This is a genomic window from Enterovibrio baiacu, from assembly GCF_004120195.1.
Lineage (GTDB): Bacteria > Pseudomonadota > Gammaproteobacteria > Enterobacterales > Vibrionaceae > Enterovibrio > Enterovibrio baiacui.
Genome location: NZ_SCHN01000006.1, coordinates 173,015 through 230,685, shown reverse-complemented (window position 1 = coordinate 230,685; position 57,671 = coordinate 173,015). Strand labels below are relative to the sequence as shown.

At 49.0% G+C, this 57,671-nt stretch carries 48 protein-coding genes and 2 tRNA genes (2 of these 50 running past the window's edge); 20 read left to right on the top strand and 30 right to left on the bottom strand.

Going from position 1 to position 57,671, the window contains the following annotated elements:
• On the bottom strand, positions 1–697 hold the start of the coding sequence (locus tag EQP46_RS03650; RefSeq protein ID WP_129492348.1) for a PTS fructose transporter subunit IIABC. It extends 1,214 nt beyond the left edge of the window; the window shows 697 of its 1,911 coding nt (coding positions 1–697); its start codon is at positions 695–697; its stop codon lies off the left edge, out of view.
• 397 nt (positions 698–1,094) lie between these two features.
• Here EQP46_RS03650 and EQP46_RS03645 point away from each other — a divergent pair, with 397 nt between their 5' ends.
• A complete protein-coding gene (locus EQP46_RS03645) occupies positions 1,095–1,940 on the top strand; it encodes a helix-turn-helix transcriptional regulator (protein WP_129492347.1) in 846 nt (281 codons plus the stop codon).
• A 36-nt stretch (positions 1,941–1,976) separates the two neighbouring features.
• On the opposite strand, the gene EQP46_RS03640 is transcribed toward EQP46_RS03645, so the two are convergent.
• The 3 genes from EQP46_RS03640 to EQP46_RS03630 all read right to left on the bottom strand — a co-directional run bounded on the left by EQP46_RS03640 (position 1,977) and on the right by EQP46_RS03630 (position 3,612).
• Complete coding sequence (locus EQP46_RS03640; RefSeq protein ID WP_240671641.1) at positions 1,977–2,768, bottom strand: PTS sugar transporter subunit IIA; 792 nt, start codon at positions 2,766–2,768, stop codon at positions 1,977–1,979.
• A gap of 2 nt (positions 2,769–2,770) precedes the next feature.
• A complete protein-coding gene (locus tag EQP46_RS03635) occupies positions 2,771–3,073 on the bottom strand; it encodes a PTS fructose transporter subunit IIB (RefSeq protein WP_129492345.1) in 303 nt (100 codons plus the stop codon).
• Between the two features lie 92 nt (positions 3,074–3,165).
• The gene (locus EQP46_RS03630; protein WP_240671640.1) at positions 3,166–3,612 is read right to left on the bottom strand and encodes a cysteine-rich CWC family protein; all 447 of its coding nucleotides are present in this window, start codon (positions 3,610–3,612) and stop codon (positions 3,166–3,168) included.
• A gap of 195 nt (positions 3,613–3,807) precedes the next feature.
• On the opposite strand from EQP46_RS03630, the gene EQP46_RS03625 reads away from it, so the two are divergent.
• From EQP46_RS03625 to EQP46_RS03610, 4 genes are all read left to right on the top strand, one after another.
• Entirely contained in the window at positions 3,808–4,659 is an 852-nt protein-coding gene (locus EQP46_RS03625; RefSeq protein ID WP_129492344.1) for an ABC transporter ATP-binding protein, read from the top strand.
• Complete coding sequence (locus EQP46_RS03620) at positions 4,656–5,606, top strand: ATP-binding cassette domain-containing protein (RefSeq protein WP_129492343.1); 951 nt, start codon at positions 4,656–4,658, stop codon at positions 5,604–5,606. Before EQP46_RS03625 ends, EQP46_RS03620 begins: the two co-directional genes overlap by 4 nt.
• Positions 5,603–6,088 (top strand): hypothetical protein, encoded by a 486-nt coding sequence (locus EQP46_RS03615; RefSeq protein WP_129492342.1) that lies wholly within the window; start codon positions 5,603–5,605, stop codon positions 6,086–6,088. Before EQP46_RS03620 ends, EQP46_RS03615 begins: the two co-directional genes overlap by 4 nt.
• Positions 6,089–6,459: 371 nt before the next feature.
• Entirely contained in the window at positions 6,460–7,809 is a 1,350-nt protein-coding gene (locus EQP46_RS03610; RefSeq protein ID WP_129492341.1) for a dicarboxylate/amino acid:cation symporter, read from the top strand.
• Positions 7,810–7,880: 71 nt separating this feature from the next.
• Here EQP46_RS03610 and EQP46_RS03605 read toward each other — a convergent pair whose 3' ends face one another.
• Positions 7,881–9,332, bottom strand: a complete 1,452-nt coding sequence (locus tag EQP46_RS03605) for a bifunctional NUDIX hydrolase/phosphatase PAP2 family protein (protein ID WP_129492340.1) — start codon at positions 9,330–9,332, stop codon at positions 7,881–7,883.
• A 241-nt stretch (positions 9,333–9,573) separates the two neighbouring features.
• Between EQP46_RS03605 and EQP46_RS03600 the strand changes: the two genes are divergently transcribed.
• The 13 genes from EQP46_RS03600 (at position 9,574) to EQP46_RS03540 (ending at position 21,846) form a co-directional block, all read left to right on the top strand.
• Positions 9,574–9,664, top strand: a tRNA-Ser gene (locus EQP46_RS03600).
• A 43-nt stretch (positions 9,665–9,707) separates the two neighbouring features.
• Positions 9,708–9,784, top strand: a tRNA-Asp gene (locus EQP46_RS03595).
• 527 nt (positions 9,785–10,311) lie between these two features.
• On the top strand, positions 10,312–11,022 hold the full coding sequence (locus EQP46_RS03590; RefSeq protein WP_129492339.1) for a protein kinase domain-containing protein: 711 nt from the start codon (positions 10,312–10,314) through the stop codon (positions 11,020–11,022).
• A gap of 380 nt (positions 11,023–11,402) precedes the next feature.
• Positions 11,403–11,948: a hypothetical protein gene (locus EQP46_RS03585; protein ID WP_129492338.1), complete on the top strand. Its 546-nt coding sequence runs from the start codon at positions 11,403–11,405 to the stop codon at positions 11,946–11,948.
• A gap of 533 nt (positions 11,949–12,481) precedes the next feature.
• Positions 12,482–14,146 (top strand): ABC transporter substrate-binding protein, encoded by a 1,665-nt coding sequence (locus tag EQP46_RS03580; protein ID WP_129492337.1) that lies wholly within the window; start codon positions 12,482–12,484, stop codon positions 14,144–14,146.
• A 124-nt stretch (positions 14,147–14,270) separates the two neighbouring features.
• Positions 14,271–15,257, top strand: a complete 987-nt coding sequence (locus EQP46_RS03575) for an ABC transporter permease (protein ID WP_129492336.1) — start codon at positions 14,271–14,273, stop codon at positions 15,255–15,257.
• A 2-nt stretch (positions 15,258–15,259) separates the two neighbouring features.
• Complete coding sequence (locus EQP46_RS03570) at positions 15,260–16,288, top strand: ABC transporter permease (RefSeq protein WP_129492335.1); 1,029 nt, start codon at positions 15,260–15,262, stop codon at positions 16,286–16,288.
• On the top strand, positions 16,288–17,262 hold the full coding sequence (locus EQP46_RS03565) for an ABC transporter ATP-binding protein (RefSeq protein WP_129492334.1): 975 nt from the start codon (positions 16,288–16,290) through the stop codon (positions 17,260–17,262). Before EQP46_RS03570 ends, EQP46_RS03565 begins: the two co-directional genes overlap by 1 nt.
• A 53-nt stretch (positions 17,263–17,315) precedes the next feature.
• Complete coding sequence (locus EQP46_RS03560) at positions 17,316–18,311, top strand: ABC transporter ATP-binding protein (protein ID WP_129492333.1); 996 nt, start codon at positions 17,316–17,318, stop codon at positions 18,309–18,311.
• 88 nt (positions 18,312–18,399) lie between these two features.
• Entirely contained in the window at positions 18,400–19,791 is a 1,392-nt protein-coding gene (locus EQP46_RS03555; RefSeq protein ID WP_129492332.1) for a M17 family metallopeptidase, read from the top strand.
• Positions 19,792–19,803: 12 nt separating this feature from the next.
• Positions 19,804–20,730, top strand: a complete 927-nt coding sequence (locus EQP46_RS03550) for a glycosylasparaginase (RefSeq protein WP_129492331.1) — start codon at positions 19,804–19,806, stop codon at positions 20,728–20,730.
• 146 nt (positions 20,731–20,876) lie between these two features.
• The gene (locus tag EQP46_RS03545; protein WP_129492330.1) at positions 20,877–21,350 is read left to right on the top strand and encodes a GNAT family N-acetyltransferase; all 474 of its coding nucleotides are present in this window, start codon (positions 20,877–20,879) and stop codon (positions 21,348–21,350) included.
• A gap of 103 nt (positions 21,351–21,453) precedes the next feature.
• A complete protein-coding gene (locus tag EQP46_RS03540) occupies positions 21,454–21,846 on the top strand; it encodes a hypothetical protein (protein ID WP_129492329.1) in 393 nt (130 codons plus the stop codon).
• Positions 21,847–21,921: 75 nt separating this feature from the next.
• On the opposite strand, the gene rocF is transcribed toward EQP46_RS03540, so the two are convergent.
• Together rocF and EQP46_RS03530 are read right to left on the bottom strand one after the other, a co-directional pair.
• The gene (rocF, locus tag EQP46_RS03535; RefSeq protein ID WP_129492560.1) at positions 21,922–22,851 is read right to left on the bottom strand and encodes an arginase; all 930 of its coding nucleotides are present in this window, start codon (positions 22,849–22,851) and stop codon (positions 21,922–21,924) included.
• A gap of 191 nt (positions 22,852–23,042) precedes the next feature.
• Positions 23,043–23,663: a LysE family translocator gene (locus EQP46_RS03530; RefSeq protein WP_129492328.1), complete on the bottom strand. Its 621-nt coding sequence runs from the start codon at positions 23,661–23,663 to the stop codon at positions 23,043–23,045.
• A gap of 535 nt (positions 23,664–24,198) precedes the next feature.
• On the opposite strand from EQP46_RS03530, the gene EQP46_RS03525 reads away from it, so the two are divergent.
• On the top strand, positions 24,199–25,407 hold the full coding sequence (locus EQP46_RS03525) for a NupC/NupG family nucleoside CNT transporter (protein WP_129492327.1): 1,209 nt from the start codon (positions 24,199–24,201) through the stop codon (positions 25,405–25,407).
• 138 nt (positions 25,408–25,545) lie between these two features.
• On the opposite strand, the gene EQP46_RS03520 is transcribed toward EQP46_RS03525, so the two are convergent.
• The 14 genes from EQP46_RS03520 to EQP46_RS03455 all read right to left on the bottom strand — a co-directional run bounded on the left by EQP46_RS03520 (position 25,546) and on the right by EQP46_RS03455 (position 42,521).
• A complete protein-coding gene (locus EQP46_RS03520) occupies positions 25,546–26,202 on the bottom strand; it encodes a sugar transferase (protein WP_129492326.1) in 657 nt (218 codons plus the stop codon).
• Between the two features lie 95 nt (positions 26,203–26,297).
• Positions 26,298–27,479 carry a glycosyltransferase family 2 protein gene (locus tag EQP46_RS03515; protein ID WP_129492325.1) on the bottom strand — a complete coding sequence of 394 codons (1,182 nt, stop codon included), beginning with the start codon at positions 27,477–27,479 and terminating at the stop codon, positions 26,298–26,300.
• A complete protein-coding gene (locus EQP46_RS03510; RefSeq protein WP_276320895.1) occupies positions 27,476–28,552 on the bottom strand; it encodes a glycosyltransferase in 1,077 nt (358 codons plus the stop codon). Before EQP46_RS03510 ends, EQP46_RS03515 begins: the two co-directional genes overlap by 4 nt.
• Positions 28,553–28,712: 160 nt before the next feature.
• Complete coding sequence (locus EQP46_RS03505; protein ID WP_240671638.1) at positions 28,713–31,184, bottom strand: hypothetical protein; 2,472 nt, start codon at positions 31,182–31,184, stop codon at positions 28,713–28,715.
• Entirely contained in the window at positions 31,168–32,664 is a 1,497-nt protein-coding gene (locus EQP46_RS03500) for a GumC family protein (protein WP_129492324.1), read from the bottom strand. Before EQP46_RS03500 ends, EQP46_RS03505 begins: the two co-directional genes overlap by 17 nt.
• Positions 32,661–33,785 (bottom strand): glycosyltransferase family protein, encoded by a 1,125-nt coding sequence (locus EQP46_RS03495; protein ID WP_129492323.1) that lies wholly within the window; start codon positions 33,783–33,785, stop codon positions 32,661–32,663. The genes EQP46_RS03500 and EQP46_RS03495 overlap by 4 nt, the downstream gene beginning before the upstream one ends.
• On the bottom strand, positions 33,782–34,504 hold the full coding sequence (locus EQP46_RS03490) for an acyltransferase (protein ID WP_129492322.1): 723 nt from the start codon (positions 34,502–34,504) through the stop codon (positions 33,782–33,784). Before EQP46_RS03490 ends, EQP46_RS03495 begins: the two co-directional genes overlap by 4 nt.
• Positions 34,505–34,977: 473 nt before the next feature.
• Positions 34,978–35,916, bottom strand: coding sequence for a DUF4114 domain-containing protein (locus tag EQP46_RS03485; protein WP_129492321.1), 939 nt, complete (start codon positions 35,914–35,916; stop codon positions 34,978–34,980).
• Positions 35,913–36,512, bottom strand: a complete 600-nt coding sequence (locus EQP46_RS03480) for a hypothetical protein (RefSeq protein ID WP_129492320.1) — start codon at positions 36,510–36,512, stop codon at positions 35,913–35,915. The genes EQP46_RS03485 and EQP46_RS03480 overlap by 4 nt, the downstream gene beginning before the upstream one ends.
• Positions 36,487–37,398 carry a hypothetical protein gene (locus EQP46_RS03475; RefSeq protein WP_129492319.1) on the bottom strand — a complete coding sequence of 304 codons (912 nt, stop codon included), beginning with the start codon at positions 37,396–37,398 and terminating at the stop codon, positions 36,487–36,489. Before EQP46_RS03475 ends, EQP46_RS03480 begins: the two co-directional genes overlap by 26 nt.
• A complete protein-coding gene (locus EQP46_RS03470) occupies positions 37,395–38,810 on the bottom strand; it encodes a lipopolysaccharide biosynthesis protein (RefSeq protein ID WP_129492318.1) in 1,416 nt (471 codons plus the stop codon). Before EQP46_RS03470 ends, EQP46_RS03475 begins: the two co-directional genes overlap by 4 nt.
• A gap of 17 nt (positions 38,811–38,827) precedes the next feature.
• On the bottom strand, positions 38,828–39,982 hold the full coding sequence (locus EQP46_RS03465) for a glycosyltransferase family 4 protein (protein ID WP_129492317.1): 1,155 nt from the start codon (positions 39,980–39,982) through the stop codon (positions 38,828–38,830).
• Positions 39,979–41,253, bottom strand: coding sequence for a glycosyltransferase family 4 protein (locus EQP46_RS03460; protein WP_129492316.1), 1,275 nt, complete (start codon positions 41,251–41,253; stop codon positions 39,979–39,981). Before EQP46_RS03460 ends, EQP46_RS03465 begins: the two co-directional genes overlap by 4 nt.
• Positions 41,254–41,504: 251 nt before the next feature.
• On the bottom strand, positions 41,505–42,521 hold the full coding sequence (locus EQP46_RS03455) for a glycosyltransferase family 4 protein (RefSeq protein ID WP_129492315.1): 1,017 nt from the start codon (positions 42,519–42,521) through the stop codon (positions 41,505–41,507).
• A gap of 515 nt (positions 42,522–43,036) precedes the next feature.
• Here EQP46_RS03455 and EQP46_RS03450 point away from each other — a divergent pair.
• A complete protein-coding gene (locus EQP46_RS03450) occupies positions 43,037–43,981 on the top strand; it encodes an NAD-dependent epimerase/dehydratase family protein (RefSeq protein ID WP_129492314.1) in 945 nt (314 codons plus the stop codon).
• Between the two features lie 89 nt (positions 43,982–44,070).
• Here EQP46_RS03450 and EQP46_RS03445 read toward each other — a convergent pair whose 3' ends face one another.
• The 9 genes from EQP46_RS03445 to EQP46_RS03405 all read right to left on the bottom strand — a co-directional run.
• Positions 44,071–45,507, bottom strand: a complete 1,437-nt coding sequence (locus EQP46_RS03445; RefSeq protein WP_129492313.1) for a sigma-54-dependent transcriptional regulator — start codon at positions 45,505–45,507, stop codon at positions 44,071–44,073.
• Between the two features lie 153 nt (positions 45,508–45,660).
• Positions 45,661–48,681 carry a PAS domain S-box protein gene (locus EQP46_RS03440; protein ID WP_129492557.1) on the bottom strand — a complete coding sequence of 1,007 codons (3,021 nt, stop codon included), beginning with the start codon at positions 48,679–48,681 and terminating at the stop codon, positions 45,661–45,663.
• A gap of 208 nt (positions 48,682–48,889) precedes the next feature.
• Complete coding sequence (locus EQP46_RS03435) at positions 48,890–50,425, bottom strand: SpoIIE family protein phosphatase (protein ID WP_129492312.1); 1,536 nt, start codon at positions 50,423–50,425, stop codon at positions 48,890–48,892.
• 3 nt (positions 50,426–50,428) lie between these two features.
• The gene (locus EQP46_RS03430) at positions 50,429–51,136 is read right to left on the bottom strand and encodes a tyrosine-protein kinase family protein (RefSeq protein ID WP_129492311.1); all 708 of its coding nucleotides are present in this window, start codon (positions 51,134–51,136) and stop codon (positions 50,429–50,431) included.
• A complete protein-coding gene (locus tag EQP46_RS03425) occupies positions 51,136–53,247 on the bottom strand; it encodes an SLBB domain-containing protein (RefSeq protein ID WP_129492556.1) in 2,112 nt (703 codons plus the stop codon). Before EQP46_RS03425 ends, EQP46_RS03430 begins: the two co-directional genes overlap by 1 nt.
• The gene (locus EQP46_RS03420) at positions 53,247–54,056 is read right to left on the bottom strand and encodes an OmpA family protein (RefSeq protein WP_129492310.1); all 810 of its coding nucleotides are present in this window, start codon (positions 54,054–54,056) and stop codon (positions 53,247–53,249) included. The genes EQP46_RS03425 and EQP46_RS03420 overlap by 1 nt, the downstream gene beginning before the upstream one ends.
• Positions 54,057–54,138: 82 nt before the next feature.
• Complete coding sequence (locus EQP46_RS03415; protein WP_129492309.1) at positions 54,139–54,465, bottom strand: STAS domain-containing protein; 327 nt, start codon at positions 54,463–54,465, stop codon at positions 54,139–54,141.
• A 263-nt stretch (positions 54,466–54,728) separates the two neighbouring features.
• Positions 54,729–56,120 carry an aldehyde dehydrogenase family protein gene (locus tag EQP46_RS03410; RefSeq protein ID WP_129492308.1) on the bottom strand — a complete coding sequence of 464 codons (1,392 nt, stop codon included), beginning with the start codon at positions 56,118–56,120 and terminating at the stop codon, positions 54,729–54,731.
• A 13-nt stretch (positions 56,121–56,133) separates the two neighbouring features.
• On the bottom strand, positions 56,134–57,671 hold the 3' portion of the coding sequence (locus tag EQP46_RS03405; protein WP_129492307.1) for an acetolactate synthase large subunit. Its footprint extends 100 nt past the window's final position; 1,538 of the gene's 1,638 nt are visible here — the last part of the coding sequence; its start codon lies off the right edge, out of view; its stop codon occupies positions 56,134–56,136.

Sequence of the window (57,671 nt, the reverse complement as noted above, 5' to 3'; positions counted from 1 at the left end):
CCGCAAAGCGCGCCATGTCGACCTGTTTGTCACAGCTCACGATGATGGCTTCTGCGCGTGCAATTTCTTCTGCCGTTGGGCTGTTTTTCACGCCGATAGAACCGTTGGTTTCTACCTTCATTTCATAACCCATTGCTGCCGCGCCTTTTTCAAGGGCTTCCGCTGCAAGGTAAGTGTGCGCGATGCCAGCAGGGCAACCTGTTACGCCAATCAGCAACCCTTTGTTCGCTTCAATCGCTTGCTCGTCAGCTTTCTTTTCCATCAGAAGTGCCAGTGCGTCTGATGCAGAGGTCGCTTGCAGGAATTGCTCAATAAAACCGTCTTCAATCAGCTTTGATGACAATTCTGCAAGCACTTCGATATGGTGGTTTGCGCCGCCATCTGGCGAAGCAATCATGAAAAAGAGTTTTGAAGGCTGGCCGTCTTCGGCACCGTATTCAATGCCATTGCGACTGATACCTATCGCGACTGCAGGGTTCGATACCGCCGCACTTTTTGCGTGTGGCAGTGCAACACCGTCTTCGAAACCTGTGTTACCCAGCGCTTCACGTGCATGGATGTCAGCGAGGAATTGGGTTTTATCACTGACTCGACCTTGGGCGTGAAGCAGTTCGATCATTTCGACGAACACGTCTTCTTTCGTGGTCGCTTTTAGGTCTAAGCAAATCAGCGATTCGTTGATTAACGTATTAATCATGAGTTTTACCTCTGAATGTTGTTCTTATTGTATGAGCATATTTTCCCGTGACAGGGCGAGACTCGAAAGAGGAAAAGAAAGGCTTTTACTGGAAAAATGTAACATTGATTTGTTGGTGTGATCTGTTTCTCATTGAGATTAATAGGTGATAAGTGGTGATGAATAATGAAAAAATACTTATATACAGGGGCTTAAGGGTGGATTTTAAGATTGTGTACATTGACCGTAAATGGTGGTGTATTTTCTTTGACTAGAAATTCGTAACCGAAGATTGAAGTTTGCTTTCGCATTTTATTGAGCAAGGTCACGAATTTGCTGCGGTTTGTTCTGAAGTGCTCGGTTGTCGTCAAAATGGGGCAGATAATGCGCGCCATGTTTTCACGTAAAAATAGATGTTATGAGTCAGGTCTTTTCGCTGTTGCTCGACAACCTTCTGGGTGAAAGGGAGCATTTCAATCGCATTTGGTTTGCGAGCGACCAAGTCACACCGCCAACCTTTAGCTATCAAGTTAACTTCCCTCGCCTTGAATTGGTGATCAGTGGTGAATACCCCAACCAAATTGAAAATGCGGATAAGTCGATCAGCGAAGTCACCTTATTTGCGGGCGATGCGCTTTATGTACCGCCCAATAGTTGGAACAAACCCAACTGGGAAACAGATTGCTCCGTGTTGAGTTTACTGTTCGGTAAGCGACAACTTGGGTTTAGCTTGGTGGGGAAGGCAAAAGCACAGCCGAATTTTTATGACGTGCAAAAGCACAGCATTCAAACGCGCACTGGCCACGCCATTGATCATATTCTGAGTGCGTTGAACAGTTTGGCGAAAGAGCCTGTTCAGTCACCGATGGACAGCCACTTGCTGCACGCCTTATTAAGCTACAGCCAGCAAATGTTGCTTGCGCCAGAAGCGGGGCGTCGCAATCGCGTCGAAGATTTGTATCAAGGGATTTGTATTTACATTCAAGAAAACTTTCACCGTGACATCAGCAGGGAGTCCATAGCCGCGCGCTTCAGCATTACGCCCAATCACCTGTCGCGGCTATTCCGCCAACAAGGCCATATGCGAATGGCGGACTACATCACTTGGGTGCGTGTTGATCGGGCGAAATTCATGTTGAAGCGATACGATTTTCGATTAAGCGAAGTGGCCACGCGGTGTGGTTTTCAGGATGTGAACTATTTCTATCGCGTGTTCAAAGCGAAAACAGGGCTCACGCCATCTGAGTATCGTGGTAGCAACTAAGCCAAGTAAGCTGATGATGCGCGCAGCGTTGTGGCTTTAGTGACTTTTCAGTGCGGTTTCTAGCGAGTGAAGCACGATGGTTTCGACAATGTCTAACGAGGTGTTTTCTTCAAGATACCGACAGAAGGTCGTGTCGAGAAGCTGCTGTGAGAAGGTTGAAAAGGCCACAATATGCTCGCGCACGGGCGGCTTTGGGAGCATCACGCCGATAATGCGCGTTACCTCTCCACGTTTTGATAACCAATCCAGCGGTTGTTCTGTGGACGCGATGAAGACATGAATGTGACTCACCAAAGGCGTCATCACATGGGGAAGCGCGATGCCATTGCCCATGCAGGTCGATGAAACGTTTTCCCGTGCGTACAAGGCATTAAACAGGGCTTCTTGGGTGGTGTCTTCGCGATTCTCATTGTCGGCGACGCGCAAGGCAAATTCAGCCAGTAGCGCGTGTTTATCAAGGTTCGATTGAGGGGCTTGGTAAACACGATAAGAAAAAGGCAGAGAAATAAATGCGCTGGTGGGCGTGGCTTTCGAGCGCTTACCGCCACAGACCAAGATACCGTGCTCGGCGGCGAAATCGGTTAACACCATGGCCGCAAGTTCGGCATCATTGCCTTCAATCAATAATTGGCAAAGATCGTTAGGGCGCGAGCTGAGGCTCAGAATGCGTATTGGCTGCTCCGCGTTCGCGGCATTGCGTTGAGACAGGTTGCAAAACACGGTAACGGAGCGGAATAGACCCGCCAATGTTTTTAATCGATTCAGCTTCCATGCTGGTAAACCTTCGTCGCCGATCAGAAAGGTGATGCGTCGACTGATGGTTGGCATTGTCATAACGCTTTGCAGCGCTCCAACACACTGACAGGATCTGTCAGTACTTCTTCAATGGTTACGCAGTGGATCTTGCTACCCGAGAAGCGCGCTCTGTCTTCAATTTCAATATCAGATGCAATCAACACAACGTCTGCTTGGGCAATGTCTCGAATGCTTAACGGGTTTTCAATGCCCATCGCACCTTGGGTTTCGACATTAATGTGGATGTTCTTTTGTGCGGCTGCTTTTTTCAATTCAGCAGCGGCCATGTAGGTATGCGCAATGCCTGTAGGACAAGCGGTTACAGCGACAATTTTCATAGTGCTATCTTTTCGATTAAGAAGTAAATCCTGCACGGCGTGCGTGCCAGAGGGCGCGCATTGTCTACGAAGACTTGCGCTACGTCAGTGACTTAGCCCACGTTGTTGAAACGTGATGTGTCGCTTTTGCCAAAAGGGCAGTGGCGACATCCATTTCCACAGCAGGTTCCACGCTTCAAGTGATACCACGCAGAGAACACCATAAAGCCATTTTCCATGGTGTAATCCAGCCCTTCAATCAGGTCAGGGTTGTTTGCGTAGGGCTTGGCTAAACGTATCAGGTCATTGACGCTGTATTCTTGGTAGAGCACGTCTAACTCTTGGTTAATGCGCTTTGCTAAACACCTTGGGCACAAGCATGCCAAATTGTTCTTATCGGCAACGGGCAATATGTGCGGATATTGCATGCACCAACACGCGCCAGTATCGGCGGTGCAGGTGAGTGGGGCGTTGCACTGAGGGCATGATGTCATTGATGAATCTTCGTGTTGTTGAGCAAAGCCTTCCGCCGAAAAGCGTGTCGGCGAAACATGAAGCACGCATTCTACCTAATTTTATACCCATCCTTCATCCTCGGATTCAGCGGAAGCCCAACGCGCAAACACACAACCTAGATGAAACCTTTCACGCGTAAAACCCCTTGATGCGATCCACTTCTCTAATTTGTGCCTTATACTTTACCGATAAACGAAATGATAATAATTTGCATTCAAGTTATTTTGGAGTGAATACAAATGGCACATGAACAGGCTTTTCATCATGACCCTCTGCTTAGAGTCCGAGATCTGTGTGTTGACTACATCATGGATGATGGTCACTTCCGAGCGGTAAATTCCGTCAGCTTCGATATTGGTCGTGGCGAGATATTTGGCTTAGCGGGGGAGTCTGGGTGCGGCAAAAGCACCATCGCATTCTCTGTGAACAGTTTGCACAAGCCGCCAGCTTTTATCTCTGGTGGTGAGATTTGGCTTGAAGATCGCAATCTTCGCGAATTGGCGGAAAAAGATCTCAACATGGTGCGTTGGAGTGAAATTGCCATGGTGTTTCAAAGCGCCATGAACTCCTTGAACCCTGTGTTGACCGTGCAAGAGCAGTTTGTTGATGTGATCCAATGGCACAAAGGCTGGAGCAAAGAAGAAGCGATTGATCGTGCGATGAAAATGATGGATTTAGTGAACATCCCACGTGAGCGCATTTTAGATTACCCCCACCAGTTTAGCGGCGGCATGCGTCAGCGCTTGGTGATTGCGATAGCGCTGAGTTTGAGCCCGAAATTGATCATCATGGATGAACCAACGACAGCGCTGGATGTGGTGGTACAGCGTGAAATTCTTCAACAGATTTTCTCATTGAAAGAAGAGTTTGGCTTCTCGGTGCTTTTCATCACGCACGACTTGGCGCTCATGACTCAATTGAGTGATCGCATTGCCATCATGCGAAACGGTGAAATTGTGGAAGTGAACACTTCTTCGCGTATTCGTAATGAGCCTGAACACCCTTACACACAACAGCTTTGGGCTTCGTTCCCCAATATTCACGACCGCGAAGCCAGTAAAGAGAAATTTGAACAAGGAGAGCCTGCATGATGCCGCCATTGACTCAAGAGCAACCGATCATTCAATTGAAGAATGTCTCTAAGAATTTTGCTGTCGGCGGCGGGTTTTCAAAACAAGATGTGTTTCAAGCGTTACGCGGCGTGAGTTTCGATCTGCACAAAGGTAAAACCCTTGCTTTGGTGGGGGAGTCCGGTTGCGGCAAAAGCACGGTCGCGCGCTTGATCACCAAAGTGCATGATGCGTCTTCTGGCGAAATCTTGTTCAAAGGGCAGAACATCAACGATATTCGTTCCGGTAAATCGCTCCGTGACTACCGCAGCAATGTACAAATGGTGTTTCAAGACCCCTTTGGTTCTCTCAACCCTGCCCACACGATTGATCATCACATTGCGCGCCCGTTAAAAATCCACAATGCCATTGCCAGCAAGGCACAATTAAAAGCGCGTCAAACTGAGTTGATGGAAATGGTCGAGCTCGACCCTGCCTGTTTATCTAAATTTCCTCATCAACTCAGCGGTGGACAGCGCCAACGTATCAACCTTGCTCGGGCACTGGGTGTCGGTGCAGAGATCATTTTGGCTGATGAGCCGACGTCTATGCTGGATGTGTCGATCCGCCTTGGCGTGCTAAACCTTATGCAGCGGATGAAAAAAGAGATGGGTATTGGCTTTCTGTATATCACCCACGACCTCGCGACGGCGCATTACATCGCAGAAGAAACGGCCGTGATGTATCGAGGGCAAATCGTCGAGTGGGGCGACACGCAATCTATACTGTCGAACCCTCAGCACCCTTACACCCAATTACTGATTTCTGCAGTGCCTGATCCAGATACGCCATTCAGTGAATTGATTAAGCAAACCGACAACTATTCAGCGAACGCAGATGAAATTCGAGCGCTCAGTGAAAAGCTGCAACCGGTGGTGAATCAAGTGAGTGACAATCACTTTGTACGTTGTTGGGAGTCGGCGGCATGACAGATAAGTTCGAAGCAGAGATGACAGTGAATGAATGGCTCTCGTTGGCACAACAATGGTATTGCAATCAGAACATCAACGAGATGTGTTGTTTAGAAGAATTGGTAAAGCATGTGCCTGCTGCGCTGTTCGACCCGCATATCGATGAAGCGAAAAGTTTAGCCATTGGATATTGGATGGATGCGTGTATGCGCATTCATCATCATGAAGCTTCATTGTGCGAGGTTGAAGCCGCCTATGGGTACCTACAATTTAGCTACGGCAAGATGCAAGAAATGGCGAGTGATATTCGACATGAACTTGCCGTGAAAAAGTGGTGTCTGCAGCGAATGGACACGCTTATTGTGGTGTTATTGGAGTTTTGTCAAAGTCAGTGCGAAGAATATTGGCAAAAGGAAGCTAACTCTTTGATAGAAGCGCATGTTGTCTTTATGACAGCACAAAATCACCTCAACTTGTCCCAAGAGATGATTTCCGCATAAATATGCTTGTAGGCTGTATGAATACTGACCTACTCGGCATTGTTAATGATTTGTTGCATTTTACAGTGTGTTGTGGTTTTGATTATTTGAGGTGTAAATTAATTTAAAGGCTCATTTAAGAGACGAACAGGAAGTGCTAATCAAGATATACCTATGGCACGTCATACATTGGAATATCTTGAATCGGTTTTGTTCGTTGGCTAAATAACACCCCACTAAATTCAATTTTATATACCTCAGCACCTTTATTGGCTCAAAGGTGAGGTTACACAATTTTTAGAGGAAAGCGCTTCCTAAGCGCAATATTGCTATTGGCAAACTGAACCAAGGTCTTTCATGACGGGAAACACTACTTTAGTCATGGAGGCAATATGAGTAATGCAGCATCAAACGGTGAAGGGAAGATGAGCCTCACCGCCAAGGTGATTGTCGGGTTAGTCGCCGGTATTCTTCTTGGTTTAACCATTAACATTTTGGGTTTAAACCCAGCAGGTGGCTTTGTTGACACCTACATCACAAACGGCTTGTTCCACGTAGTGGGTAAGATGTTTGTTAACGCGCTGAAAATGCTCGTTGTACCTCTCGTACTGTTCTCATTGATATGCGGTGTCTGTGGCATCGGCGATATCAAAATGCTGGGAAGGGTCGGCTCTAAATCATTTGGTCTTTACATTCTCACTACAGCGATCGCGATTGCCGTGGCGATTACCGTTGCGGTTATTTCTGGCATCGGTAGTGGTATGGACATGGCCACTGATTCTGCGTTCTCTGGCCGTGAAGCGCCACCGCTATCTCAAGTACTGATCGACATCATTCCAAACAACCCAATCAATGCGTTGTCTGAAGGTGAGATGCTACAAATCATCTTCTTTGCGATTTTGATGGGCGTGTGTATTTTGATGGTTGGCAAGCCTGCCAAGAAAGTGGTTGAGCTCATTGAAGTGCTTAACGAAGTGATGATGAAGATGGTCACTGTCATCATGGAAATCGCACCATATGCAGTGTTCTGTTTGATCGCGAAGGCGATGGCAAACCTTGGTCTTGCGTTGTTCGCACAATTGATTGGCTACGTTGTGGTTCTGATCGCTGTGTTGATGCTGCACCTGTTTGTCGTGATTCCGTTTATCCTCAAGCTCTTCTCTGGTCTAAGTGTCACGACCTTCCTGAAGAAAGCACGCAACATGCAAGTGTTCGCATTCAGTACTGCAAGCTCGAATGCAACCATTCCTGTTACGCTGCGCACTGTGACTGAGCGTCTAGGTGTTCGTAACTCTGTTGGCTCATTCACTGTTCCATTTGGCGCAACCATCAACATGGATGGTACGGCGATCATGCAGGGTGTAGCGACAGTGTTTATCGCAAACATCTACGGCGTTGATCTGGGCCTTGCGGGCTATGTCACTGTGATCATGATGGCGGTTCTGGCATCTATTGGTACCGCGGGTGTACCGGGTGTTGGTCTGATCATGCTATCGATGGTATTCGCGCAAGTGGGTCTGCCACTTGAAGGTATCGGTCTTATCCTTGGTGTTGACCGTCTACTTGATATGGTGCGTACCGCTGTTAACGTTACTGGTGATGCTGCAGTGAGCTGTATTGTTGCGAAGAGCGAAGGCAAATTGGACGAATCAGTCTTTAACGACCCGAAAGCGGGTGTTGTTGCTGGCGTAGAAATCGACCATGATGCAGAGAAAGAATTAGCAGACGTTGCGAAAGGTTAATCTTTTGCAAGTACGCTGAGTGAAAAAGAGGCACCGATTGGTGCCTCTTTTTGTTTGTGTTGATTGAACCGTTAGTTTGCTGAAGGCGTGTTTGAGGTGAGGGACAAACGCGGGGTGATTGCCACTAACCACACACTCAAAAAGATGGCGACAATGGCGTGCGCAATCAAAATCTCGATGCTGGATGTCGACCACTGCCCAACCCCAAACGCCATACCTGCCAATACCACCAATCCTGCAAGCGACCATAGAAACCCGCTTTTCCCCAGTGGCGTATCTCCATGAGTAACGGCGTGTCTTGAAACACACAGTGACAAAGCAAACGCGAGCGCCAAGAGCATGCAATAAAGAAAGCTCGGTTGAATTTGAGTCGCGGCGAGTGGCGCGATAAATAGCGCAACCGTGAACCATAATCTCGCTTTAAGAATAAGCGGTGTGCCACGGTGTGCTACCCGAGAAAAATAGAGAACAATCGCTAAAGACAATGCGCCGACGACCGCGCCCGCAAGCACGTCAGTCACGTAATGCACGCCCAAGTAAACACGGCTGAGTGCGACTAAGGTGGCGGGAACAAGCCATACCCACAGTGCATTTTTCCCTTTTTGTTTCACCCAGCTATATACCAAGCCCCACACTGCAAACGCCGTTGCTGTGTGACCACTTGGAAAGGCAAAGCCAGATGCTAGATCCCGTTGGAGATCGGGAAACACGTAAAAAGGGCGGGGTACAGCAAAGTGCAGTTTCCCAAAATGGGTGATAACCGTAACCAAGACAGCAACCAAGGCAACACTCGCAGTGCGTTTTAAGCCTCCTGTCGCCATTGCGACAGGGAGCAGCAAAAAGAACAAAGCGCCATTCCCAAGTGCTGAGGCGGCAAAGAGCCCTTGCGATACGAGGCTTGATAGGAATGGTAGCAGACCTTCAATGAACTGCTGAACGTGTCGGTTTAGCCCAGCATTCCACACGGTAAAGGCTGATGCCATGTGAGAAAAGTTCTGAGAGGTTTCAAGTGCACTCGGTGTGGCTGACAATAGCAGCTCTGGGAACATGGCGACTTGTTTTGGAAAGCGGGCGTCTTTCAATATGATGTCGTTTGGTTTCATCATGAACACGGCGCGCACTTCTCGACCAAAATGCTCGGCGTTCCACGATGCCACAGCAGCGCGTTGCATGTTGAATGGATAGGCGTCTTTGGCTGCGTCATGCACGGGAATGGGTGACAAGGCCACGCAATCAAAAATGATGGCGTTATCTTGTCGCAAAAGTTCTCCAACGGGTTTAACGGCAATGCCCGTTTCTTCAAGCGTCTCTCTAACTGCTGCATCACTGGGGATATCAGTATCGACATACCCGCCAGGAATCGAGATGCGGTTGTTGAGAATATCGCGTGTGACGAGAACACGTCCCTGCGCGTCAGAGACGAGGCAAGCTGCTCCTTTTATCTGTTGAGCATCGTTTGTCGTAGCAAGTGCTGATAAAGAGATAAGTGACAGGAATAGGAAGAGAAGGTGGGTACGCATCATGCTCGCTCAAATCTGAATGTTGGCTGCATTGTAGCTGACTTACCGCTGAGATGTCTGAATGCAGGCAAGGAAAGTGAAATCTTCTTTTTAGATATTAAATTTATAGTATTAAGGTGTTGGTTTTTCGTGTTATTTGACTCATTGATAAGTCATTTTGATGTCTTTTTGAACGGTTGAGTAAGATAACGTAAAAAAGGTATTTACAGCTTCGCGGTAGGCCTATAATATTCGCCGCAACCACGGAGAGATGGCTGAGTGGTTGAAAGCACCGGTCTTGAAAACCGGCGTGCGTTTATAGCGCACCTAGGGTTCAAATCCCTATCTCTCCGCCACATTCTAGAAATTGGATGGCGACATCGAGTTTCATACAGAATTGGAGCGGTAGTTCAGTTGGTTAGAATACCGGCCTGTCACGCCGGGGGTCGCGGGTTCGAGTCCCGTCCGCTCCGCCAACACAACGAAGCCTCAGCAGAAATGCTGGGGCTTTTTTGTATCTGTCGAATTTGGGTTTGGGCTCTCACTAGCCTTCGGCTTGAGTCCCGGCCGTGCGCGCCCCCGGCCGTTCCGCCAATACAACGAAGCCTCAGCAGAAATGCTGGGGCTTTTTGTATCTGTCGAATTGGATTTGGACTCTCACGAGCCTTCGGCTTGAGTCCCGGACGTGCGCGCCCCCGGCCGCTCCGCCAACACAACGAAGCCTCGCTTGCTCATTCTAGAAAAGAGCGCGGGGCTTTTTTGTATCTGTCGAATTTGGGTTTGGACTCTCACGAGCCTTCGGCTTGAGTCCCGGACGTGCGCGTCCCCGGCCGCTCCGCCTATGCAACGAAGCCTCAGCAGAAATGCTGGGGCTTCGTTGTGTGCGTTAAATTTGGAAAATACGTGATCAAATCGCGAGTAGTGAAATCTTACCGATCTCTGTCTATGTATGAGCCTAAAATTACAGTTAGTTGTTTATTGTCTTTTCGGTAAAGAGGTTCGTATGACGCCAAACCATCTCAAACTGTTAGCGGAAACCCTTGCGATGCAGGAAAGCTGGCAAGTCGGGAAGGTATTGGACAGAAAATTCACCTTAACAGCGCCGTTGAGTTCGAAGCCTGTGCCCAACGCGTATTTGGCGACAGAGATTGAAACGGGTGACACCGTGGTGCTTCGCAGGTGCTCGCCGGGTTCTGAAAGGTCGAGTCTAGAGAGAGAATGGGAAGCTTTGTCTGCTTGTCGGGGCGAGGGCGTTCAACATGCTCTTGCGCTTTATCCGGCAACAGGGTTTATCGCGGTGGAATACTACCCCGATATGATGCCACTCATTGAGATGAGTCCGCATCAAGCAGAGACGTTTACTGTCTTGCTTCCCGAGTTACTGAAAGCCATGCGCCACTGTCATCATGCGGGGTGGATTCATGGTGATATCAAACCGTCGAATGTGCTTTGGGATCCGGCGGACAACCGAGTGTGTTTGATTGACTTTGGTGCGGCATTGCCGATTGGATTATCGCGCAAGAACCTGACGTCGTGGCACATGAGCAAAGGTTTTTCCCCAGATAGGCAGGCTAGAGGAGAAGGCACTGTACAAGCATCTGATGATTGGTTTGCATTGATGCGCTGGTTAAGGCAAGTGGACAAAGCAGCACTGTCCGATACAGGCCAGCAGCGGATTGATAAGACCATGGATTGGTTAAGGAAACAGCCATAACCTGTTTAGTGCAGAGACGTATACGTTGTTAAATATAAAGATTATCCGCACAACGTACTCTTCGCTTGAACTTTGAACTGTTTTCATTGCTAGTGCCCACATAAGGTGATCAATTTGGTTGTTGCATCGGTATGTATGTCAGAAGTGTTGAAAATCTACCCCGAGTATTCATTTGGTAACTCTCTGATGTAAATCACTATCGATACCTGTCACAACGCGTATTTCGAGGAAAGGATAGAAAACTGTCGTTAAGGGGTAAATAGTCTGATTGAGATGCAAAAACGAGACTTTTAGAAATAACAGGTATTCACATTGCAAGAAGGTGGCAAGAGCGACGGTTTCTCTATAAGTTACGGCTATTGAACTGAAGGACATGAACCATGCTGAATGCGCTAAACTGCGGACATCTCACCATTGTTGAGAACTACATTCGAGCCAAAGACAAAAACGAACCTGCACTGATGTCTACCGCGTTTGCAGAAGATGCAACGCTGGAGATGATTTTAAAGACGGAGAGTATTTCGTTTCCCGCCATCACTGATGGGCTCGATGCCATCACAGATATTCTTGTTCGTCACTTCAATGATGCGTATGAAAACGTCCATACTTTTTGCCTTGCAGACAAATCAGACTCTACCGAATATGAATTGTCGTGTAAGTGGATGGTGTGTATGACTGAACGTAAGAGTGGTGGTGTTCGAATGGGTACTGGCAACTACCGTTGGACGTTCGACAGAGAAACAGATTCTCGCGCCGTAAAACTGGTTATCACCATCGAGCAAATTGCCATGCTGCCTTCAGACGTCTCTGAAGAAATCGTCAATTGGGCGCAAGGGCTTCCCTATCCATGGTGTTACTCCGATACCATTCGTCAAACTATGCCTAATATTGAACAGCTTAATGCGTTGCGGAGAAGCATTGCCTAGAGGCTGAGTCCCTTGATTGCTTAGTGGCCTAGAGGCTTTTCATGTCATTTGCTGATTTTTTCAGCGCATATCACGCTTCATGTGTTTGGCTATGCCTGTCCAGTCTTTGTACGATTAATCCACTCCGCATTGATGTCGAATCTGTTTAAGATCGCTTGAGTTAGTGTGTGATCTTCCTTCATTGAAAATCACATTGAAAAAAAGAATACTGGAATAAATTACAATCCACTATTCAGTTTTTATTTCTGTTATTACTATTTAAATATCTATTTTGCTGGCTAGAGTCATTTAACTCTCTGTCGGTTTTTACGTATTTAAAATAAATAAATTCTTTATTTTTCTTTTCCTTATTTTAATTTTACTTGTAAGTATGGGATCGAGATCTTGAAAGAGTAATAAAATATTTAAAATACCATTTTGAGAGTTTCGTCAATTGTTCCTTATTAAAATGCGTTCATAGTGTCGCTCGTTGAATAATGCATTTGAACGCATATTTAAAAACCTCATCAATGAACATGTAGTAAGGACTCTTAATGGTCACGAATAAATATAAAAAACTTGCGGTGCTCACTCTTGCTGCGCTAACTGCACCAACAGCCATTGCTGCAGAAAAAAATCAGCTCACTATTGTGTCTGATTTTTATCCAACGATGATACGTAACTTCAACCCGTATCTTGCAACAAACTTGCGTACAACAACGGATTTTATTTATGAGCCATTAGTGATCTTTAACCAAATGCACGGCAACAAGCCGGTGATGCGTTTGGCGAAGGACTACTATATGTCTGAAGACCTGACACAGGTGACTTTCGTTATCCGCGAAGGCGTGAAATGGTCAGACGGCACGCCATTTACTGCGGAAGACGTGGTTTACTCGTTCAAGCTGATTCATGAAAAACCTGAGCTTGACCCTAAAGGCATGGACCGTTGGATTAAGAGCATTGAGCGTGATGGTGACAAGGTAATCTTTAACCTGACCGAAGCGAACTCTAACTTGCCTTACGAAATTTCGACCATTCCAATTGTGCCAAAACACATTTGGGAAAAGGTTGAACAACCTGAAATGTTTACCAATGAAAACCCAGTGGGTTCAGGTCCGTTCACTGAGATCGATACGTTTACACCGCAACTGTATGTGCAGTGTCGTAACCCAAATTATTGGGACAATGACAACCTAGAAGTGGATTGTTTGCGCGTTCCTCAAATCGCAAACAACGACCAACTGTTAGGTAAAATCATCAAGTCTGAATTGGATTGGACGGCAGCGTTTATCCCAGACATCGATAGCACCTACGCTGCGCGTAACCCTAACCACAAATACTGGTATCCAGCAGCGAGTGCACAAGCATTCATGCTGAACTTCAAAACACCGCATCCAGGTAACAATGAAGCCATCAACAACGTCGATTTCCGTCGTGCGTTCTCCATGTCGATTGACCGCCAAAAGATCATCGATATCGCGTTTTACGGTAACGGTGTGGTGAATGATTACGCATCGGGCCTAGGCAAAGTTTTTGAATTTTGGGCGGACAAAAACGTCTACAACAAATACAAAGGCTTCAACACTTACAGCGTTGAGAACGCGAAAGCGATGCTGAAATCGGCGGGTTTCGTTGATATCGATGGCGACGGTTTTGTTGAAACCCCAACCGGCAAAAAGATTGAGCTCGAGCTTCAATCCCCAACAGGTTGGACTGACTTCAACAACACGGTTCAGTTAGGTGTTGAACAGCTTCAAAATGTAGGCATTAACGCAAAAGCACGTACTGCAGACTTCGCGGTTTACAACAAAGCCATGGTGACAGGTACGTATGACGTGGCTTACACCAACTACTTCAACGGTGCAGATCCACACCGCTATTGGAACAGTGCATACCACTCTCGTTACCAAGAAGGTGCAAGCATGCCACGTTTTGCAATGCACTTCTTCAAGAATGAAGAGCTAGATACGCTGCTTGATAGCTTCTACAAAACGGGCAATCAAGAAGAGCAGATGGTTATCGCGCATAAGATTCAAAAAATCATCGCGGAAAACCAAGTGACGATTCCTGTCATGTCGGGTGTTGATGTTTACCAGTTCAACGAAAGCCGCTTCACTGGCTGGTGGAGCGAAGAAAACCCGAAAGGCCGTCCTTTGTCTTGGGCGGGTGTACCTGAGCGTTTGCTACACGTATTGGACTTGAAACCTAAAGCGTAATGAAAACATTGCGGCTAGCGATATGTTGGCCGCTTCTCCTGTTTATTTGTTTTCTAATTTTCTAAATCATCTTGTGATTTAAATATTATAAAAATGTTTCTTTGTGTTTAAGTAGGGCGGAACTATGGGTTTCTTCATGCGGCGACTGTCATTTTATTTTGTCGCCTTATTATTTGCAGCAACACTGAATTTTATATTACCCCGTGCAATGCCGGGTGACCCTGTGACCATGATGTTTGCCAATGCAATGGCACATGTGAGTCCAGAACGTATTGAAGCAATGAAAAAGTTGCTTGGTTTTGTTGATGCGCCTTTATATCAACAATACTTCACCTACCTTGCCAATATATTCACCGGTAACTGGGGTATTTCAATTAAGTTTTACCCGCTTTCTGTGAATGAATTGTTGGGTGGTGCAGTTGGTTGGTCGTTATTCCTGACGGGTACCGCCGTTATTCTTTCATTCTGTATTGGTTCGGTGTTGGGTATTTTCGCGGCGTGGCGTCGCGGTAGCTACTACGATGCGTTTATCTCGCCAAGCATGCTGGTTGTGCAAGCTGTGCCTTCCGTGGTTGTCGCCATGCTGGTGCTCTATACCTTCGCGATTGGCTTAGAGTGGTTCCCTTCGGGTAATGCGTATACCTCGGGCACCATGCCAGACTGGGGAAGTTGGGCGTTCTACAAAGACGTCGCTTATCACGCCGTTCTGCCTTTGACCTGTGCGACGGTCAGTCAAATCGGTGGCTTCTTGATCAGCATGCGTAACAACATGATTAACCTGCTGAATGAAGACTTTATCACCATGGCTCGCGCGAAAGGCTTGAGTGAAAACCGCGTTATCTTCAACTATGCAGCCCGTAACTCCATGCTACCAAGTGTGACGGCGCTTTCTATGGCGCTTGGTACCGCGATCAGCGGTCAGCTTATCGTTGAAATGATCTTCAACTACCCAGGCCTAGGCACGGTGTTGTTGAACGCCATCCACGCTCGCGACTATCAAGTGCTGCAAGGTCAGTTACTGCTTATGACCATGTTCATGCTGTTCTTTAACTTTATGGCCGATCTCCTGATCGTTGTGTTGGACCCTCGTCTGCGTAAGGGAGATAAGTAAATATGAAGGGTTTATTTAAACTTCTTGCAGGTAACCTAAAATCGCTGGCGGGTCTTTGCATCCTGTTCGTTTTTGTATTGGCGGCTATTTTTGCTCCTCAAATTACCAAGCACGATCCCGAAAAGGGCACGGGAAATCCGCACGAATACCCAGCGTTTGTGGTGAAAGCGGCTAAGAACAACCCTGAAGGTTGGATTGCGACCACGCTAGCCACCAACAAACGTACCCTCATGATGTCGGAAAAAGCCGATCACGTACTGGGCACGTCGCGCATGGGCCGTGATATCTGGTCTCAGCTTGTTTACGGCGCGCGTACCTCTATTTCAGTGGGCTTAGGTGCCGGTTTGATGGTGTGTTTTCTTGCCACTGCGATCGGTGTTTCTGCGGGTTACTTTGGCGGCAAGGTTGACGATTACCTGTCAGCAGCCATGAACATCATGTTGGTGGTGCCGCAGCTTCCGCTGCTCTTCATCATTGCCGCCTTTATTGGTCAGGCTGGGCCAATGACCATCGCGATAGTCATCGCGATAACGTCTTGGGCATGGGGTGCGCGTGTTGTACGAGCGCAAACCTTGTCGGTACGTGAAAAAGAGTTTGTTCGCGCAGCAGAAGTGCTTGGTGAATCGCCACTGCGCATCATCGCCGTTGAAATTCTGCCTAACCTGATGTCTATCCTTGGTGCGAGCTTCATCGGCTGTGTGATGCTTGCCATCATGACGGAAGCGAGTTTGTCTTTCCTTGGCTTGGGTGACCCTAACTCGATCAGCTGGGGCGTGATGCTTTACAACGTGCAGACCTCTTCTTCGATGTTGGTTGGCGCTTGGTGGGAAATTCTGCCTCCATGTTTGGCACTGACGTTCATTGCAATCGGTCTGTCTTTGCTTAACTTCGCCGTGGATGAAATTGCGAACCCGCAACTGCGTTCTCACAAGGGCATGCGTCGATGGACTGCGCGCAACAAAATGGCGAAAAGCGCTGCTGCTCAAGTAAAAACTGCACCTCAACACGTGCTTGAAGAGGGAGCGAAATAATGACAAACCCTCAAATCTCTATTCGTAACCTGTGTGTTGATTACATTACAGATGCAGGCGACGTTCGCGCGGTGAACAACGTCAGTTTTGACATCGGCAAAGGCGAAGTGTTTGGTCTGGCGGGTGAGTCTGGTTGTGGTAAGTCTACCGTTGCATTCTCGCTGATGCGCTTGCATAAGCCACCTGCGTTTATTTCTGGTGGCGAAGTGTTGTTCGATGGACATGGCGACATTTTCAAAAAGACAGACGAGCAAATGTCGCATTTCCGCTGGAGCGAAATCTCCATGGTGTTCCAAAGTGCGATGAACGCGTTGAACCCCGTGCTCACGATGGAGGAACAGTTCTGCGACGTGATCATGCGTCATACCAATTTCACCCGTGAACAAGCGGTGCGCCGTGCCGAAGGCTTGTTGGAAATTGTGGATATCCACGCCAGCCGCCTGCGTGATTACCCGCACCAATTTTCGGGTGGTATGCGTCAGCGTTTGGTCATCGCGATTGCGTTGGCCTTGAACCCGAAAATGATCATCATGGACGAACCAACCACTGCTCTGGATGTGGTGGTTCAGCGTGAAATTCTGCAAAAGATTTACGCGCTAAAAGAAGAGTTTGGTTTCTCGATTCTGTTCATTACTCACGACATCTCATTGATGGTCGAGTTCTCCGATCGCATCGGCATCATGTATTCGGGTGAATTGATTGAGGTTGCGCCTTCTCGACAGATTCTCGAAAACCCGTTTCATCCTTACACCGAAGGATTGGGTAGCTCATTTCCACCACTCACGGGCCCGAAAACACGATTGACTGGGATACCCGGTAACCCACTCAACCTGCTTGAAATTCCGCAGGGTTGTCGCTTCCAAGCGCGCTGTGGCAAAACACAGCCATCGTGCTTTAGCCAATCAACCACACTGAGCGAGATTCAACCGGGTCGCCTATCTAACTGCCACCTATTTACACAAAAGCTAGGTTAAGACGTGATTAATACCACACACCTTGATGGCTCAGGGTGTGTGTAGGAGATGCTATGAGCAAGCCAACAGGAACACCCATCGTTGAAGGCAAAAACCTGATTAAAGATTTTGCCGTTAACAGTAACTCGTTGAAGAAGTCGAAGATGCGTGCCATCAACGACGTGTCTTTCAAAATGTATAAAAGTCGCGGCCTTGCGGTAGTCGGTGAGTCAGGTTCGGGTAAATCGACCACTGCCAAAATGATCGCCAAAATGTACCCACCATCGGGTGGCAGCATTGAATACTACGGCCGTGATATTGAAACCATCACCAAAGGTGACGACTTGATGAAATATCGTCAAGGCGTGCAAATGGTATGGCAAGACCCGTTCGGCTCGTTGAACCCAACCCACACGATTTTTCACCACATCGCGCGTCCGTTGATCATTCATAACAAAGTGACGTCGAACAACAAAAAAGAACTCGAAGAAACGGTTTACCACCTGCTTGAGCAAGTGGGTCTTACGCCGGCAAAAGAAACCGCGGCGAAATTCCCTCATCAGCTTTCTGGCGGACAGCGTCAGCGTGTCAACTTGGCGCGAAACATTGCCGTGGGAGCCGAAGTGGTGTTGGCAGATGAACCAACCTCCATGCTGGATGTGTCTATCCGTGCGGGCGTGCTCAACTTAATGGAAGAGATGAAGTTTGAGCGTGAAATGGCGCTGCTATACATCACGCACGACATCGCGACGGCGCGATACATCGCCGAAGACATCGCCGTGATGTATGTCGGTCATATGGTGGAATGGGGGGACGTAGAAGAAATTATTCATGACCCGCAACACCCTTATACCCAGCTTTTGGTCTCCGCGGTGCCAGACCCGCGTAAATCGATTCACGAGAAGCTGAAAGGCAACCGCGGTGAAATTCCATTGTGGACACCAGACAGTGTGGGTTGCCCGTTTGCGGGCCGATGCACGCACGCAACACCAAAGTGTCGTGAACAATTGCCTGCTGTAACTCAACTGTCTGAGAACCATTTTGTACGTTGTTATCTCTACGAGAAATAACGTCATGCGCAGTATTTGTTAACGAACAACAAAACCAGATTATCTATCAAAGCAAACGCTCATCATGTGATGAGGGAAAAGGACAACAATGCTACAGATCGAATTTACTCGCATTGACGCAGAAAACTGCGATTCGGTAAGAACACTTCACATCAAAATGGGCGAGGGGAAATCGCTTGAGCTTAACCAAGATGTAGAAGGCTACAATGGCGAAATCAGCAAAAATACGTATAGCGTGGCAGATGCACAAGACATTGGCTTCGTGTTGGCATCGACCTTCAAAAAAGCGCAAACCCTACAACTTCACATCGACGCAGAAACTGCTTCATCGTTTACCACGGAAACATGGGTGAAGTGGGTGTCTTTCGGCATGGCACTGTCGACATACAGCTACAAGCACACTGAAAGCTTGAGTCTTCAACCTGTCATCAGTCAGTTTGAACTGAACAATGATCAAGCGTCGCTAAACACCGCGTTTGAACAAGGCCAAATCCTTGCAAAAAGCCAGTTGATCTCCCGTGAGTTGATGAACAAGCCGGGCAATGTGATTTATCCCGTTTCGTTTGTTCAAGCGGTGCAAGAGTTGGCCATCGACAAGATTGCATTGTCGTACCTTGATGACAAAGCCATGTTGGATCTTGGTTTTGGTGGCTTAATGGGCATCGCCCAAGGCAGTGACCGCGAAGCGCGTCTGTTGTGCATGGATTACCACCCTGAACACGCTGAGAAAACGATCGTCTTGGTGGGTAAAGGCGTGACCTTCGATTCAGGCGGTATCAGCATCAAACAACCGCGTTTCATGAGCACCATGAAAGTTGACATGGGCGGCGCAGCAGCCGTCACAGGGGCGATGAATGCCATTGCAAACCTGAACTTGCCAGTGCGCGTTATCGGCTTGTGTGGTTTGGTGGAAAACATGCCATCAGGCAGTGCGGTGAAGCCGGGCGATGTGGTCACCATGGCATCGGGCAAGAGCGTTGAAATCATCACCACAGATGCCGAAGGCCGTATGGTGTTGGCGGATGTACTCCACTACGCACAGCAAACCTACAACCCAGATTACCTGATCGACATTGCGACCCTGACGGGCGCGACAGGCATTTCGTTGGGCAAAGCCTATGCGTCTTTGATGGGTAACGACGAAAGCTTGATCACAAGCGCACAAGAAGCGGGTCTGGCGTGTTCAGAGCCACTATGGGCGATGCCAACAGGCCACGATTTGTTTGAAGCATCACTGAAGAGTGACTTTGCTGATTTGCGTCACGGCAGCGAAGAACCTGATGGCAGCGCATGTGTGGCCGCGACGTTCTTGCGTCACTTTGTCTCGCCAGAGCAAAAATGGATTCACATTGATTCTGCTGCCATGTCACTGGGCATGAACCACCGCAAAATTTATGGCAAAGCGGCGTCAGGCTACGGCGCATTGCTGTTAACCGAGCTTTGCCAACACCTTGTCGCTACAGAACAAAAGAATAAATAACGAGGAAATACCATGATCTTATTAGCAAACTCAGAAGCTTACCCAGGTATTGAAGAGTCGGCACGCCGACTGCAAGAGGGTGAAGACGGCTTAACCTCGTTGATTGAAGGCATTAAATTGGTCGAGCTAGACCCGCGTGTACGTACCGTGGGTTACGGCGGTTGGCCAAATGTGTTGGGCGAAATGGAGCTGGATGGCTCAGTCATGGATGGTGATAGCCTCCGCACGGGCGCGGTTGGCGCACTAAAAGGTTACATGCACCCAGTGGACGTTGCACACCGCGTCATGACAGACCTCAACCACGAGATCCTTGTCGGTGAAGGCGCAGCAATTTTTGCTAAAGAAATTGGTGCTGTCGCGGGGAATAACCTGATTGAAGATTCCAAGCAAGTTTGGTGGGAAAAGCTTGAACAAGCGATGACCCCAGAAGAACAAGCAGCCTTCCCGAACGTGCCGTTAGCGCCGTTATCAAACAACGCGACCGATCCAGAGCGCGTGCGTGATACAACGGTATTTTTGAGCAGCGACATTAACAAGAAAATCAGCGTTGCCACCTCTACATCCGGTTGGGCATGGAAATACCCAGGTCGTTTAGGCGATAGCCCAATCATTGGCGCAGGTTCATACGCGGATAGCCGCTACGGTGCGTGTGCGTGTACACACACAGGGGAAATGGCAATCCGTTGTTCAACCTCTCATGCTGTCGTGCTTTACATGAAAATGGGCATGAGCCTTGATGACGCAGTTTATGAAGCCATCAAAGATCTGGATTACCTCAAAGACGGCTACACCGAAGGCGTGACCATCCACGCAATTGACCGTTTTAATAACCACAAAGTGGTTAGCCTAAACTGTCCGGGTAACATCACGTACTGGTTCTGGGAAACGGGCATGGACAAGCCAGAAGAACGCCAAGCTGAAGTGATCATGACGAAGTAATTCGTTTTTATGCTGAGCGTTTTCTCATAAAGCCGAGCTGACATTGCTCGGCTTTTTCGTTTTCGAACACGCTTTTAAAAGAGGTGCGGAGCATGTTAGAACGTATACAGCACCTTATGATAAAGGAAGTTCAACGTGGTGAGAGAATGCTAGTAATCAGGACTGCACAAGAAAGCGATTTAGAACGCTTAACCGAGCTACACCGTCAAATCAGTCAGTTTCATTTTGAGCAAGCACCGAGAGTGTTTAATGCGCCCTCGGAGAAAGACAAAGCGTTTCTTCATCGGGTATTGAATGATGAACACCGTTGGTTCGCTGTAGCCGTTGAACACGATAAAGTGGTCGGTTTTATTACAGCGAAAATCGATATCAACGAAACCGTGTCTTTCATGAGCTTTGAGCCGATTTGCCGTATCAATACTGTGGTTGTGGATGAAGCACATCGGTCAAAAGGCATTGGTGGTGCATTGTTAAAAGCATGCCGCGAATGGTCGGAAGAGCAAGGTGCGGTCGAAACAAGGCTTGAAGTGATGGCATTCAATCCCGCCGCGAAAAAGCTCTATGAGCATCATGGCTTTCGCGTGCAATCGCATACCATGTCATGTTTTCATGATAAGTAAGCGCGGAATTTGTATATTTTCATGTTCTTGTCGACACGGTGTTTTTAAACGGATGGGCTGAAACATTCGCTCTAAAGAGAAAGGGTATGCGATGAGAGTATCGTTGTTAAACAAACTATTGCTCGGTGTGGAAGGGCTGACCGTGGGTCTTCTCTTATTACTGTCACTGTTGCTATTGCTATTAGCTGATGATAAGCCTCTCTTTTTTATCATGCTTGTACTGTCGATATTGAGCATGGTTTCACTTATCTATCTTCTTACAAAAACGATTCTAGGAAGCGTTGAATCAGTGCGAAAGCGGTTCGTTTATCTTTCGCATGTTGGATTGCTGGTGACTGCGTTTGGCTTTTTGGTATTGCTCATTAACGGAAATGAATTTAAAAATCACTCTCCCAATGCGCCTTTTTCAATCTTCGCGTTTGGCGCGATAGCGTTAATTCCTTATTGTCATGTGATGGTGATTAACCGCTTTTTCAAACATCACATGCGATCATGAAGCTATAGTGAGCAGAGACAGGCGACGCTGTTGTTGGAAGATACATTGTTAGCTTCTGTCCCTGCACCAAGCTGTCTAAATAACACTTCGGCCAAATGCACTGAGTATCAACGAGACGGCACGTTCTGCTGAGATGTTTCCTTTGTCCAAGAACGGATTAAGCTCCACGAGATCAAGTGACGTCATCAAGTTGGTTTCTGCACACTTCTCTAACAACAGGTGCGCCTCTCTGTAGGTGACACCGCCGGGAACCAAGGTGCCAGAGCCGGGAATGACTTCAGGATCGCAGCCATCAACATCAAAACTGACATGGAAACCCACGGTATCTTTCGTCACGATGTTGATGATTTCATCGCTGACCTTGTTCATGCCCATTTCGTCGATGTCGCGCATGCTAAAGAGATGCACACCTGATTCTCGAATCAGCTCTTTTTCCTTCTCATCAATGTCTCTGACTCCGACTAAGGCCACGTTCTCTGGCTTTATCTTGGTGTTTGCACTCAAGATGCTGGTGAAGTCTTTATCCCCGTAACCCATCAAGTGTGAGAGCGGCATGCCGTGTACATTTCCCGATGGGGAAATACCTGGAATGTTCATGTCTGCATGAGCATCAAACCAGACCAAGCCAATGTTCTGGTTTTGTTGTTGGTAGTAGTCGGCAATGCCTGAAATGGATCCCATGGCGATGGAGTGATCACCACCGACGATTAAAGGGACGTGACCATTGGTAAGGGCATCTCGCGTCACTTGCGCCAAGTCACGGCAGACATGCAGAATTTCACGTCTGAAACGCATGGTGCTGCCCGTTTCTGTCGGTCTCGATTCCATGGAAGGAACAGTGACATCAACTTCTTGAGAGATCTGATATCCCATCTTTTTGAGTTGCTCACCGAGACCGGCGATACGCACCGCAGACGGGCCGCCATCTGTTCCCCTTCGTGATGCTCCGAGGTCTAACGGCACGCCGATGATTTGAATGGGTTTCGCTACGCCTTGTTGTTCCATTGGGTGACCCTCAAAAGTTTGCTTAACCAAGATGAGTCTTCCACAGTTTGTTTTTCAAAAACGTGCATCGGCAACATATTTTTAACATGCAAGTTGTGAAAAAGAAGGCCGGATCAAATATACGAAAGTAGTGGAATCGGCGAGAGCCAAACGCACATGTTTGAAACGCATCGAGAGGTGGGGTGTAAGCCTTAAGCTTTCATTGCCAATACAACACCACAAGCCGCTAGAATACCGCCGGAGACTTTGTTGATACGTGCTTTGGCTTTTTGCCCATTGAAAACGCGGGTGGCTTTGTCACCAAGGATCGCATAGCCACTCAAAACACCGCCTACGGCCACCGTTGAAAGAATCAAAACGCCCAAAATCCCCGACGCTGACAGGGTTTGCACATTAATGAAGGCAGGGAAGAAGCCCATGTAGAACAAAATGGCTTTCGGGTTAGACAGTGTGATCACCAAGCCCATGATAAAGCTGGAAGACCCTCTGGCTTTCGACGTTTTTTGAGTGGTGAGTTCGCTATTTGTCGTTGGTGATGTCCAGCTTTTGTAAGCCAGCCAAATCAAGTAAACCGCGCCTGCGTATTTGAGGAAAATAGAAAACTCGCCCATGGCAGTTGCAACAGCTGACAAGCCAGAGAGCGCCAAACAGATGAAAATGTAATCAGCCACAACCACGCCGAAAGCAACCAATAAACCTTGTTTCATGCCAAAGGAAAGCGACCGCGAAACCACCGCCATCACGCTAGGCCCAGGAATAATGACGGATAAAAGCAGGGCGAGAAACAGCGCGGAGCCGGAAAATAACGACATGGTTCTTCCTTGATGTCATGCAGTGGATGAATAGAAAGTGAGGGAACGGCTTAATCGGCGTTACTGATTATGCGCATTGCTTAACCACCGATCAAGACGGTGGGCATTGCGCCTTCAATCTGAGGATTGTTTGCGGGACGGGTCAAACTCTGTTGCAATTTTCATGAGATAAAATTAACTTCCGCGGTTTAACGGGTTGTTTTTAAAAGAGACCATGAGAAAGAGAAGGATATTTGGCCGTCTTGTTACCGAAATAAGGGGTTGTCAGGGCAAATGTGATTTGGATATACTCCGCGCCCGGTTAGAGAGGCTACTTTTCATGAACGAAAAGTAGATTCAGCCAGCTTTCAATCGGCTGCAAAATGGATACTTGCCCCACGGAACTGGGCCCAGCGTAACTGTGAGCATTTACGGGCCTTATTATTCACCGTGATGGTAAAGCACACCACTTTGCATTCCTGCCAGTAGTGTTGTCTTCGCACGCGTGTGGATTTGAGCGCCCGCCTAAATCCAGATACTAAAGCAAGGTAACATAATGCAAATCATCTTCAGTTTGGCCGGTATATTGGCTCTGCTTGCGTGCGCGTACTTATTGTCAGAAAGTCGTCGCGATATCAAATGGCGCACCGTTCTTGGCGCATTCGGCCTTCAAGCCGGTTTTGCTGCTCTCGTTTTATATATTCCTTTTGGGCAAGCCGCACTGGGTGCACTTAGCAACGGCGTTTCTTCCATCCTTTCTTTTGCGGACCAAGGCATCGGTTTTGTTTTCGGTAGCCTCGCCAACGGCGATTTCATCTTCGCCATCCGTGTTCTTCCTCTCATCATCTTCATCTCTGCGTTAGTCTCACTGCTTTACTATCTTGGCGTCATGCAATGGTTAATCAAAGTATTGGGCGGCGGTATTCACCGTTTATTGGGCACCAGTAAAATTGAATCAGTGGCAGCAACGGGCAACATCTTCCTGTCGATGAGTGAAGCGTCGTTGGTGGTGCGTCCATTCCTAAAAACCATGACGCGCTCAGAATTGTTCGCTGTGATGGTTGGTGGTATGGCGTCAGTAGCAGGTTCTGTGCTTGGTGGTTACGCCGCGATGGGCGTTGAGCTGAAGTACTTGATTGCGGCAAGCTTTATGGCAGCACCAGGTGGCTTGTTAATGGCGAAAATGTTGGTGCCTGAACGCCAACAAACCATTGACCAATCTAACTTCGAACTTGAAAAAAGTGAAGACGCTAACGCGATTGATGCATTGGCATCCGGTGCGATGAACGGCGTAAAAGTGGCGGTTGCCGTGGGTGCCATGCTGGTGGCGTTCATCAGTGTGATTGCTATGGTCAACGCAGGCTTTGAAATCGTGGGTAACTGGTTTGGCTACGAAGGCGTTACGCTTCAAAGTATTTTCGGTTTCTTGTTTGCGCCGCTGGCATTGGTGATTGGCATTCCAATGAGCGAAGTGCTGACCGTAGGTTCGTTGATTGGTCAGAAGACCATCATGAACGAATTCGTGGCATTCCTTGACTTCGAAAGCGTGAAATCCGTGATTTCAGAACACAGCCAAGTGATTGTAACGTTCGCATTGTGTGGCTTTGCTAACATTGGGTCGATTGCGATTCAACTTGGTTCTATCGGCGCGATGGCACCTGAGCGACGTCATGATGTAGCGACGCTGGGTTTCCGAGCTGTGGGTGCTGCGACACTTGCCAATCTCATGAGTGCGGCGCTGGCTGGCTTGTTTATCTCGTTGTAAGCAACGATTAGAGTCACTATAAAGCTTGGGTTGAAATGAGGGCTGCGAATTTCGCAGCCCTTCTTATTTGGCGGTGTATCGCCAACATTTTCTAGTTTCTAGTTTCTAGTTTCTAGTTTCTAGTTTCTAGTTTCTAGCTCACTGACCTCGGCCTGTTAACATCACCCAAACGGTTTTAAACATGATATAGCAATCCATTTTGAACCATGTTTTGAGCGATGTTAGCGCCAGCGCGTAAGAATGGTCGAAGCCCACTTTAGAACGCACATCGGCAATGCAGGTATCGTAACCTTGGTTAACTTGCGCAAGCCCGGTGATACCTGGTGTTACACCATAGGTGCGCTCAGCAAAGTAAGGGATGGCCGTTTCAAGTTTTTGATAAAACCCTGGGCGTTCTGGGCGAGGGCCAATCAATGACATGTCACCCACCAATACATTGAAGAACTGTGGAATTTCATCCAAACGGGTTTTACGCAAAAAGCGACCAACACGGGTAATGCGGGGATCACCATCCGTCGCCCATGTTGCGCCAGTTTTGCTTTCCGCATCGGTGCGCATGGTGCGGAATTTCACCATGTGGAAAATCAGACTGAGTTCAGGCGTCGAACGACCGATACGCATCTGGCGGAAAAACACTGGGCCTGGGCTGTCGAGCTTGATGGCAATAGCAATCAAAGGAAACAGCGGGATTGTTAAAGCTAGGCCAATCAGAGTGAGAACAACATCAAACACACGCTTAGATTTTGCCGTGATTGGGTCAATATCACTGAGGTTATCCATAGTCACCTTATTCATTCTTTTTCGAGTGTTAGTGAAAAATGATGCGATGTTGCTTTCTGGTTTCGCCACTTGAGTCGTCATAGTGTAGCCCTCAATAAATTTGGATACGGTTAAATGCGCTGCCAGCGGCCTGCTTCAAGACCGACGATGTACCGAAGTGTGCCAATCATGTTGGCGGTGTGGCCGGACACCAGATAGCAAAGTGTCGCAAGCAATGGATTCTTTGGCACGAGCTTAAAGAATTTGATGAACGCGACGAGCGTATAAGCTGCAACCTGAGCGGCTGCGCCCATCAAAAAGAGTACGTGAAATTGTGCTAACCACAGCCAGCCAATCAGAGCAGTGAGCATCAAGAAGGGCATAACAACACGCAGCGCTTTGCCGGATGCAAAAGTGAATGCCACGCCGCGATATTTAGGGTTAAGCAAGGCTGCTAACCGCACCATTTGTTGGTAGTTACCTGCACCAATGCGAAGACGGCGTTTGAAATCTTGGTCTGCATTTGTTGGCTCAAGTTCAACAGCACAAATTGTGTCATCCACCGTGCCGCGATAGCCCTGTGCGACGATGCTCATGGGTAACACGAAATCATCATTAATGGTGTCGGCGGCAAGTGGGGTGAACAAATCACGGCGCATGAGGTAGAGCGCGCCGTGAGCGCCCAAGGTTGCGCCCATTTTGGCTTCACGATGCTGAAGCGTGCACTGGTAATCCCAGTATTTCTTCTCGCCTTCGGTAGGTTCAAGCAGGTGATAGCGGCTGTTTACGACACCAATTTTAGGGTCAGCGAAGTGCATGGCGGCAATCAATAATGCATCAATCGAAATGAGGGACGAAATATCGCTCATCGCCACAATCTCTTCGTCGATCAGGGCCATCGATTTGTTGATGACCGCGACTTTCCCTTCATTCACTGCATATTCGATGACCGTCAAATCCAAATGCTGACACGCGGTTTCGTTCAACGTTTCTCGAGCAATGTTGGCGGTGTCATCTGAACAGCCATCACATGCGAGCACGATGCGCAGTTTGTCGCTTGGATAATCTAAGGTCGCGAGGTTGCGAATTTTGTCTGCGACCCATTGCGCTTCATTAAACGCCGGCATCAGAATCGCCATAGTAGGTAACGCGTCATCGGCTTTTGAGCTGTTGTAACCACGTGCTATCGGCGTTGAAGACAGTGATGAAGGAATACAGCGCACCAGCATCTTTAACAAAAGGGGGTAGCCGAGGTGATGGTAAATCACCAAAAAAGTGCTGATGGCTGTGAGCCATAAAATCCAAGTACTCATAGCGATTTCCCCTCAGCCAGTGCGTCATAGGCGCTTGCCATGGTACGAATGTCAGCGCTATTCGTGACAAACTCGCGCGGGCTCGCGATAAGACGCTCATAAAGGAAAGGGAGCATCTTGTCCGCCATGTCCTTGGCGTCACCTGCTTTCAAAATGACGCCGGTTTGTGGGCATAAGGTTTCGACAGCACCGCCGACATTGGTCACGGCTGCTGGAATGCCACATGCTTGCGCTTCAAGCGGTGCGAGGGGGAAGCCTTCGTTGAATGAAGGCAAGCAGAACAAATCGAGTGCTTGGTAAAAACGTGGCATGTCATCAACATAGCCAAGGAAATGGACGCGTTTATCGACGTTGAGTGATTTCGCCAATTCACGCAGTTCATTTTCTAACGTACCGATCCCCGCAATGGTCAGGTGCGTGTTTTCTGGCAACGTCGCCATGGCTTCAATTAGCACTCGGTGGCCTTTTACATCTTCCAATCGGCCACTCGCGCCAATGAGTTTTACGTCTTTCGGCAGGTTGAATAATTTGCGCGCAAATTGCTTGTTGCCTGGCGAATACTTATCGACATCAATGCCGTTCTTAATGACTTGAACGCCTGCCATACCAGGCATGGTATTCAGCGCGTTGGCGACAACATCGGCATCCGCCACTAAGGTCGGGTTCGTAACAAGGCGCACGATTTTTTGAAGCAGTTGATGGCGCTTGTCGTTGTAGTGCCAAGCATCATGTTCGGTATGAATAAGAGAGATGCCAGCAAGACGTGATGCAATGCCTGCGTAAAAGTAAGGACCAATGTGGTGGGTATGAACCACGTCAGCATTTAATTCGATCAGCAATTGTTTCAGCTGCTGAATCAGTGCCAACGAAAACCCGTCAGGTTTGTTCAGAAAAATCAGTTGGTCTCTGCACGCTTCAAGGCGAGGCCAGGCTTTGATGGCAGATTCTTTATCGCCTTCCAAGCTAATAATCTTCATGCGTTTTCCGTGGCTGGAAAAACGCATGAATTCGAGCGCCATCACTTCAAGTCCGCCAGGTCTCAAATGCTGTACTACTTGAATGATTGTTTTCATGGTGGCCTCAGTTGTTTTTATATTTAGACTCGTACGGCTCTAAATGCATGAGGTGTGCCAGAAAATCAGATATTTTAAAGTGGCGTTTTTTCAATGGATTAACAATTTTACGAGCTACAGCTTCCCTGAATTTCTCATTGTGAGAATCGGTATGAGAAACTCATTCGGACTCGCGGGCTAATTCAATGATTTGTTGTCGCCATCTGTTCAATTGTTGTTGGTCAATGTCGGGCACATCTTCCCACTCATCAGGAATGGCGCGTTTGAGTGTTGAAAGTAACGCGTTCGCCGCTGTGTGGGTTTGCGCCTGTTGCTCTAGCCAAAGCATCCAGCGGTAATCGACAATGCCTTCCATGATTTCGTAGAGATCGCGGTGAATATCCGGCTCTTCGGGACACGGGTTCTCTGTGGGATACAAGAACTGCACATCAAACTCTCGGCCATCCGTTGGATCGAAAGGGTCAGCCGTGGGCATGCGTCCATGCCATTTCAAAAAGCCATCTGCTTGCGTTTGCCAGAGATAAAAACCTGCCGATGCACGGGGGTTGGGCAAGTTGTAGAGCCAGATTTCTCGCTCGTCAGATTGCGCTTCTTGAATGTCGTCTTTGTCTGCGCCAAAACCATTGTTGATCAAAACCAAATCGAACAGAGGTAGGTAGGCCTTATCTTTATCGTGATTAAGGTGGCCAGCGAGTTTGGCGGTGGGCGCAAACATAGAAAAATGCCGGTGCATGTCTTCAAATAAATCAACGTTACCGGGGTTGCTCGGTTCATCAGCAATGGACCAATACGGCGAAGGCTGCAGACGTTGCTTATGGGTAGCTTCAATCTGCGCTACCACATTGGCGGCATTGCCAGTGCCGATAGCTTGGCTAAGGCGTTTCGCTGGCGCATAAGCCATGGACGCGGTATACCCGAGCTTATTCAGCGAAACAGAGAGCTTTTCAAACGCCCTTTGTTCATCTTCGTTGTAGGGCGTAGGGAAGGGGGGAGAAATGCCCGTTAATCCGAGTTTTCGCAGATAGGAAAGATCGCACATCATGGCTTGATTACCCAAATGTGCGATGTCTTTAAACCAGCCGTAATGCACGGGTTTTTCGAGGTAAATACCCACGGGCTTACTCAACGCCGGCAGTGACGCCTCTACCACATTAATGGTGATGGGTTGCCTGAGTGACTTTCGCTGCATCATGACGTGCAGTTCGCCAGTGTATGTCCCTGCGGGTGTGCCTTTGGGGATATCGACACGCAACACCAGTTTACGCGGCATGGCGACGCCGTCATTGATGGGCATGAGTCCATGACGTAAAAAGTTATCGTTGGCACTGAGTAAGGTCGAAGAAATGTGAGTGCGGGTTAAGCTCCATTGGCTCCAATGCCAACTGACATTCAACGCCGTTTCACCGCGTTTGGGTTTGTTGATCATCACCATAGGCGCGCCGGGAATATTGCCCTGCTCAAAACTAAATTCGACCAAGGCAGACGTATCAGGTGCTGCGTTTACCCTGTTGTCTGTGTGACTCGTCGTGCCTTTTTGAGCTGGCTTTAAATGCGCGCTGCCCGTTGGCCAAGCTGTCCAATCAGAAACAGGCCAATTCTTCTCCCACCACGCTTGCCGTTGCCGTGTGAGCATGTCCAAAATCATCGGATTGTCAGCAGGAACAGCCAAAATGCCGCTTACAAATTGTGCGTCGGTGGAGTCGCCATAAAGCTTAACGATGACAGGATCGCCGTTGCTGGTGATATCAAACGTGACGCGGTCACTTTTTCGTTCGCCGTAAAGGTCCCAACTGTTGCTCTTCGGGGTCACGGCCATATCGCGTCGTTTGAGGTAAACCTGTTCAATCCACTCTTTAGGCGACCGATTCTGCCGATAAACCGTTTCTCCGTTCACGCGAATTTCTCGCTGCAAAGGGTGGGGTAAGTATTCCCACTCTCCGGCATCACGAAGCCAAAAAGTGATTTGCCAATCTCCAGCAGGAAGGGGCAGAGCCGCGGTATCGATGCCACGAATACCATCAATCGTTAAGCTATCTGCTGCTTGCATGCGGGCACTGCGATCAATGGGGTTCAATCCTTGCCCAGATAAAAGCCCAGATTTTATGGTGAGGGGCTTAAAGCCCGGCCAAATGGCACTGCCAACAGGGCCAAGATCCCAAGCAAAGACGTTTTCCCCCAACGGCTTGGGCGTCTCCACGTCGGCGGACATCAATGCAAAGCCGCGTTTTTTCTCACCGGGAAAGATAATGATGTTCTCGAGAGCATTGAGGTTGAGCTGGCGACCGCCCGGGGTTCGCATGCTGGCAAAAGGCACGTGGAGTTCGAATTCGCCTTTGGTCAGGACGCGTTCGATATTGGCACGGTCTGCATAACCCGGGTCGACGGTATCATCAGCGCGGATCACCAAAATGACCTCACTGTCCGAGAGGTTCATGCCCTTGATGACCAGCAAGCTGGTTTCTGACACGGTTTGTAACGATGATTTTTCGAGGCGAAGTTCGGCATTAACAGGCGCAGCAAGTATCACCAATAAAAACAAGAACCAAGCTTTCATACCAGAGAACCTTCCGTGTTGACTGAGTGTGTTCGCTTTACGCACGCCGCCTGACGCGCCGTCAGTTGTTCGATTCAATCACTTTTGCTTCACCCGCAATTAATTTACTCCCCTCTTTAGGGGGAATAACGTCGTCGCTCAATTCCGGTATGCGTGTTAATACAGGTGCGCCCGTTATTTCTTCCAGCATTGCGATGCGACGAATGGACGTATCTGTTAACTCCAATAGAACAGCCATGCCGCAACCAAGGAAGATACCACCCACCATGCCTGCAATGGTGAAAACAATGATGGGAAGGTTGCTCGGCACACCCGGGGAGTACGGTCGATCGATCACTTTGATACGTTTGTCTTGCTCGAACACCCCTAATGAACTGGTTAAACGCGCCATTTCGTAACGTTCGAGCAGTTCGTGGAAAAGTTCACGCTTCACTTCGAGGTCGCGTTCGAGCTTTTTAATCTGCTGTTCTTTTTCCCCTGATTGGCTTGTCTTCACTTCCAACTCGGTGATCATTGAGCGAAGGCTGGACGTTTCCTCTTCCAGCATTTCCACTTTGCTGCGCGCGAGTTGCAGGTTTTCTAGCTGGGAAATCAGAAGAGGCTGAGATTCGCCGTCGGTTTCCATCGTGGAACTGCTGGCAATGTCCCATAGCTGACTGGCGTCCACGGTTTCAGAGGTGTTCGATAAGAGTTGGGTGCGCTGTTCTTCTAAGCGACGAAGGCTGCGGTTTGCCCCTTGAACCAGACTGTGTTGGTCGGTATAGCGCGCTTTTAATAGCGCGAGTTCACTGCGAATTTTAACGATTTGGTCTTCAATCTTGCCGATGACGGGGTTGGTGCTAGATAGCTGTTGGTCAAGACCACCCAAGCCGCGTTGCGCACCCGCCATCTCTGCTTCTTTTTCGGAAAGCCGCTGCTTGAGCGCTTCTATACGTGAAAGGTTTGCGAGCTGCAAAGCCGGCAAGCCGTCAGAGTGTTCGGTTTTGAATTCGGTTAGCGCCGCTTCGGCTTTATCGAGTTCTTGGCGGCGAAATTTAATGTGCTCTGAAAGGAAGAAGCTGGAATCTTTCATGGAAGAACGTTCTGGCGCGAGCAACTCTTCAATGACATGTTGACTCACGATTTCCAGTGTTTCTTTCATTCCCTCAGGGTTGCCAGCGCGATAATCGATGCGAATAACGTCTTTGCCGATGGTGGTCATCGACAAGCCTTCTGAGAGGTTAGCGATAGTTTCGTCCACCAAAACCGGATCAGAATCTTCAGCGATGAGTTCTTGTTCGATGGCAACCTTACCGAGAATATGACGGCTGTGGAGCAAGGTTTGAAGTCCACTAAAGCGCTCTTTCATTTTTGCGGAAACCGCCAAGTCTTCAAGAAACGGGTTCATCTTTGAGGTTTCTTGAATCAACATGCTGGTGTGAGAGTTGTACTTTTTCGGACTCATTAACCCAATGGCAGTGCCCATGAGCGGCAAAATGATGATGGGCATCATGATGACGTAACGACGTCGCCATGCCCCATCAAGCAGAATCAGAAATTTGTACGTTAGCGTGTTCATAGCGCGTCCAACCATCTCTCAAGTTCTTCTGCGCGAGCCTCCCAAGTGTGAGGCTTCACTGCGGCCTGTTGCTGCTCGTTTCTTAGCTGGAATTGCGCCTCTTCTAAGGCTCTGATCATCTCTTTTTCTGTTGTGACCACTGACACGAAAGCGGAGTAGCTCGACAACGCAGGAAACGGTGTACTCACAACCGGCGTCCCTGTGGCCAAATACTCGCGAAGCTTCAGCGGATTACAGGCGTGGATCTGTGCATTGTCAGCAAACGGAAGCAAACTTGCTGTCCAGTGTTGGCTGTAGCATGGCAACAGGTGATGCGGGCGTGGCCCAAGTAATCTCACGTTGCTGTGTTTTGTTAATGCTTGAGCGCGTTCGCATGCACGGCCGATAAACACGAAATCCCATTCAGGCAGCGCAGAAATCACGGCATCTAACAAATCATAGTCCAACCATTCCGACAATGAGCCATAAAACCCAGCGATGGGACGTCGGTTGTAAGGCATGTCGTCAGCACGAGGTGCGGGTGTGGAAAATAACGAATAATCAACACCATGCGGTAAAAACTGTGTGCGCTGCTCTGGAAAACGGTGCACCAAGGTTTCGCTTGACGCCAGAATGAGATCCGCTTTTTCGATGAGTTCTTCTTCACGCTCAGATACGGTGTCGTGATCCACTCCTGCAAGGGAGGAAAAATCATCACCGCAGTAATACACCAAAGAGTCGGTGCCAAGCTTGTCTGCGACGTCCACGGCGGTAGGCAGAGAGGTCCACAAGATAGGATTGTGCAGGTTATGTTTTTCAATGATGGGAAGCAGTTGCTTCTTCAACCAATTGGCAGCGAGGTTGCGGCTAAATTCTGAGCGCGGAGCGGGCAGCGTTGTCGGGTTAACGATGGTGATATTGTCGGGCGTTTCAATGGACATGATGGCGCTGTTGCCGATTTTCTTCGCCGTTAACTTTTTCCATGCGCGTTTAATGTCGCTCAGCGATAGACGAGGTTGTCGCAAACCAATGGAATTTACCCATATGACTTTACGTTGCGACGCAAGGTGACGAATGAGGTGCTGTGTGCTGGATGGCAATCCGCCCCAGTCTTCGCCAAAAACGATCAAGTCTCTGCTCATTTTTTCATCTCCTCAGCGGTGAGTGGACGAAGTACTTTTGCCGGTACACCTCCGGCAACAACAAACGGCGGTAAATCTGAGGTAACAACACTGCCTGCGGCAACAATGGTGCCTTCGCCAATGGTGACGCCAGCCATCACGGATACGCCGGTGGCGAGCCATACGTCACGTTCTAAAATGATGTCGCCGACTTGGCTATCTAGCTCAGGCAAGCCAGCGGCGCGATCTTCTGCATTCATCGGGTGGCCTGGGTATCCTGCTAAAAATGCGCGTCCAGCAATGCGCACGTTGTCGCTGATCACTACCTTAGTGCCCACCGCAATGGTGGTTTGCCAGCCAATGTCGACATTACTTCCCACGGTCAGAGACGGTGTGACATTACCCACTGTTCGGCCTGAAAACGTGGTTTGACCGGAAACGCGGCATTGGTCGCCGAATGTTAACGTGACAGGACCGCTCACGAAGGGCATGCCACCGTATAGGTAAAAGCCCTTTCCTACGGTGTCGATGCGACCTTTAAAGGTTGGTGTCCAGTAAAACGTACGGGTGAGGTTTGCCCACAAGTTCATGATAGTCGTCGTAAAAAAATACAAGGGAGCAGAAATCAGTTTTGGTGCGGGTACGCTCATCTGCATCATGGCTTTGAGCACAGTAAACAGTCCACGTGCGATGGGGTTTGGGCTGTGCTTTATCCATTGACGTGTTGATTGCATGCTCATCGCGATTACCCCTCATTCACGGATGTGGAGAAAGGGTGTGAACCGAAACCTGACGTGAAGGTTGTAGAAGATTCAGATACTGCAGTAACGATCCCACACATAAATATCCCCTTTTTATTATTCGTTCGAACGTTGTCGCGTCCGTTGAACAAAGGAAAAGCACAAAGCAGGCCAACTTTAACTCGTTTAAATATGAAAGGGTTAGGGTGGGAGGGTGTTTTAGCGTACGGCGTTTTCCCATTCTGATTGTCAAAAAGACGAAATCAGACACAAGGAGATGACGTGTCTTTTTAAATTTGCAAAATTGCCTACTATTGCGGCAATGAAAGGCGCAGTTAGCTCGCCACCTTTCGTTTCGACAGTCGGATTTTTAGACGCGAGCCTCAAAGCATGATGCTTCAAAAAACACGCGTCAAAAAATCCGAGCCATCAAAACTGTCGGTGGCGGATCGTACCCTGACTGCGGTAGCGGGTTATGCTGCCAGCATGGGCTCGTTAGATGGTGCAGACTTACGTCTCGCCATCACGATCAAGCCTGCAAACATCATGAGTCCAACAAGGCTTTGTGCCATTGGCGGCAAAGGCGCTGTTGCTATGTTTGACCCACCAAATGCATCGACTGGGTCACTGTAGACCATGAATATTGCGTCATTGAAGTCTTCATCAGATTGAATCCCCCAATCGTTGGAACTGGGGTTCACACGATTGAGGTCTTCAAAGCCCATGATGACTTGTTCTTCGTTGCTGTCTGCAAACAACATAGCAACGTGACGAGACGACGGGCTGGCACTGTCCAATTCATAGGTAAGATCGGCCTCGGGATTGAGGAAATCTAAGCCATAGAAAGTTTGGTCAGCACCTGTCAATACGCCATCAGACACAGTATCGCCATTGGTGTAAGCATTTTGCGAGAGGAAAAAGCTCACGTTCTTTCCTGCCGCGATGGTGGAATCTGTTACTTGTACCGTGTCACCCACGTTCAGACTACCGCCGCTGCCAGATTTCGAAAGGTTGGAATACAAAAAACCGTAGTCCACGCCTTCCACTGCGCCGAGTTCCGCGAGTGACACAACCCCTGAGCTGTCAGTGTCTATCGAGTTCTTGCTCAGACCGCTAAAGGTATTGTCATCAAACGTGAAGTAACCGAGGCTATTTTTGTACCCTGCGCCTTCATCAAGAAAGCTGACGTATACATTACCTTCTTGATTCATCGAGAGGTAAGGGTTGTAATCCGTGTTAAGAAACTCGGTATTTACAGCTCTTGCTTCTGGAAGCACAGTATCAGCAAGGTTCATCAATGATTCGTCGACAGGGTTGTTAACAATGTCGGGTGAATTGGCATCTAACGCATGTGCGGTCGATGCAGCGAGTATTGCGATCGTTCCTAGTAGTGTATTTATCGCGTGCTTCATAGGATACCCCCTTTGAGCGCGATGTGGTTGAACGGAAGTTGGTCTGCTCTTGCGCATCGTTCAGGGTGCGCGATAGCAAGGGCTGGACCCGGGTAGAACACGGTATGTGCGCCAACTTTTCGAGCAACAGCATGCAGCGTTGTCTTGAGCCAGAACACGGTACGAGGGAACTCGTTGTAAAGCGTCCCATCGAACAAAAATTGTGTGCGGTACTGGCTTCTTTCCGCCAGTGTTTGCCATAGCCCGGCAAATTCGTCGCCATCAGGCATCACCAACATGGCGAGATAACCTTCACAGCTTGGTACGGACACTTGAAGGCCCTTAATGCCAGCATCTTCCGTAAAGTGCACCGATTTCATGTCGAACAAGCCTTGAGATCGGAAAAACCGCACCAGTTGTTTTTCTGCCGACCCTTCCTGATAGAGGCTTTGGTTGTATCTCTGCTGACCTTGATGGCGATATGCAGCATTGGATACGTCGCTATTTAGGGTGTTCGACGCGATCACCGCGTCTGTCCGCAGATAGACGCCACTGGCAATCATCGCCACCGTGAGGGACATACTTACCCAATCAATGAGTGTGTTCCGTTTTTGCATAACGGATCCCCCAGAAAATGATTGAAAGCGTGAGTGCTGCGGAAAGGAAAAGATACGTATCCTCCCCAGTGGGTGAATGCCACCAGGTGTGCCATTCCATCGTAAGGCCCATGCTGAACAACCGCAGTACGTTGAGTAACAAGGCGCTGACAAGCAGTAATGCAACAATGGTCACCTCACGGAACGAAAACACCACTTGATGCCAACGCGCAATGGCGAACCAGCATGTGAAGGCGCTTATCATGGCGGGCAGAGAGGAACAGTTTCTCAGCATCAATACCTGATGGTCTGAAGGGCCAAAGTAAACATTTCCGACCGCATAGCCCGTGCCTGTGACAAGCTGCAATACTGACGCGACCATGTTCGCATCCAGTGCGAGCACGGGCTCGGTAAACCATTTCAATGCGTACAACACAGTGAGCGCTTGAAGTGCACATACCATTAGGATGAGTGCGCTGTTTTTAAGCGTTAGATGTTGGCTAGCCAGCTGTCTTGTCGAGGTTAGGCTGCTTTCATGTGATGCTTGGACAGAAGATAGAGCACGGATCGCAGTCCAAAGACCAACAAAGAAAAGCACAATTAACGCACCTTGGAAGCTCGGAATGGCGAGCAACAGCGCGAGAACAGTGGCAACAACATGGTCGCCTGTGCGTGGTGTTATCGCGGGGCTTTGAACGAGCAAAATCAGCCCTAGGCCTAAACACAACATGGCGGGAATGGCATCGAACTCCGACACAGTGGGCGCGTTCACCGAGAAAAACGGCAGGGCGAGAGACACACAAATACCGAGCAATAACACCATTGCAAGACGCTGAACGCTGGGCGTAGAAGCCCAGCGCAATACTTTCACTGATACGGTGAGGGTACTTGTGAGTCCTTGATTCATGCTACTTGCCCTCGCAATCTCTGTAACGAAAGGGGAGGGACAATGCCAAGTTTGTGCGCCAACATGAACACACTCATCGGCGCCAAGGCCGTTAAAACAATACGGGTGAACAATGACCATTCAAATTGGCTGATCGACAACCAAATAAGGCTAAACGTGAGCATCACGAGTAATGAGAAAACAGGGTAGGGCAAAAAGTAAAGGTGCTGACTGACGCAGAAGAACATTACCATGCGTAAGCCTTGGGTGAATGCGAGTGCTGCCAAAATACCGAAGACACCATATTCTGCGCCCCAGAGCCACAGAGTCGCCAAGGCTACAACAGCAGATATGGCATTGATAGCGAGTTGTGCGTAAGAGGTTTCTCCTGCATAGCTCCCCAGATTAATCAGTTCTGCGATTTCTTTAAATAATGCGGCGGCAATCAAAAGTGCCGTGAACTGTGCTGCCATCATGTAGCTTTCTGGCAGTAAAAAATGGATGGCGACAGGGGCGGAAAAGGCAACCACGACGGCGATGAACATACCTAGCGTGAGGCCGTAATTGGTATAGCGAGTGGCGTTTTCTCGGCCATTCTGACCGTACAAAATATCGAAGCGTTTTGGCATCCACCACATGCCAAAGGGTTGCAGCAACAGTACAACCGCCAAGGCGAACTTAGCCGCCACGCCAAATTGCGCTACATCTTCCAACGACGCGACTTCTGCCAATACCCAACGGTCGAGACCATTGAGAGAAAAAGCCATGAGGCCGCTTGCCATGATTGGCAGGCTATAAATGAGTGATTGTTTGGCGACATCTTTTGAGAAACCAAAACCAGTGTCTTTAAGTTGCAGAGCCGTGAGGATAACGGCTTGCATGACGGCAGCAATCACGCCAGCTTCGAGCACGCCATCAATACCGCGTCCCATTAACAACATCACCACCGTGAGCCCTGCATGGAAAAACGCGCGCCCAACGGCAACCGTGAAAAAGGCCGTCGCGCGGTTTTGCATTCGTAACCAGCCCAGTGGAACAGCAATGCAGCCTTCCAGAGCAAGCATCAGCAACACTAACCGTAATTGATACGTGCTTAGACCGCCCGGGACGTAAGCATCTAACCACGCTGCAAGCATCCAACCAGCCGGCACCACAAATGCGCCAACAATCAGTGTGAGTGTGAAAATACGCGCGGCCATGCGTTTGCGTTCGTTAGCGTCGTTTTGCCCTCCGACAAAGCGATACAGAGCGTCTTCCAATCCCAATCCGACCAAGATGCTGCCGAGGGCCGCAATACTGCTGACAATCTCGAGTTTCCCGAATTCCGCTTGTGGCAAATGATGGGTGATGAAAGGCAGCATCAATAAAGAAATGCCTTTCATCAATGCAATGCTGCTTCCGTACAACAGTGTTTGCTTCATCATCGGCGTCATGGTTTTCATCCTTGCCATTACGTGTATGTGTTGTTTTGTTGCTCTTTTGAAACCAGCTCTGGCATAACTTGGCGCGATTTACTCACCAGGCTTTCGCAAATCGCAGCGAAGCAAAGGTCAGCGCGATATTGAAGAGCAATGTTGCTGGCGGCTTTACCCATTCTCTTAACCTGTCGCATGTTTTGCTCCGCGGCTTGGATTGCTTCAATCAAGCTGTCTACGTCGTCAGGTTGATACTTCAGGCAATTTTCATTGGCGGTTAACTGGCGATCCCAAAAGGCGTCGTCAGAGGGAATGATCACACACATGCCAGCAGCCATAGCCTCGAGAATCGACAAGCCAAAAGGCTCTTTGGTGCTGGTGGAAACAAAGATGTTTGCACTGGCACGGATCTCATCAAGGTTGTCCGGCGCTTGGTGCCAGAAGACTTTGCTCAAGGTTTGTGGCGCTTCGCTGGTGGGTAAATTGTTTTGTTTCGGACGGATATAACAGACGTGTGATTCTGGACGCTCAGCAGGGCTCAATCTGCTCAACGCCGCCGTGAACGTATCAAGACCTTTCCATTTCAATAGCGATGCTGCCCAGAGCATGACGGCATAGTCATACTGACATTGGCTCGGCCAAGACTGCTTAGGCAGCCCGTTTTTGAAAGGTTGGATCTGAGGGTATGAAGCAATGTCTGGCGAGTGTCCCGCCGCTTCCAACGCCGTGGATAAAGAGGCTTGCGTGGCGTCGAGATAGAACACACTGTCGGCGGCGGCGAGACAGCGACCAATGGTGCGTGATTTCGCCACTGGGCCGTGAATCATTTGGATTAAGCGGTAACCAAGCACGGCTTTTACCAAATACAGACCCAGATCAACCCCCGGGCCTGATGCGCCTAACGCTGTGTGTATTTGTCCCACAAACAGACGAAGCCAGAGCAGTTGAATCGCGATCAGAATGTGACGCGCAAAGTACCCTAAGCCTTGTTCTGCTGTTTCCAAACGCTTAGGCATATGCAGCTTGGCGACATAGGCTTGTGATGATGCCCATGTCTCCTTGTCTGCGGTGAGAATGGTCACGCGCGCTTCTTGGCTCTCAAGCTGACTCAGCACATGCTTGGTAGAGACTTTTGATCCGCCAGCAAAGGCGATGGGATCAAGGATAACGATGTGCGTTAATCGACTCATAGCGCCTCCTTCGCAAAAAGATCGTTGGCAGTTTGTGCCGTTGCTTTGCGATTTTTTACAAACTTCAATGACGCTTGAATCGGTGGAAGCACCTGCCAGTGGCTGTGCCATTTCAACGGCATGCCTGGGTCGGTAAGCAAGGTGTTGTAAAGCGCTTCGAACTTCGCGGTGTGAGACGAAATCGTGAATTTTTCCATCACGCGTTTGTAGCCGTTTTGACCGAGCAACAAACGTTGTTCTTGGTTGATGTAAAGGTGGAACATGGCTTGCGCAATGGCATGTGCATCTTCTTCTGGCACCAAAATGCCTGTTTCGTGGTGCGACACAACGCTAGGAATGCCCCCCACATTGGGCGCGACAACCGGCAAACCGCTGAGGCCTGCCTCGGCGAGTGTCAGTCCGAATACTTCTTCTCGTGCGCCAGACACGACCATGTCAGCCCCGCCGCGCAATAGACCAACCACATTGTGTTGTTCCCCAATCAAATGCACGTAATCTTCAAGGCCAGCTTCTTGAATTTGGTTTTCGAGGTTTTGGCGTTCTGCGCCCTCACCAATCACGACCAAGTGAATGGGGAGGTACATTTCACGCAGTTGTTTGCAAGCTTCAATCAACAGATCAACACCTTTGCGGGTGATCAGTGAACAGATGCTAACGGCGATGAATGCATCGCTTGGCAAAGACAGTTTCTTGCGAAGGTTGGTAACGGGCTGAGCAAGCAAGGCGTCGGTATCAATGCCATTTGGAATGACTTGGCAGCGTTCTTCTTTGCTACCGTCATTCAGCAATTGATCAACCACAGGTTGGCTCACGCCTACCGCCATGCTGGCGTGGTGAAGCCCAAGTGTGATGCGGTCTCGCAGTGGGTAACGCGAATGAAGATGTAACACCAAAGGTAACTTGCGCGCGCGCGAGACAACATTCAGCCATTGGCTTGGCGCGCCGCTGTTTGCGTGGAGCAGGTCGATATTGTGGTTATCGACAATCTCAATGCCTTGGCTGATGAGTTGTTTGTAGCCGCGGAAATTGCATTTCGGCGCGGTTTCACCGAATAGGAGCGGAAATTCGCTAACGTAAACGTTGATGTTGAGCTTGCGCGCTTCATCAGCCAGTAATTCACTGTTACACCATAGAACCGGTGTAAAGGCGTCCTTGTCGATGTGCGTGAGTAAATCAAGTAAGCAGCGTTCACTTCCACGAATCCAGTTATCACCGTAATGCACAAACAAGACATTACGCGATGTTGAGAGAGTTTGGGTGTTTGAATACATACTCTCTTCCTCCAGTTAGTTCAGTGACTCGTCACATGCGGTGCTTAGTGTGTCTGTGGCGAGATAGTCATAGTGACGATTGGCTTTCTTGTTGTATGACGTTGCCAATGGTCATCCCTGTATGTCTAAAATGTTTGCAAGGAGTAGGCCATGTTTTTAACGTGTTGAATATAAACAAAAGCGCCGCGTGAGCCTGCGAAAAATGCAGAGTCGGCGCGACGCCATTTAGTCATTATGAAAAAGAAAAGTAGTCATTCTGCGAAATTGGCATAATCCGCAAGTAACTTAGGAACAACGGCTTCCGTTGAAAAGCGCTGTTTGATGGTGGCAATGGCTTCTTGGCTCCACTGTGCTTTTTGCACGTTGTCAGACATTCGCCAATCTTGAATGGCAGCGACCATGCCTTCCATATCCCCTTGTTTCATCAGCCAACCGTTTTCATTCGGCTTGACGAGTTGATCCAGTGAGCCAACGTCAAACGCGATCACTGGAATGCCCCGCGCCATGGCTTCAAGCGCTGCCATTGGCAGACCTTCAGCGCGGGAAGGGATCACTAACAAACCGATGCGCGGCCACACATCGCGCATGTCTTTTTGGGGGCCATGAAAGGCAAGGTTGTCGGGCGCTTTTTGCTCGAGTTCTTTACGTAGGGGGCCATCACCATAAACGTGGAAATCGAGATGCGGAAAGCGTTTCGATAAGATGCTGAAACGATCCGGCGCTTTCTCATGGCTTAGTCGCCCAACAAACGCGATTTCTGTGCCGAAAGACGGTGATAGCGTGCTGGTGTCCACGAAGTTATCTGCCAGTTTTGCCGAGCACGGTAACGTAGACAGGATTGGGCTGCTCACCGCATACACATGGTTGGCAAGGAAGGCGGTATGGCGATCAAACCAGTCGTACCATTGCAGCTTGCCTTGCTTTTGTTCGCCACTGTGAAACGTACTGGCACAAGGGACTTTCATTAATCGTGCAATCGGGCGCACCAAAATCCCTGCTTTGTAACCGTGTGTATGGATCACATCGGGCTTTTCTTTTTTAAGCGCTTGCCACAAAGAAGCAATGCGTCCATCAAGCATGATGCAATCCAATCCTGAAAACATGAGTCTGCGTTGGAGGGGGTGTTCGCCGTAGTTTTGAAGAAACACAATGCTGACTTGATTGTTGGCAGCTTTCAAACCAAGTGCGAGTTGTTCAACATGGGATTCAATGCCCCCAAACCCGCGACTATCCAAAACGATCCAAATGTTACTTACTTTTTTTTTCATGTTGCCCTCCACAGTCACGATAAATGCGAGCAAAAGGTCTGTGTTTTCGAAAAGCGCTTCGATGAGGCTCGCGAGTGCCGTTGAAAACTGCAAAGTTAGTGCCAGTTCGGCATATGACGTGTGAGTGAGTTGATAAGGCATTGTCCTTAAAAGGTTGAAAGACTATTGGGCGTCAGAACCGTGAGTGACATGGCACGTGCGGTGTGTACGGCCACACCTGAAAATTCTCATTTTGATGAACAAATTTAGTCATTCTGCGAAAAACACGTTTTGTCGGCATTCAATCCGCATGTCAGATTGAGCAAATTGAAGAGGGGTTTTGCGCGCAACAAACCGTGTTTTCTTACTTTTCATTTTTCGATCAGTGAACTCAAAAATAGAATGCCCTTGTTTGCATATAGCGTAAAACCTAGGCAAAAGGCCGCGATGCAACAAAAAGTCACGAGAAAGAAAGTAACTTGGCAAACACTTTGCATCGAACGAATCAGCTCACTCTTATTTTCGTAGAGGCAGATATGGCAAGTTATCTAGTTACAGGCGGTTGCGGTTTTATTGGATCACATTTGGTCGAATCTCTCTTGGCAGATGGTCACCACGTTCGCATCGTCGATAATCTATCAACGGGTTCTCGTGACAACGTGCCTCGTCATTGTGAATTGCGCGTGGCAGACATTTCGATGCCTGGGGTGCTTGATGATGCAATGGATGGCGTTGATGGGTGTTTTCATTTAGCAGCCATCGCGTCTGTTCAACGCTCTAATCAAGAATGGATTGAGACGCACAATATAAATCTCACGAGTACGATCCGCGTGTTTGACGCTGCGCGAGCGGCTAAAACCCCGGTTGTCTATGCGTCGTCGGCGGCGGTCTATGGTGACAATGCAGAACTGCCATTATCTGAGCGTTCAACGGTACGACCGCTCACAGCCTACGGCGCAGACAAACTGGGGTCTGAGTTACATGCGAGAGTGGCATCTCTGGTGCATGGTGTGCCGACGACCGGCATGCGCTTTTTTAACGTGTTTGGGCCTCGTCAAGATCCTAAATCTCCGTATTCCGGTGTAATTTCTATTTTTGCCGACAAACTGCTGGAAGGCCATGCACTCACCATTTTTGGTGATGGTGAACAGACGCGGGATTTTATCTATGTCGGTGATGTGGTGCGTTTCCTTCGCGCAGCGATGACAAACGTGTCAGTGTCTCCCGATGTGTTCAATGTGTGTCGTGGTGAGGCCATGTCCGTGAATCAGTTAGCGACCATCCTCATGTCGATCACAGGTTCACGTGTTGCCATTGAATATATGCCCCCTCGACGAGGCGATATACGAACGTCTACAGGCAGTCCGTGTCGCGCAACAAAAGAGCTTGGGCTGGTGGCCACAACCAGCGTGACACAAGGTTTGAGATCATTGCTGAGTCATTTGACGGACAGCGATAAGTCCCGATTGTCTGTCGGATGATATCTGGCGTGAGCATACATAAAAACGCCGCGATTTCGCGGCGTTTTTATGTGTAGGTTACACAGTGCTTTGAACGGTTTGTGCTGCGGTCAGGCGTTATCTGTGTCGGTTTCCCAAGCTTGTTTCTTGCGATACAGGGTAGAGGGACTGACTTTCAGCAATACCGCAGCTTTCAATACATTCCCGCCACAGAACTCGATGGCTTGTTGAATGGCTTCGCGTTCAACATCTTCCAAAGGTCGAATGTCCGAGCTTTCCACGGGCGCGGCATGCGCGGTCGATTCAGACGCATCTGGCGTGGGTTCAACAAAGGTTGCGGGTGCCAAAGATCGGATTTCTTGATCGCTGAGCGTTTCATTCAGTGGTGGTGGCAGTTGCTTAATAGACACCGCATCGCCGTCATGAAGCACTACCACATTTCGAATCACGTTTTGTAGCTGCCTGACGTTGCCAGGCCATGGGTAATGGCGCAGCACGACTTCGGCTTCCGGTGAAAACTGCGTGAAGGATTTACCTTCTTCTTCGGCATAGGTGCGTAAGAATTTCGTGGCAATGGTAAGAATGTCATCACCACGTTCTCTAAGCGGCGGCAGGGCGAGGGGAACGACGTGCAATCGGTAATACAAATCTTCCCTGAATTTACCCGCAGCCACTTCATGTAAGGGATCTTTGTTGGTGGCACAGAGAAAACGAATGTCCACGCTTTCTTCTTTACTACCACCTACCTTTTGATAGCGACCTGTTTGGATAAAACGCAGCAGTTTTTTCTGTAGTTCTAAATCCATTTCGCAGATTTCATCAAGGAACAGGGTGCCTCCATCGGCTTGTGCTGCTGCGCCTTTACGTTCACTGCTGGCACCGGTGAACGCACCTTTGACGTGGCCGAAAATTTCGCTTTCCATCAAATCATGAGGAATCGCGCCGCAGTTGAGGGCGATGAAAGGTGCTTTTGTACGCGGGCTTTGGGCATGAATGGCTTCAGCGCAGACTTCTTTACCTGTGCCGCTTTCACCCGTGATGAAGACGGTGGCTTTGCTGGGAGCAGCAGCATCGATAATTCGATACACGTTCTGCATAGGAAGGCTTGCGCCGATAAAGCCTTGATAAGTGTTGCGTTCGAAACTGGTTTTGATGTCGTCGACGAGATGCTGCAAACGTACGTGCTCTAGTTGGTTTTTTAGCGTGGTTTTAAGGCGTTCAGCACTCACTGGTTTTTCGAGAAAATCATCTGCTCCTTGTTGCATCAGCTCTACTGCGGTGTTTACAGAGCCGTGACTGGTCACAATGATAACGGAGCAGGGAAGACCTTGCGTTTTGATCCAGTGGAGCACTTCCTGCCCGGACATGTCAGGCAATTTAAGATCAAGCATGATGAGGTGGGGCGTGGATTTCTCGAGGTAATCCAGAGCCTGTTGGCCTGTTTCAAGACAAACTAAGTCGATGGGTTCACCTGATAAATACTGGATATACAGATTCGCCAATGGCTTTGAATCTTCAATGAGTAGTACTCGGTATTTTGACTTCATGGTGCATGCGTCCCTTGAGATGTCTACCTAGGCCGACCCCATTGCTCGAGGGTTAAGGTATTCTGTCTGATTAAATCATATGCAATAAGTGTACGGCAATTTGGTCAAAAACCAAGTGTGCCAGCGCAATAATCGCGCTTTTAAATCAACTGGTTACTTCATGGCTAAACCACGCTGCAACCGTTTGTCCAGCGCGTCGAATGATGCTTCCGCCGTGGGCGCGAGTTGTGCCGCTGTCTCGAGTGCTTTTTCAAAGGCCTGCTCTAAGCAAGAGGCTTCAATGCTGCGACAAAGTTTGCACAACGCCGCATTCCCGTGCGCTGCGGCGCTGCTTCCCAACGTATGCGCTTCAAATTCCAGGGTGTAGAAATCTTCACTTTCCGCCGCTTCAACCAATTTGAGGACGCGTGTTTTTGCGTCTTCTATGTAAAAAGCGATGAGATTTGGTGCAGCTTCCGCCGAGGTATCAGCCACCAATTGCTGCAAGGTCGATTCATCAACCAGTTCATCCTGTGGAGGGCTACCCGTTGCGTTGCGAGGAGCATTTTCTCTTTCATCGTTCTCGCCCGCAGAGGCGGTTGGGTTCTCTGTGGTGACTCGTTCATTCTCGGCGCGTGATGCGTGATTCTGCCAACGACCTAAACAATCGAGAATGGATTGGCGCGTGACGGGTTTTGATACGAAATCATCCATACCCTGATTTAAGAAGTGTTCTTTATCACCTCGAATCGCGTGTGCAGTGAGGGCGACGATGATAACGTCTTTGGCGGGTGAATCCATTTGTCGGATGCGTTGGGTCGCCTCGACGCCGTCCATTTCTGGCATCGAAATATCCATGAAGATGATGTCATACGGGATTTTGCTGACGGCATCCACAGCTTCTTGACCGTTGATCACTATGTCCGCGGAAAGCCCTGAAAATTCGAGCATAGTACGCAGTACCACTTGGTTGGCAGGGTTGTCTTCTGCCAACAAAATGCGCATGGAATGACTGATTTCTGCGGCGTTGCCAAGGGCAGGGGTAGACGTGCTGAGCGGCGCACAATCTTCTTGTTCTGCAAGTTTGAGTTCTAGTGTTAGGCTGAACGTTGAGCCAACGTCTTTTTGGCTATCAACCGTGATTTTGCCTTTCATCAAATTGACGAGCTGCTTACAGATCGCAAGCCCAAGACCACTACCTTCATGGCGTCTGTCGTAGGTGTCTTCTGCCATGGTGAATTCGTCAAACAGTTCCGCGATGTGCCCTTGGTCAATACCTTGTCCCGTATCAGACACATCAATTTGAAGCTGGCAGGCATCGGTGTATAAACGCGCACATTTTATTGAGACCGTGATGCTGCCTTGTTGCGTGTATTTAATGGCATTCGACATCAGATTCAGCACGATCTGACGAATGCGGTCGCCGTCACCGATGAGGTATTGCGGCGTGTTGTCAGCAAAAATGACGTTCAGCTTGAGGTTTTTGTTCGCTGCTTGTGGACGCAGAATGTCGAGGGTTTGGTGGAGTAATTCAAGAATATCAAACGGATTCTTCTCAAGCGTCAGTTTGCCCGCTTCCATCTTAGAAAAATCTAGCACATCGTTGATGATCGCAAGCAACAGCTCGCCGGACTCGCGTGCAGTTTGAACCAAGCCTAGCTGTTTTGCATTGAGTGGCGTTTCTTTTAGTAGTCCGAGCACACCCAAGACGCTGTTCATTGGCGTGCGGATCTCGTGGCTCATGGTGGCTAAGAAACGGCTTTTCGATTCGTTCGCGGCTTCTGCTTCGTGTTGTGCGGTGCGGAGAATACGCTCATTGTGCTTTTGTTCGGTAAGGTCGAAGAAGTGCGCCACGTAGTGGGTGAGGGTGTCACCTTCATCGCGCACCGCTGTTATACTCATTCGAACAGGGAGTTCGTTGCCATCACGATGACGCAGTGAAATCTCGCCATTCCAACGTCCTGAATCGACTAACGTTCGCCAAATTTGCTTATGGAACTGAATATCTTCTGGGTTCGCAGAAAGGGTGCGTGGTTTTTCACCCTCCACTTCTGCGCTTTGAAAGCCTGTGATAGACGTGAAAGCAGGATTAGTGCGGATGATGTGTCCCTTTGCATCCGAGATGAACATCGCTTCTGATGACTCAAACGCGTGCGCCGCGATTTTAAGCTCGGTTTGGTCTTTCAAGCGCTGTGTAATATCGCGCATGTAAGAAACAAAAATATACCCCTGCTTGGTTTTGGCTGGGGAGATAGAAATTTCAATGGGAAACTCTCGACCACTCTTACGAACGGCGGGCAATTCAATGCGCTGGTTAAGTACAGGGCCCTCGCCTGATGCAAGGAAGTGCTGCATCCCTTTAATATGTGCTTCACGCAATGCTGGGGGGATAAGGGTATCGCCAAGGCGTCGCCCAACCACTTCATCTCTCTCCCAGCCGAACAGTTGCTCCGCAATGGCGTTGAATTCAATGATGATATCTTGATCGTTTGCGACCACAATTGCGTCCAATGATGCGTTGTAGATCGCGACGTTCTTCTCTTCGATTTGCTGCGCTTCGACGTAAGAGTATTTCTGGTCCCGAATGGAGTTTTGAAGCTGCTGGTAGCTCTTATCGAGCTTTTTCTGCATGGTATTCACCATGTCGACCGTGGCTTCAATTTCATCTTGAAAGAACATATTGAATGACGACGGGTCGCTGTCTTTTTTGCTGAGCTTTTGGAGTTTTCTCAGTGGGCGTGTCACCGCGAGCATCATGATATACATGGTGGCAATGGCAAGTAATCCGATGCCAGATGAACTCCAAATCAGAAATTGACCAATAGGGGAGGCCACCGCATCGGAGTGGTGATTCCTGAAACCAATGATGACTTCACCAGATGGATTGTTGGGGGACCCTATGGGGTATTTAGCGATAGTGACATCATTCATTTGTGTGTCAGCTCGCTGAGTGTGAGCCAGAACACGACCATCACGCTCAATGGTAAGAAAGGCGAGGCCTGAGTGCTGGATAAAGCGCTCAGCCTGCAGGTGTATGGTATTGAGGTCGTTTTCTTCCATCGGCACTTCAACAGCGAATGCGACAAGCTCTGCCACTTCATTCGAGCGATAAGCCAGCTCTGTTTCCCTTGCCTGCGACAAGTATTGAAATGCATAGCTGATGAACAAAACGAGCACCACGGTAAAAATGATCATCGTGGCAAAAACGGCTTTTAGCCTAATATTCAAAGCGCACCCACCTGGTTGGATAAATTAGTGAGACAGTGGTTTTAGTTATAAGACGGTGTATGACTTTGAGTTTAGTACAGATGTTTGGTTGAAGATGGATGACGCAACGATCTCAAACGGTGGTGATTCGCGGATGTGACAAGAAACACATGGTGTGCGAGTGTTTTTGTACGCGTTATCCGTCGGCTGCCCGTTGTAACATCACCAAGGTCGCGTCATCTTTGCTTTGTTCACCGATATCATCAAACACTCGCATTACCTCGTTTGCTGCTTCGTCCAACGGCAGTGATTGCGTGTCATGTAGTGCCTTAATCACGGCCTTTTCAAGCACCTTACGTGCTTCATCATCTTCTGCGGATTCAAATAATCCATCGGTGTAGAGAGCAAGTCGCTCGTTGGGGTTTAGAACAATCGACACTGTGTCATAACTGGCGCCATATAATACGCCCGGGAGAATACCGCCGACGCTGACTTCTTTCGTGCCAGAGGGAGAAATCAAAAACGGCGCAGGGTGCCCGGCGGTGGCGATATCGATCTTACCGCCGTTCGACATAGCAACGGAACAACACGTCAGGATCACCTGTGATAACAAGCCATCTTCAAGTGCGCTGTCTGACAAGCGGCTTAACAGCGTGGCGCAAGGGTCATTTTGGTCATCGATGTGATACATCAAACCACGCAGGTAGCCGCCAAACGCATACGAGAAGAACTTGGCGGCAACGTCATGACCCATGACATCAACCAAATTGAGCATCAGGTGCTTGTCGGTATCGCGATGTAAAACCAGATCACCGCCGCCTATGCCGGTATTGCGACTCACTACGGCCATTTCCCAGCCGTGTGCTTTGTGCGGTAATGACGGGGTTAATGCGTCGGTAATCCGTTTGTTTACACGGTCAGTAAGTTGTCGATAGATTTGGTCTGAACGGTTAAGCACCCGCTTTACACTCTGCATCAGTGACGATTTGCTGACAGGTTTCACCATATAATCATCAATGCCTAAACCAAGCGCGCTTTCACGGGTTTCAGGGTTATCGGCATAGGTGAGGAAGATAAAAGGTGTGAGTAGGGTATTGGTTTGCTGATGGAGAGCCCTTTTGAGACTTAACCCGTCCATGCCGGGCATGCGTATATCGGAAATAACGAGGTCAACATCTTGCTTTAACAAGATGTTGAGAGCCGCTTCTCCACTTTCAGCCTCAATGACTTGGTAACTCTCTGACAAATAAGCGCTGTATAAACGACGTTGGCAGACGTCGTCGTCGACGATAAAAATGCTGGGTTTGGATATTTTTTTCTCAATGTGCCAAGTCAACGACAGGGTGTTGGTGTCAATCATGTCCCTGACTTTGTACGCCATGTCATCGGTCAGGCTATGAATTAACGCCAAACCGCGTCCACCCTCTTTTTCTTCAAAAGTATCCAGCGTTTGTACGCGATTAGTGAGTGTTGGGTTCCAACTTTGCCCGTCGTCGCTCAAATGCAAGACCCAGCCAGAGTCAGAGCATTCTAATTGGACCAAGATAAACGTGGGCTGTGGGCTAGTGTGGTTAACGAGGTTTGCCCCCGCTTCAGACAAACAGAGCTGTATCTTGTTTGATAGATGATCAGACACGCCGCGTTGTTTTAGTGTATCAGCGACCAGCTTTCTTGCTTGGCTCACGGATTTCAAAGAGGCTGGACGGCATTCGTGGTGGACAACAGATACCATGAACTAGATCTCCAAAGATAAAAGGTGGCTACTCAACACCATTTTTCTCAGCTTTCCTGCGAGCTTGGGTAAGCGGTTTTTTATGCGACCAATTTCGCGAAGAATCTCGACCTTCAAAGAAGGGTTATTCTTATCATTAATCACGCTGCCTAAAATGTGTGCGCCTGCATCGTTGAGTTTTTTGACCGATTCAGCGGCCATCGCAGTGGTTGTTTGACCTGCCATCACCACAAAGATAGTGCCATCAGCTGCAGCAGCGACACGTTCTGGTGGGATATTGTTGGCATTCAGACGTGACATGGGAGAAGTGTCAAAAATCACCAGGTCATAGTCTTTATGCCATTCTTCCAAATAGGCTTCGAGCGAACCGGGACGTCGCAGCTCCATGATGGTCTCGCGTTTAGAAGGTGCGATGATGCCAGTAAAATAGGCGTGCTCACCTGCGACGCCAACCAACTCTGGGTTGGGTAGCAAGCCTCGCTCACTTTTCACCGTCGTCATGCCCTGACTTTCAAGACTGGGATGGTAAAGATTGAGATCAACCACCAAGGTGGATTTCCCGGCTAGCAAGGAGCGTTGAGCAATCGCCGTTGCAAGAGAGGTGACGCCTTCCCCTGACTCTGTGGAAGCAAAAGCGAGGGTTTTATAGTCGTTACGAATAACCTGAAAATATATGCGTTCGACTTCGAGATTGAGCGGAGGAATATTCATTAGAGTATACCTATCAGTGCTGCGATACCGGCGATCTGGAAGATATCGGTGATCCCTTGGCGAATTTTTTCTGCCGTACTTTCTTCTTTTGAAGGGACATAAACCGTGTCGCCCACTCGCAATACAGGAAGATCTTGGAAACGCGCAGTACGGCTGAATTCTGACAAATCGAATGTGCGCGCTTGGTCACGACAGCAAGACATGTTCACGACGGTGATTTTCTCGATGTAGGCATTGGCGCTCGGGCCACCCGCCTCTGCGAGCAAATCGAGGATCGTCATGTGGTCGTCAAAGGTGTAGCGCCCTGGTCGGTTTATTGCCCCGAGCACGCGAATTGTTTCTTCTTTCGGTTTATCGAGCCAGTTACGGTTTTTCTCTGGAATGTAAATGGTGTCGCCCATTTTTACTTCGGGTAGCAGGGTGGAATCGCCAGTTTCAAAGAATAAAGCGAGGTTAAGCTTACTGACTCGGGCGTGTTTACCGTCTAAATGGGTGACGCGAATGTTGTGTAAGTCAGCGCTGGCCGTTGGGCCGTCTGCAGCAGAAAGAATATCGAGAAAGTGCATTTCATTGGTGAAACGGTAGCGCCCAGGCGCACCCACTTGACCAAACACATAAATCGAGCTTTCTGAACTTTGGCGGATCCATTTGGATTTGTTATCGACAGGATCATCCGGTAAATCGTGAACACGTATGGTTGTGCCGGCTCTGACAGGCGGCAATTCTGAATCGGGTCGGCCTTCCTTGAGGAACACATCGAGGTTGAAGGTGTGAGATTTTGAGCGCGTCGCAGAGACGGGGGTGACGACCTCAATCTGACTGGTATCAGCACGGCTCGTTGGGCCGCCAACATGCGCGAGTATATCGAGCAGAGACATTTCATCAGACCATTCGATGCGGCTAGGGCGCAACACTTCACCGATAATGCGCACCGCACGGTCAGGCTGGACTTTTAGCCATGACTTTTCGTTCAAATCGAGTTTCTCGGGCACAAAAATCGCATCGCCGGGTTCGACTTTTGGTGGTCCTCCAGCCATCTTCCCTTCAGTAAACAAATTCAAGTCGAAGGGGACCGTGGAGCCATCGGCTTTGATTACGCGAATTTGGCGGCTTTCAGCAAAGCGGGTAGGGCCGCCAGCATTCGCGAGAATATCAATAAAGGTGGCGTCGTCTTTGCCTTCATACGCGCCGGGTTTGGCAACTTCCCCCATCACATAAACGGTGTTTGAGCCTGTTTTGATTTCTTCTTCTTGTTTAGGTACGAAGATGGTTGAGCCTGCAACGATGTTCGGTAACAAGGATTCATCACCGCTGTCGAGGTATTGCTTCAAGTTGAAGGTGCGTGGCTCATTGGAAGAAATAACGCGAATTTGCTCGACCGCGGCATAGCGGGTAACACCGCCAGCGCGCATCAATAAATCCACAAGGTTGTTTTCTTCTTTGGCAGAGAAACTGCCGGGGCGAATCACTTCACCAAAGACCTTAATGGCTTTTCTGTCTTCCGCCGCATCACCAGAATCGGCCAATGCCGCGGGGTCAAAGTTTTGTTCAACGTTCCCAATCATGGGTGAGGCAGGAATGAAAAGGGTATCTAGCGAGTTTAAGGTGGGCAGTAAAGTGTCGTCGCCAGTATCAAGGAATTTCTTATAATCGAAGGTGATCACCTCGCCATTCCGGCGCAGTTGGAATCTGTCGAGCTGTGCCCCTGTACGAAGACCGCCAGCTGCATAAAGTGCCATCTGAATCGAGGCATTTTGTTTTAGCGTAAATTCGCCAGGCTCTTCGACATAGCCTTGGATGGTAACAAGAAGCTGGCGTTTACTCACAAACACTTGCAAGGAGGAAAGGTCACGAAAGACTGAAGACAGGGTCTCTTTCACGGCCTCAGACAGTTCTGATTCGGTTTTCCCCAATGCTTGAACCATACCGACCTCGGGGAGGGTTAAGCGTCCCTGACGGTCGATTTGGAATTCTTTGTTTAAGGTGACCTCGCCCGGCAGCATGATGGCGATTTGATCGCCAATCTGTGCCCGATACTCTTCGGCATGCGCGGTGAGGGCAAACCCCATAGCGTGTGTGACGAGGATGAGGAGTAAGATGATCTTTTTCATCATAGACCTCCAGCACTCATTTTTCTCTTAACGTCAGCTTCGACCAATTCGATGGAAACGCGACGATTGGTGAGGCGAACTTCGGGTTGATTGCCTTCAAAGAGCGGGTCCGTTGCGCCAACAGCGTCAACGGTTAAGCGTGAAGGCGCGATACCAAAAATCTGTAAATAACGCTTCACTTGATTCGCACGCGCGAGAGACAAGGCTTTGTTTTGTGCGTCATTACCGACGGAATCTGCATGGCCAGTAATGTGCAAATCGTATTGGGTAACATCGCGCAGTAGGGTCGCGGCTTCTGCTAAACGCCCCATGTATTTAGGGTTCACTTCTGAGGAGTTAAAGGAAAACTGATTGTCGGCATTCAGCAAACCGTATATCTGGGCGGCGAGCTCCGCTGCAGATTGAAAACCAATGGACCCAGGTGGGATACAGGCTTTACTTCCGCGAACGGCATCAAGTTGCTTTTCGAGTCGCTCTAACGTTGCGCGTTGAATGATTAAATCATTGGCAGCATCGAATTCGAGCCCCCCTTGTAGCTCTCGAACGATGCGGTCTTGCATTCGGCGGGCTTGAACTACGGTCGCTGGAAAACACAGTTCCGCGCCTTCTAAAACAAGGATGTCGAGGTGACGTGACGTGAGTTCCCATTCAAAACGTAGGCCATGCTCGGGGCCTAAAGGCTCATCAGCCATCACGGGCGTTAACGACGAATAGTTGTGCTCTGCCATACCACCCTGGCCGTGGTCAGGAAACGCCGAACAGCCAGAAAGAACAACAATGGGCAGAATCAGAGAAAATAGCGTGCGCATGACTCGCCTCCTTCTTGCGTTGAAAAGTCCGTCTTGTATTTTCTGCGCGCAATCAGGCAGCACAGAAGACGGGGACAACGAATTAACTAACGGTTGAAGCAGGCTTAACAGAGATCGCGCTGTTGATGCGCAGCAATTGGATAATTTCCATTGGCTGACCGTGCACCTGTATGAGCGAAAGCACCTTGCCTTTTGCCTTTAATCGTTTGAAGAGGAAAACAATGGCACCGATGCCCGAGCTATCGAGGAAGTCGACGTTATGGAGATCGAGTGTAATGTCTTTCAGAATTTCATTGTTGACGAGCTCATCCAGCTCAGGTTGAATTTCGCTGCAACCTTGAGCATCCATGTCACCACAAATGACGAGAGTGAGTGAGTCGTCGGGTTGTTGAATATGTTCAATTTGCATGATTTCCTACCTCCCCTGTATAGATATATGTCTAAAGCGAAAACTATGCCAATAATTTAATGTAATTTAAAATCATATGGTTATGGCTATTGTCTGCATTGGGAGCTAGTAATTTCGCAAACTGACAACGATTTTGGGAAAGTGAAACTGACATCTTTAGCGCCCTAATTTGTAGCCATTGGTTTTTAGAAAACCGTATTTTTTATTGTTCTCTCGCCCGAGCAGGTTCACCGTCTGTGACCCTGCTCGAACGATAGCCTCGACTACAAACTGGGGCTCTTGAAGACCAGCATTTTGTCTCTGGTCATTTCATGCATTGAATATTGAATACCACCAAGGCCAACGCCTGATGCATCGCGTCCACCAAATGGCATCCAATCGACACGAAACGCAGTGTGGTCATTGACCATCACAGCGGTAGCATTTAATTGCTGTGTCAGCGATAGCGCATCTTCCAAATCATTCGTGAAAACCGATGCTTGGAATGCATAAGGGAGCGCATTTGCCCGTTTTATTGCATCGCTTTTCTCGACATAGGAGTACACGCAAATCACAGGGCCAAAGATTTCATTCTGTGAAACACGCACATCGTCAGGCGGATTTAACAGCACTGTCGGTGCATAACAACTGTCTGAAAGACGTTTGCCACCACTGATTAATTCCGCACCTGCAGCCACAGCTTCATTCACCCATTCTTCAACGCGATCAACTTCGCGCGGCAGAATGAGCGGGCCGACTTCTGTTGAAGGGTCGAGCGGATCGCCCACCTTCATTTGATCCCCGGCTTCGGCGATACGCACGGCCAATTCTCGGCAGAAGCCTTGCTGCGCATACACACGTTGTACTGATACACACACTTGGCCTGCGTGGTAGAACCCCCCTTTGGCGAGGCTAGGTACAACCTCATCAAGATTGGCGCTGTTATCGACAATAACGGGCGCGGCGCCACCATGCTCGAGGGCGCAACGCGTACCGGGCGCTAGCTGCGAGCGCAACATCCATCCGACATTGGCGGAACCAATAAAGGAAAGGAAATTAATGCGTGGGTCTGACACCAACTTGCTGGCCGCGTCGTTGTCCGTGACTAACGCCTGACACCAACCTTTCGGTAACCCTGCTTCGTGCAAAATTTCCACAAGGCGTAGACACGACAAGGGCGTTGTCATTGCGGGTTTTATCAACACAGGACACCCAACAGCAATGGCTGGAATGACTTGGTGAACGATAAGATTCAGTGGGTGGTTAAAGGCGCTGATGGAAGACACCACGCCAATGGGCTCGCGGATAGTAAACGCAAGGCGGTTCACTGACGCCGCGGTTTGCCCCATCGGGATTTGCTCGCCTTTGATTTGCGCAATGTGTTCAATCGCAAGTTTGACGCCATTTATCGCGCGAAGCACTTCGACTTTTGAATCGATGTAAGGCTTCCCACCTTCTTCTGCCGCCATCAACGTTAAGGCTTCGACCTGATCAGACATGATGCTGATGGTCTTTTCCAGAATCTCGATGCGCTGGTGGGCAGGCAACCACGCCTGCCGATCCAAGAACAATGCATGGGCGCTAGCAATTGCCGCGTCGACATCGCTGGCGCTCTGCATCGGTATTGTCTTTATCAGCCCGTTATCAAACGGGCGATAGACACTCAGTTCCGTCATGGTCTTTTCCTTTCTATTTAATGCCCTCACTTTCCTTAATCAATACATTAAGAATGGAGTGGTTAAGTGAGTAATCGACTGGGAGATCAATCAAATGTACGCCTTTCGAGTTCAATGCATGTTTCAAAATGGACTGAAATTCGTCATGGCTATCAGGTCGGTGACCGATTGCACCAAAGCTGTTGGCATATTTCACAAGGTCGGGGTTATTGAAATCGAGGCCGTAATCCTCAAAGTTCATGCCTTCTTGTTTCCATTTGATCATGCCGTAGGCGCTGTCATTCAGGATAATAACCACCAAATCCAAGCCCATGCGCACGGCGGTTTCGAGTTCTTGTGAGTTCATCAAAAAGCCGCCATCACCATTAACGGACACCACTTTTTTATCCGGATTAAGCTGTTTTGCTGCCATGGCTGACGGTAAACCTGCGCCCATGGTGGCAAGTGCGTTATCGAGAAGCAGGGTGTTGTTGGAGTAACACAGGTAGTTACGGGCAAACCAAATTTTGTAGACCCCGTTATCCAGCGTGACAATGTCTTCACCGTCGAGTTGGTCACGCAGAATCTTCACCAAGCGCTGGGGTAGCATTGGAAAGCGGCGGTCTTCGAAATATTTGGTGGTACGTTGGTCGACGTTTTCTTTCACGCGTTGAAAGAAGCTTAAATCTTGTTTCAGTTTGCCAACTTCTTTCGTTAGGCGGTTCACGGATGAGCAGATATCGCCCACGACGTTCAATTGGGGGAAATACACTTCATCGGTTCTTGCCGCAAAGAAGTTCACGTGAATGACTTTCGTCCCGCCTTTTTCCATAAAGAACGGCGGTTTCTCGATAACGTCGTGCCCCACATTAATAATGAGGTCGGCTTTCTCGATGGCACAGTGTAAGAAATCGTGGCTTGAAAGGGCGGCTGTACCAATGAATCGCTCGTGACGTTCATCCACCACGCCTTTACCCATTTGGGTATTAAAGAAGTAGATGCCGGTTTTATCGATGAAATCTTTGAGTGCCTGACTTGAGCGTTTACGGTTTGCCCCTGCACCGATGAGAAGTAGCGGCATTTTCGCGTTCTTAATCATTTCCGCCGCTTGCTCGATGCTTTGCATGTTCGCGTCAGGGCGGCGGTGGTGAACGGTATCAAAAATGGTCGCGGCGGAATCTTCATCTGCAATGTCTTCAGGCAACTCCAAATATCCTGCCCCAGGGCGTTCTTCTGAACACAGGCGGAAACACTCGCGCACCATGGCGGGCACGTTGTTTCCATCCACGACTTGTTCGGAGTATTTGGTGATGGGCTTCATGAGATTAACGACATCGACGATCTGGAATCGCCCCTGCTTACTTTTACGAATGGGCTTTTGACCGCCCAACATCACCATGGGCATCGCGCCTAACTGGGCATATGCGGCAGCGGTAACAAAGTTCGTTGCGCCAGGGCCCAGGGTAGATAAACACACACCGGGCTTACCTGTAAGCCTGCCGTAGGTGGCAGCCATGAAACCTGCGGCTTGTTCGTGCCGTGTAAGGATAAGTTCGATCGGGGAATCTTTTA

Bases quoted from the DNA above. Each gene is read 5' to 3' on its own strand.
- EQP46_RS03465 (WP_129492317.1), bottom strand. From the start codon at position 39,982: ATGAGTCGATTAACGCACATCGTTATCCTTGATCCCATCGCCTTTGCT.
- EQP46_RS03485 (WP_129492321.1), bottom strand. From the start codon at position 35,916: ATGAAGCACGCGATAAATACACTACTAGGAACGATCGCAATACTCGCT.
- EQP46_RS03580 (WP_129492337.1), top strand. From the start codon at position 12,482: ATGGTCACGAATAAATATAAAAAACTTGCGGTGCTCACTCTTGCTGCG.
- EQP46_RS03585 (WP_129492338.1), top strand. From the start codon at position 11,403: ATGCTGAATGCGCTAAACTGCGGACATCTCACCATTGTTGAGAACTAC.
- EQP46_RS03520 (WP_129492326.1), bottom strand. From the start codon at position 26,202: ATGAATAAGGTGACTATGGATAACCTCAGTGATATTGACCCAATCACG.
- EQP46_RS03525 (WP_129492327.1), top strand. From the start codon at position 24,199: ATGCAAATCATCTTCAGTTTGGCCGGTATATTGGCTCTGCTTGCGTGC.
- EQP46_RS03610 (WP_129492341.1), top strand. From the start codon at position 6,460: ATGAGTAATGCAGCATCAAACGGTGAAGGGAAGATGAGCCTCACCGCC.
- EQP46_RS03435 (WP_129492312.1), bottom strand. From the start codon at position 50,425: ATGGTATCTGTTGTCCACCACGAATGCCGTCCAGCCTCTTTGAAATCC.
- EQP46_RS03515 (WP_129492325.1), bottom strand. From the start codon at position 27,479: ATGAGTACTTGGATTTTATGGCTCACAGCCATCAGCACTTTTTTGGTG.
- EQP46_RS03645 (WP_129492347.1), top strand. From the start codon at position 1,095: ATGAGTCAGGTCTTTTCGCTGTTGCTCGACAACCTTCTGGGTGAAAGG.
- EQP46_RS03455 (WP_129492315.1), bottom strand. From the start codon at position 42,521: ATGAAAAAAAAAGTAAGTAACATTTGGATCGTTTTGGATAGTCGCGGG.
- EQP46_RS03615 (WP_129492342.1), top strand. From the start codon at position 5,603: ATGACAGATAAGTTCGAAGCAGAGATGACAGTGAATGAATGGCTCTCG.
- EQP46_RS03560 (WP_129492333.1), top strand. From the start codon at position 17,316: ATGAGCAAGCCAACAGGAACACCCATCGTTGAAGGCAAAAACCTGATT.
- EQP46_RS03510 (WP_276320895.1), bottom strand. From the start codon at position 28,552: ATGAAAACAATCATTCAAGTAGTACAGCATTTGAGACCTGGCGGACTT.
- EQP46_RS03490 (WP_129492322.1), bottom strand. From the start codon at position 34,504: ATGAGCATGCAATCAACACGTCAATGGATAAAGCACAGCCCAAACCCC.
- EQP46_RS03590 (WP_129492339.1), top strand. From the start codon at position 10,312: ATGACGCCAAACCATCTCAAACTGTTAGCGGAAACCCTTGCGATGCAG.
- EQP46_RS03450 (WP_129492314.1), top strand. From the start codon at position 43,037: ATGGCAAGTTATCTAGTTACAGGCGGTTGCGGTTTTATTGGATCACAT.
- EQP46_RS03555 (WP_129492332.1), top strand. From the start codon at position 18,400: ATGCTACAGATCGAATTTACTCGCATTGACGCAGAAAACTGCGATTCG.
- EQP46_RS03425 (WP_129492556.1), bottom strand. From the start codon at position 53,247: ATGAAAAAGATCATCTTACTCCTCATCCTCGTCACACACGCTATGGGG.
- EQP46_RS03410 (WP_129492308.1), bottom strand. From the start codon at position 56,120: ATGACGGAACTGAGTGTCTATCGCCCGTTTGATAACGGGCTGATAAAG.
- EQP46_RS03445 (WP_129492313.1), bottom strand. From the start codon at position 45,507: ATGAAGTCAAAATACCGAGTACTACTCATTGAAGATTCAAAGCCATTG.
- EQP46_RS03570 (WP_129492335.1), top strand. From the start codon at position 15,260: ATGAAGGGTTTATTTAAACTTCTTGCAGGTAACCTAAAATCGCTGGCG.
- EQP46_RS03470 (WP_129492318.1), bottom strand. From the start codon at position 38,810: ATGACGCCGATGATGAAGCAAACACTGTTGTACGGAAGCAGCATTGCA.
- EQP46_RS03545 (WP_129492330.1), top strand. From the start codon at position 20,877: ATGCTAGTAATCAGGACTGCACAAGAAAGCGATTTAGAACGCTTAACC.
- EQP46_RS03460 (WP_129492316.1), bottom strand. From the start codon at position 41,253: ATGTATTCAAACACCCAAACTCTCTCAACATCGCGTAATGTCTTGTTT.
- EQP46_RS03420 (WP_129492310.1), bottom strand. From the start codon at position 54,056: ATGCGCACGCTATTTTCTCTGATTCTGCCCATTGTTGTTCTTTCTGGC.
- EQP46_RS03415 (WP_129492309.1), bottom strand. From the start codon at position 54,465: ATGCAAATTGAACATATTCAACAACCCGACGACTCACTCACTCTCGTC.
- EQP46_RS03640 (WP_240671641.1), bottom strand. From the start codon at position 2,768: ATGCCAACCATCAGTCGACGCATCACCTTTCTGATCGGCGACGAAGGT.
- EQP46_RS03480 (WP_129492320.1), bottom strand. From the start codon at position 36,512: ATGCAAAAACGGAACACACTCATTGATTGGGTAAGTATGTCCCTCACG.
- EQP46_RS03475 (WP_129492319.1), bottom strand. From the start codon at position 37,398: ATGAATCAAGGACTCACAAGTACCCTCACCGTATCAGTGAAAGTATTG.
- EQP46_RS03550 (WP_129492331.1), top strand. From the start codon at position 19,804: ATGATCTTATTAGCAAACTCAGAAGCTTACCCAGGTATTGAAGAGTCG.
- rocF (WP_129492560.1), bottom strand. From the start codon at position 22,851: ATGGAACAACAAGGCGTAGCGAAACCCATTCAAATCATCGGCGTGCCG.
- EQP46_RS03635 (WP_129492345.1), bottom strand. From the start codon at position 3,073: ATGAAAATTGTCGCTGTAACCGCTTGTCCTACAGGCATTGCGCATACC.
- EQP46_RS03495 (WP_129492323.1), bottom strand. From the start codon at position 33,785: ATGAGCAGAGACTTGATCGTTTTTGGCGAAGACTGGGGCGGATTGCCA.
- EQP46_RS03440 (WP_129492557.1), bottom strand. From the start codon at position 48,681: ATGATCATTTTTACCGTGGTGCTCGTTTTGTTCATCAGCTATGCATTT.
- EQP46_RS03575 (WP_129492336.1), top strand. From the start codon at position 14,271: ATGGGTTTCTTCATGCGGCGACTGTCATTTTATTTTGTCGCCTTATTA.
- EQP46_RS03625 (WP_129492344.1), top strand. From the start codon at position 3,808: ATGGCACATGAACAGGCTTTTCATCATGACCCTCTGCTTAGAGTCCGA.
- EQP46_RS03605 (WP_129492340.1), bottom strand. From the start codon at position 9,332: ATGATGCGTACCCACCTTCTCTTCCTATTCCTGTCACTTATCTCTTTA.
- EQP46_RS03430 (WP_129492311.1), bottom strand. From the start codon at position 51,136: ATGAATATTCCTCCGCTCAATCTCGAAGTCGAACGCATATATTTTCAG.
- EQP46_RS03565 (WP_129492334.1), top strand. From the start codon at position 16,288: ATGACAAACCCTCAAATCTCTATTCGTAACCTGTGTGTTGATTACATT.
- EQP46_RS03530 (WP_129492328.1), bottom strand. From the start codon at position 23,663: ATGTCGTTATTTTCCGGCTCCGCGCTGTTTCTCGCCCTGCTTTTATCC.
- EQP46_RS03620 (WP_129492343.1), top strand. From the start codon at position 4,656: ATGATGCCGCCATTGACTCAAGAGCAACCGATCATTCAATTGAAGAAT.
- EQP46_RS03500 (WP_129492324.1), bottom strand. From the start codon at position 32,664: ATGAACACGCTAACGTACAAATTTCTGATTCTGCTTGATGGGGCATGG.